Source organism: Pseudomonas sp. Irchel 3E20 (assembly GCF_900187645.1).
Taxonomy (GTDB): domain Bacteria; phylum Pseudomonadota; class Gammaproteobacteria; order Pseudomonadales; family Pseudomonadaceae; genus Aquipseudomonas.
In genome coordinates this window covers 57,019-112,361 of record NZ_FYEE01000006.1, presented here as the reverse complement: position 1 = coordinate 112,361, position 55,343 = coordinate 57,019, and the positions used below count along the sequence as shown (strand labels likewise).

51 protein-coding genes and 1 riboswitch (2 of these 52 only partly in view) are annotated in these 55,343 nt (G+C 64.4%); of the genes, 24 read left to right on the top strand and 27 right to left on the bottom strand.

Features of this window, described 5'->3' with window-relative positions; genetic code table 11:
• On the top strand, positions 1–216 hold the final stretch of the coding sequence (gene trmB, locus CKW13_RS13405; RefSeq protein WP_095109105.1) for a tRNA (guanosine(46)-N7)-methyltransferase TrmB. The gene continues 510 nt to the left of window position 1, outside the view; 216 of the gene's 726 nt are visible here — the last part of the coding sequence; its start codon lies beyond the left edge, outside the window; it ends in the stop codon at positions 214–216.
• A gap of 86 nt (positions 217–302) precedes the next feature.
• On the opposite strand, the gene CKW13_RS13400 is transcribed toward trmB, so the two are convergent.
• From CKW13_RS13400 to CKW13_RS13355, 10 genes are all read right to left on the bottom strand, one after another.
• A complete protein-coding gene (locus CKW13_RS13400) occupies positions 303–626 on the bottom strand; it encodes a DUF3392 domain-containing protein (RefSeq protein WP_095109104.1) in 324 nt (107 codons plus the stop codon).
• A 21-nt stretch (positions 627–647) separates the two neighbouring features.
• A complete protein-coding gene (gene hemW, locus CKW13_RS13395) occupies positions 648–1,850 on the bottom strand; it encodes a radical SAM family heme chaperone HemW (protein ID WP_095109103.1) in 1,203 nt (400 codons plus the stop codon).
• Positions 1,847–2,443 (bottom strand): RdgB/HAM1 family non-canonical purine NTP pyrophosphatase, encoded by a 597-nt coding sequence (gene rdgB / locus CKW13_RS13390; RefSeq protein ID WP_095109102.1) that lies wholly within the window; start codon positions 2,441–2,443, stop codon positions 1,847–1,849. Before rdgB ends, hemW begins: the two co-directional genes overlap by 4 nt.
• The gene (locus CKW13_RS13385; protein WP_095109101.1) at positions 2,440–2,874 is read right to left on the bottom strand and encodes a DUF4426 domain-containing protein; all 435 of its coding nucleotides are present in this window, start codon (positions 2,872–2,874) and stop codon (positions 2,440–2,442) included. The genes rdgB and CKW13_RS13385 overlap by 4 nt, the downstream gene beginning before the upstream one ends.
• A 159-nt stretch (positions 2,875–3,033) precedes the next feature.
• Entirely contained in the window at positions 3,034–3,654 is a 621-nt protein-coding gene (gene metW / locus CKW13_RS13380; protein ID WP_095109100.1) for a methionine biosynthesis protein MetW, read from the bottom strand.
• Between the two features lie 7 nt (positions 3,655–3,661).
• Complete coding sequence (locus CKW13_RS13375) at positions 3,662–4,801, bottom strand: homoserine O-acetyltransferase (RefSeq protein ID WP_095109099.1); 1,140 nt, start codon at positions 4,799–4,801, stop codon at positions 3,662–3,664.
• Positions 4,802–4,960: 159 nt separating this feature from the next.
• Positions 4,961–5,257 (bottom strand): DUF167 domain-containing protein, encoded by a 297-nt coding sequence (locus CKW13_RS13370; RefSeq protein ID WP_095109098.1) that lies wholly within the window; start codon positions 5,255–5,257, stop codon positions 4,961–4,963.
• 4 nt (positions 5,258–5,261) lie between these two features.
• On the bottom strand, positions 5,262–5,852 hold the full coding sequence (locus CKW13_RS13365) for a YggT family protein (RefSeq protein ID WP_095109097.1): 591 nt from the start codon (positions 5,850–5,852) through the stop codon (positions 5,262–5,264).
• A 10-nt stretch (positions 5,853–5,862) separates the two neighbouring features.
• On the bottom strand, positions 5,863–6,681 hold the full coding sequence (gene proC / locus CKW13_RS13360; protein WP_095109096.1) for a pyrroline-5-carboxylate reductase: 819 nt from the start codon (positions 6,679–6,681) through the stop codon (positions 5,863–5,865).
• 33 nt (positions 6,682–6,714) lie between these two features.
• On the bottom strand, positions 6,715–7,401 hold the full coding sequence (locus CKW13_RS13355; protein ID WP_095109095.1) for a YggS family pyridoxal phosphate-dependent enzyme: 687 nt from the start codon (positions 7,399–7,401) through the stop codon (positions 6,715–6,717).
• A gap of 57 nt (positions 7,402–7,458) precedes the next feature.
• Here CKW13_RS13355 and CKW13_RS13350 point away from each other — a divergent pair, with 57 nt between their 5' ends.
• Entirely contained in the window at positions 7,459–8,493 is a 1,035-nt protein-coding gene (locus tag CKW13_RS13350; protein ID WP_095109094.1) for a type IV pilus twitching motility protein PilT, read from the top strand.
• A gap of 66 nt (positions 8,494–8,559) precedes the next feature.
• On the opposite strand, the gene CKW13_RS13345 is transcribed toward CKW13_RS13350, so the two are convergent.
• Positions 8,560–9,174 (bottom strand): C40 family peptidase, encoded by a 615-nt coding sequence (locus CKW13_RS13345; RefSeq protein ID WP_095109093.1) that lies wholly within the window; start codon positions 9,172–9,174, stop codon positions 8,560–8,562.
• A gap of 251 nt (positions 9,175–9,425) precedes the next feature.
• Between CKW13_RS13345 and CKW13_RS13340 the strand changes: the two genes are divergently transcribed.
• The gene (locus CKW13_RS13340; protein WP_095109092.1) at positions 9,426–9,842 is read left to right on the top strand and encodes a TM2 domain-containing protein; all 417 of its coding nucleotides are present in this window, start codon (positions 9,426–9,428) and stop codon (positions 9,840–9,842) included.
• A 74-nt stretch (positions 9,843–9,916) separates the two neighbouring features.
• Here the strand turns inward: CKW13_RS13340 and CKW13_RS13335 are convergent, their stop codons facing one another.
• The 7 genes from CKW13_RS13335 to gshB all read right to left on the bottom strand — a co-directional run bounded on the left by CKW13_RS13335 (position 9,917) and on the right by gshB (position 15,848).
• Positions 9,917–11,188 carry a dihydroorotase gene (locus tag CKW13_RS13335; protein WP_095109091.1) on the bottom strand — a complete coding sequence of 424 codons (1,272 nt, stop codon included), beginning with the start codon at positions 11,186–11,188 and terminating at the stop codon, positions 9,917–9,919.
• Complete coding sequence (locus tag CKW13_RS13330) at positions 11,185–12,189, bottom strand: aspartate carbamoyltransferase catalytic subunit (RefSeq protein ID WP_095109090.1); 1,005 nt, start codon at positions 12,187–12,189, stop codon at positions 11,185–11,187. The genes CKW13_RS13335 and CKW13_RS13330 overlap by 4 nt, the downstream gene beginning before the upstream one ends.
• A 12-nt stretch (positions 12,190–12,201) precedes the next feature.
• Positions 12,202–12,708, bottom strand: a complete 507-nt coding sequence (gene pyrR, locus CKW13_RS13325; protein WP_095109089.1) for a bifunctional pyr operon transcriptional regulator/uracil phosphoribosyltransferase PyrR — start codon at positions 12,706–12,708, stop codon at positions 12,202–12,204.
• An 86-nt stretch (positions 12,709–12,794) separates the two neighbouring features.
• Entirely contained in the window at positions 12,795–13,232 is a 438-nt protein-coding gene (gene ruvX / locus CKW13_RS13320) for a Holliday junction resolvase RuvX (protein ID WP_095109088.1), read from the bottom strand.
• On the bottom strand, positions 13,232–13,801 hold the full coding sequence (locus CKW13_RS13315) for a YqgE/AlgH family protein (protein ID WP_095109087.1): 570 nt from the start codon (positions 13,799–13,801) through the stop codon (positions 13,232–13,234). Before CKW13_RS13315 ends, ruvX begins: the two co-directional genes overlap by 1 nt.
• 94 nt (positions 13,802–13,895) lie before the next feature.
• Complete coding sequence (locus tag CKW13_RS13310) at positions 13,896–14,792, bottom strand: energy transducer TonB (RefSeq protein WP_095109086.1); 897 nt, start codon at positions 14,790–14,792, stop codon at positions 13,896–13,898.
• 90 nt (positions 14,793–14,882) lie between these two features.
• A complete protein-coding gene (gshB, locus tag CKW13_RS13305; protein WP_095109085.1) occupies positions 14,883–15,848 on the bottom strand; it encodes a glutathione synthase in 966 nt (321 codons plus the stop codon).
• A 228-nt stretch (positions 15,849–16,076) separates the two neighbouring features.
• Here gshB and pilG point away from each other — a divergent pair, with 228 nt between their 5' ends.
• From pilG to CKW13_RS13260, 9 genes are all read left to right on the top strand, one after another.
• Entirely contained in the window at positions 16,077–16,484 is a 408-nt protein-coding gene (gene pilG / locus CKW13_RS13300; RefSeq protein ID WP_095109084.1) for a twitching motility response regulator PilG, read from the top strand.
• 44 nt (positions 16,485–16,528) lie between these two features.
• Positions 16,529–16,894, top strand: coding sequence for a twitching motility response regulator PilH (gene pilH, locus CKW13_RS13295; RefSeq protein ID WP_095109083.1), 366 nt, complete (start codon positions 16,529–16,531; stop codon positions 16,892–16,894).
• 9 nt (positions 16,895–16,903) lie between these two features.
• Positions 16,904–17,443: a chemotaxis protein CheW gene (locus tag CKW13_RS13290; protein ID WP_095109082.1), complete on the top strand. Its 540-nt coding sequence runs from the start codon at positions 16,904–16,906 to the stop codon at positions 17,441–17,443.
• Positions 17,444–17,569: 126 nt separating this feature from the next.
• The gene (locus CKW13_RS13285) at positions 17,570–19,630 is read left to right on the top strand and encodes a methyl-accepting chemotaxis protein (RefSeq protein WP_095109081.1); all 2,061 of its coding nucleotides are present in this window, start codon (positions 17,570–17,572) and stop codon (positions 19,628–19,630) included.
• Between the two features lie 10 nt (positions 19,631–19,640).
• Entirely contained in the window at positions 19,641–25,538 is a 5,898-nt protein-coding gene (locus CKW13_RS13280) for an Hpt domain-containing protein (protein ID WP_095109285.1), read from the top strand.
• Positions 25,531–25,989: a chemotaxis protein CheW gene (locus tag CKW13_RS13275; protein WP_095109080.1), complete on the top strand. Its 459-nt coding sequence runs from the start codon at positions 25,531–25,533 to the stop codon at positions 25,987–25,989. The genes CKW13_RS13280 and CKW13_RS13275 overlap by 8 nt, the downstream gene beginning before the upstream one ends.
• 70 nt (positions 25,990–26,059) lie before the next feature.
• Positions 26,060–26,674 carry a transcriptional regulator gene (locus CKW13_RS13270; RefSeq protein WP_095109079.1) on the top strand — a complete coding sequence of 205 codons (615 nt, stop codon included), beginning with the start codon at positions 26,060–26,062 and terminating at the stop codon, positions 26,672–26,674.
• Entirely contained in the window at positions 26,652–27,077 is a 426-nt protein-coding gene (locus tag CKW13_RS13265) for a hypothetical protein (RefSeq protein ID WP_095109078.1), read from the top strand. Before CKW13_RS13270 ends, CKW13_RS13265 begins: the two co-directional genes overlap by 23 nt.
• Before the next feature lie 27 nt (positions 27,078–27,104).
• Complete coding sequence (locus tag CKW13_RS13260) at positions 27,105–27,722, top strand: hemolysin III family protein (RefSeq protein WP_095109077.1); 618 nt, start codon at positions 27,105–27,107, stop codon at positions 27,720–27,722.
• A 33-nt stretch (positions 27,723–27,755) separates the two neighbouring features.
• On the opposite strand, the gene CKW13_RS13255 is transcribed toward CKW13_RS13260, so the two are convergent.
• Entirely contained in the window at positions 27,756–28,658 is a 903-nt protein-coding gene (locus CKW13_RS13255; RefSeq protein ID WP_095109076.1) for a LysR substrate-binding domain-containing protein, read from the bottom strand.
• 109 nt (positions 28,659–28,767) lie between these two features.
• Between CKW13_RS13255 and CKW13_RS13250 the strand changes: the two genes are divergently transcribed.
• Entirely contained in the window at positions 28,768–30,009 is a 1,242-nt protein-coding gene (locus tag CKW13_RS13250; RefSeq protein ID WP_095109075.1) for a D-amino acid dehydrogenase, read from the top strand.
• 37 nt (positions 30,010–30,046) lie between these two features.
• Entirely contained in the window at positions 30,047–30,943 is an 897-nt protein-coding gene (locus CKW13_RS13245) for a transporter substrate-binding domain-containing protein (protein ID WP_095109074.1), read from the top strand.
• A 41-nt stretch (positions 30,944–30,984) separates the two neighbouring features.
• Here the strand turns inward: CKW13_RS13245 and CKW13_RS13240 are convergent, their stop codons facing one another.
• Positions 30,985–31,704: a 16S rRNA (uracil(1498)-N(3))-methyltransferase gene (locus tag CKW13_RS13240; protein WP_095109073.1), complete on the bottom strand. Its 720-nt coding sequence runs from the start codon at positions 31,702–31,704 to the stop codon at positions 30,985–30,987.
• Positions 31,705–31,860: 156 nt separating this feature from the next.
• The gene (locus CKW13_RS13235; RefSeq protein WP_095109072.1) at positions 31,861–33,267 is read right to left on the bottom strand and encodes an adenosylmethionine--8-amino-7-oxononanoate transaminase; all 1,407 of its coding nucleotides are present in this window, start codon (positions 33,265–33,267) and stop codon (positions 31,861–31,863) included.
• A gap of 210 nt (positions 33,268–33,477) precedes the next feature.
• Here CKW13_RS13235 and CKW13_RS13230 point away from each other — a divergent pair, with 210 nt between their 5' ends.
• From CKW13_RS13230 to CKW13_RS13220, 3 genes are all read left to right on the top strand, one after another.
• Positions 33,478–35,331, top strand: coding sequence for a flavin monoamine oxidase family protein (locus tag CKW13_RS13230; protein WP_095109071.1), 1,854 nt, complete (start codon positions 33,478–33,480; stop codon positions 35,329–35,331).
• 291 nt (positions 35,332–35,622) lie between these two features.
• Positions 35,623–36,174, top strand: coding sequence for a cytochrome b (locus CKW13_RS13225; RefSeq protein WP_095109070.1), 552 nt, complete (start codon positions 35,623–35,625; stop codon positions 36,172–36,174).
• A gap of 32 nt (positions 36,175–36,206) precedes the next feature.
• On the top strand, positions 36,207–36,785 hold the full coding sequence (locus CKW13_RS13220) for a YceI family protein (RefSeq protein WP_095109069.1): 579 nt from the start codon (positions 36,207–36,209) through the stop codon (positions 36,783–36,785).
• A gap of 137 nt (positions 36,786–36,922) precedes the next feature.
• On the opposite strand, the gene CKW13_RS13215 is transcribed toward CKW13_RS13220, so the two are convergent.
• From CKW13_RS13215 to ahcY, 4 genes are all read right to left on the bottom strand, one after another.
• Complete coding sequence (locus CKW13_RS13215) at positions 36,923–38,797, bottom strand: DEAD/DEAH box helicase (RefSeq protein WP_095109068.1); 1,875 nt, start codon at positions 38,795–38,797, stop codon at positions 36,923–36,925.
• Between the two features lie 222 nt (positions 38,798–39,019).
• A complete protein-coding gene (locus CKW13_RS13210; protein WP_095109067.1) occupies positions 39,020–39,835 on the bottom strand; it encodes an ABC transporter substrate-binding protein in 816 nt (271 codons plus the stop codon).
• A 107-nt stretch (positions 39,836–39,942) separates the two neighbouring features.
• Positions 39,943–40,788 carry a methylenetetrahydrofolate reductase [NAD(P)H] gene (metF, locus tag CKW13_RS13205; RefSeq protein WP_095109066.1) on the bottom strand — a complete coding sequence of 282 codons (846 nt, stop codon included), beginning with the start codon at positions 40,786–40,788 and terminating at the stop codon, positions 39,943–39,945.
• A gap of 186 nt (positions 40,789–40,974) precedes the next feature.
• A complete protein-coding gene (ahcY, locus tag CKW13_RS13200) occupies positions 40,975–42,384 on the bottom strand; it encodes an adenosylhomocysteinase (RefSeq protein WP_095109065.1) in 1,410 nt (469 codons plus the stop codon).
• A gap of 23 nt (positions 42,385–42,407) precedes the next feature.
• Positions 42,408–42,514: riboswitch (S-adenosyl-L-homocysteine riboswitch) on the bottom strand.
• Between the two features lie 185 nt (positions 42,515–42,699).
• Between ahcY and CKW13_RS13195 the strand changes: the two genes are divergently transcribed.
• From CKW13_RS13195 to CKW13_RS13180, 4 genes are all read left to right on the top strand, one after another.
• A complete protein-coding gene (locus CKW13_RS13195; protein WP_095109064.1) occupies positions 42,700–43,104 on the top strand; it encodes an acyl-CoA thioesterase in 405 nt (134 codons plus the stop codon).
• Positions 43,105–43,219: 115 nt separating this feature from the next.
• Positions 43,220–47,911, top strand: a complete 4,692-nt coding sequence (locus tag CKW13_RS13190) for a dermonecrotic toxin domain-containing protein (RefSeq protein WP_095109063.1) — start codon at positions 43,220–43,222, stop codon at positions 47,909–47,911.
• A gap of 73 nt (positions 47,912–47,984) precedes the next feature.
• Positions 47,985–48,827, top strand: coding sequence for a formate/nitrite transporter family protein (locus CKW13_RS13185; protein WP_095109062.1), 843 nt, complete (start codon positions 47,985–47,987; stop codon positions 48,825–48,827).
• A 100-nt stretch (positions 48,828–48,927) separates the two neighbouring features.
• Positions 48,928–50,790 (top strand): DUF3857 and transglutaminase domain-containing protein, encoded by a 1,863-nt coding sequence (locus CKW13_RS13180; protein ID WP_095109061.1) that lies wholly within the window; start codon positions 48,928–48,930, stop codon positions 50,788–50,790.
• A gap of 128 nt (positions 50,791–50,918) precedes the next feature.
• Here the strand turns inward: CKW13_RS13180 and CKW13_RS13175 are convergent, their stop codons facing one another.
• Positions 50,919–52,085, bottom strand: a complete 1,167-nt coding sequence (locus tag CKW13_RS13175) for an MFS transporter (protein WP_095109060.1) — start codon at positions 52,083–52,085, stop codon at positions 50,919–50,921.
• Positions 52,086–52,284: 199 nt separating this feature from the next.
• On the opposite strand from CKW13_RS13175, the gene CKW13_RS13170 reads away from it, so the two are divergent.
• Both CKW13_RS13170 and CKW13_RS13165 read left to right on the top strand, forming a co-directional pair.
• Entirely contained in the window at positions 52,285–53,124 is an 840-nt protein-coding gene (locus CKW13_RS13170) for an EamA family transporter (protein WP_095109059.1), read from the top strand.
• A 37-nt stretch (positions 53,125–53,161) separates the two neighbouring features.
• Entirely contained in the window at positions 53,162–53,545 is a 384-nt protein-coding gene (locus CKW13_RS13165) for an MAPEG family protein (RefSeq protein ID WP_095109058.1), read from the top strand.
• A gap of 62 nt (positions 53,546–53,607) precedes the next feature.
• Here CKW13_RS13165 and CKW13_RS13160 read toward each other — a convergent pair whose 3' ends face one another.
• Positions 53,608–54,768, bottom strand: coding sequence for a murein transglycosylase A (locus CKW13_RS13160; RefSeq protein ID WP_095109057.1), 1,161 nt, complete (start codon positions 54,766–54,768; stop codon positions 53,608–53,610).
• A 128-nt stretch (positions 54,769–54,896) separates the two neighbouring features.
• Between CKW13_RS13160 and CKW13_RS13155 the strand changes: the two genes are divergently transcribed.
• Positions 54,897–55,343, top strand: the 5' portion of a protein-coding gene (locus CKW13_RS13155) for a cytochrome c (protein ID WP_095109056.1). 3 nt of this gene lie beyond the right edge of the window; only the first 447 of its 450 coding nucleotides appear in the window; it begins with the start codon at positions 54,897–54,899; its stop codon lies off the right edge, out of view.

Sequence of the window (55,343 nt, the reverse complement as noted above, 5' to 3'; positions counted from 1 at the left end):
TTGAAAGTCGGCGGCATCCTGCACATGGCCACTGACTGGGAACCCTACGCCGAGTACATGCTGGAGGTGATGAACGTCGCGCCGGGCTACCGCAACCTCGCCGAAGACGGCCGCTGCGTGCCGCGCCCGAGCGAGCGCCCGATCACCAAGTTCGAGCGCCGTGGCGAGCGACTGGGGCATGGGGTGTGGGATTTGAAGTTCGAGAAGCAGTCTTAAAGCAGGCAAAACCTAGTGTGGGAGCGGGCTCGCCCGCGATAGCGGTTTCGGCCTCATCGCGAGCAGGCTCGCTCCTCCAGTTGTGGTTAGCGGCGATCCGCCACTACCCCGATCAGCACCAGCACCACCAACAACACCGGCGCCAGGCTGTAGTTGTTGAATTGGCTCAGGCCGCGCACGATCCACGGCGTGGCGTAGATCAACGCCGCGCCGCTGCCGATCATGCACAGCAGGGCCATCAGCGGTACGCGCAAGGCGCCGGCGATGTTGCCCAGGCGTTGTTCGACCCAGCCCTTGATGTCGGCGCCAAACAACACCAGCAGGCAGCCCACCAGCGCCAGGGAGATGTCCGACAGGTTGCTGCGGCTCCAGCGCGAGACGGTGGCGAGTAGGTCGAGTACCAGGTCCATTCGATTTCCTTAAAGAGCCAGTCAGCTCAAAAACTTCTGTAGCAGGTCATTGAGAAAGAGTTGGCCGCGCTCGGTGGCCGCCAGCCGTGACGGTTCGACCTGCAATAAGCCACTTTGTTCGGCCTCGCGGCGGCCCTGGGCCAGGCTTTGCAGCGTCAGCCCGGTGCGTTGCGGGTACAGCTCGGCGGCCACGCCCTCGGTCAGGCGCAAGGCATTCATCAAGAACTCGAATGGCAGTTCGTCGTCGCCCAGGTATTTTTCGCCGGCCTGGAAGTTTTTGGCTGGGTTGAGGTAGTCCTTGGGCAGGCGGGTTTTCCAGGTGCGCACGATGCGCCCGTCCGGGTGGCTGAGCTTGCCGTGGGCGCCGGCACCGATGCCGATAAAGTCGCCGAAACTCCAGTAATTGAGGTTATGCCGCGCCGCTTTGCCGGGCTGGGCGTAGGCCGAGACCTCGTACTGCGCGTAGCCGTGCTCGGCCAGCAGAGCCTGGCCGGCCTCCTGGATGTCCCACAGGGTGTCGTCCTCCGGCAACACCGGCGGCTGGTTCCAGAACACCGTGTTCGGCTCCAGCGTCAGTTGGTACCAGGACAGGTGCGTAGGCTTGAGGGAGATGGCTTGGCGCAGGTCGTCGAGGGCGTCGTCCAGGGACTGATCGGGCAAGCCGTGCATCAAGTCCAGGTTGAAGTTGTCGAACCCGGCCAGGCGCGCCATGCCGGCGGCGCGGATCGCTTCGTCGCCGTTGTGGATGCGCCCCAGGGCACTGAGCTTGGCCTGTTGGAAACTCTGGATGCCGATGGACAGGCGATTGATGCCCAAGGCCCGGTAGGCGCTGAATTTCTCTTGCTCGAAGGTGCCAGGGTTGGCTTCCAGGGTGATTTCGATGCCTGGGGCGAACGGGATACGTTGCTCCACGCCCTTGAGCAGGCGCCCCAGGGCGGCGGCGCTGAACAGGCTCGGGGTGCCGCCACCGAAGAAGATCGAACTCAGTTCGCGGCCGTACACCGCGTGCAGGTCCTGGTCGAGGTCGGCCAGCAGGGCATCGACGTACTCTTCTTCCGGCAGCACGGGGCTGGCGGTGTGGGAGTTGAAGTCGCAGTACGGGCATTTGCGCACGCACCAGGGAATGTGGATGTACAGCGCCAGCGGCGGCAACAGCGGTAATGCCGCGCGGGTGCTGGGCGTGCCGCCGACGATCAGCGGCAACGCGGGCGAGTCGTGGGTCATTTCAAGCCCAGACGTTGGCGCAGCAAATCCATTGCGCGGGCGCGGTGGCTGATCTGGTTCTTATCGGCGGGGCTCAGCTGCGCGCTGGAGCAGTCGCGCTCCGGCACCCAGAACAGCGGGTCGTAGCCAAAACCATGTTCGCCGCTGGCGGCGGTGAGAATGCGCCCGTGCCACAAGCCTTCGCAGAGGATCGGCAGCGGGTCGTCGGCGTGGCGCACCAGGGCCAGCACACAGACGAACTGCGCGCCGCGCTCTGCCTCGGGCACGTCCTTGAGGGCGTCGAGCAGCTTGGCGTTGTTCGCCGCATCGCCCTGGCCGTCGGCATAGCGCGCCGAGTAAATGCCCGGCGCGCCGCCTAGGAAGTCCACCGCCAGCCCGGAATCGTCGGCCAGCGCCGGCAAACCGGAAATGCGCGCGGCATTGCGGGCCTTGAGGATGGCGTTCTCGACGAACGACAGGCCGGTTTCTTCCGGCTCGACGCGGCTGAACTCGCCAATGGAGCGCAGTTGTACCGCTTGGCCGAGCATGGCCTGGAGTTCTTTGAGTTTGCCGGCGTTATGGCTGGCCAAAACCAGTTGGGTGAAGTTCATCATTGGCCCGGAAACAGCTCTTGGTTAAAGCTGAAACTGTGGGCTTGGCCGCCGGTTTCAACGCTGATGGTGAAGGTTCTGACTTCCTGCTGCTCCACCGGGTATTGGGCGATGTAGTAGATCGCGCCGGGTTCGGTGATTTTCTTGAACGTCAGCGGCACGCTTTTGCTGGTCAGGTCCTTGAGGGTGCCGGTGACCGTGGCGTCCGTCGCTTTGCCAGCCTTGAGCACGGAGAGGTTGATGAGCCCCTGATGCTTGTCGCGCACCAGGCCGGCGGCCTTGGCGATGTCCGGTTGCAGGGCGGTGGAGTTGAAGGTGTTGTAGTGCACCGTCACGTCACCGAAAACTTCCTTGCGTTCGCCTTTGATGGCGTCGGCGGCCATGGCGCTCAGGCTCAGGCAGGCAGTCAGGGCTAACAGGGCTAGACGTCCCATGATCGTTCTCCTCAAAAAATATTTGTGGGCAGTAGCAAGCGGGCTGGCCCGCGCTGGGCAGCGCAGCGGCCCCTCAGTGCGTTTGAGCAAGCACCGCATCAGGAGCGCTACGCACTCCAGCGCGGGCGAGCCCGCTTGCGACAGCCGTTAATGTTGGGGTCAGACCGCGACCTGGTGATCTTGCAGGCCAGGACTGCTGACGCGGTAAATACCGATTTCACCTAATAGGTTAGGCCATAGCTTACTGGCCCACCCGTGGCGGTGTTGTTGATCGACGGCAAGCCGATCGATGACTTTCGCCGCACGTTCGCGGCACAGTTCTTCAAAGTCTTCAAAGGTGCAGAAGTGGATGTTCGGCGTGTTGTACCAGGTGTACGGCAAGAATTCCGACACCGGCATGCGGCCCTTGCTGGCCAGGTACCAGCGGCAGCGCCAGTGGCCGAAATTGGGAAAGGTGATGATGCACTGGCGGCCCACGCGCAGCATTTCGTCGAGGATTCGGTCCGGGTAGTGCACCGCTTGCAGGGCTTGGGTCATCACCACGATATCGAAGCTGTTGCTGGCGAAGTTGCCCAGCCCCTTGTCCAGGTCCTGCTCGATCACGTTGATGCCCTTGGCCACGCATTCGGCAATGTTGTCCGGGTCGTTTTCCAGGCCATAACCGGTGACTTGCTTGTTGTCCCGCAGCCAGGTCAGCAGTTCGCCATTACCGCAGCCAAGGTCGAGCACGCGGCTGCCGGCGGGGATCCATTCCTGGATGATTTCCAGATCAGCTCTCATGGCGTTCTCACAATTGGATTCTGTTCATGTAATTGCCAAACGCCTGCAAGTAGCGCGGGATCGGGATCAAGAAGGCGTCGTGGCCCTGGGGCGCGTCGATTTCCAAGTAGCAGACGTCTTTTTTCGCCGCCATCAGGGCGTCCACCAGTTCCCGCGAGCGGGCCGGGGAGAAACGCCAGTCGGTGGTGAACGACATCACGCAGAACTTGGCCTTGGCCCCGGCGAAGGTTTTCGCCAGGTTATCGTCGAAGTTCGCCGCCGGATCGAAGTAGTCCAGCGCTTTGGTCATCAACAGGTAGGTGTTGGCGTCGAAGCGCCCGGAGAATTCTTCGCCCTGGTAGCGCAGGTAGCTTTCCACTTGGAATTCGACGCTATGGAAGTCGTAGTTGAGCTTTTCGCTCTTGAGGCCGCGGCCGAATTTCTCGCCCATGGAGTCATCCGACAGGTAGGTGATGTGCCCCACCATCCGCGCCAGCATCAACCCGCGCTTGGGGATCACACCGTGCTCCTGGAACGAGCCGCCGTGGAACTCGGGGTCGGTGAGGATGGCCTGGCGCGCCACTTCGTTGAAGGCGATGTTCTGCGCCGAGAGCTTAGGCGCCGAGGCGATGGCCAGGCAATGGCGGATGCGCTCGGGGTAGCTGATGCTCCACTGCAAGGCCTGCATGCCGCCCAGGCTGCCGCCGATCACCGCGGCCCATTGGTCGATGCCCAGCAGGTCGGCCAGGCGCGCCTGGCTGTGCACCCAGTCTTCGACCGTGAGCACCGGGAAGTCGGCGCCAAACGGCTTGCCGGTGTCCGGGTTGGTGCTGCTGGGGCCGGTGGAGCCGTTGCAGCCGCCCAGGTTGTTGAGGCTGACGACGAAGAAGCGGTGGGTATCGATGGGCTTGCCGGGGCCGATGCAGCTGTCCCACCAACCGGGCTTGCGGTCGTCGGGGCTGTGGTAGCCAGCGGCATGGTGATGGCCCGACAGCGCATGGCAGATCAGCACGGCGTTGCTGGCCGTGGCGTTCAGCTCACCGTAGGTTTCATAGATCAGGTCATAGGCGGGCAGCGAACGGCCGCAGGCCAGGGCGAGGGGTTCACTGAAGTGCGCCACTTGGGGCGTCACCAGACCAACGGAATCGGCGGGAAAGGCAGTTGGCATCGACCCTGCTCTCATTTAAATGAGGCGTAAGTCTAAAGAGCAGGGCCCCTAGCGGCAAGCGGCTATACCGTGGCGTCCCCCTCGCGAGCAGGCTCGCTCCCACACGTCATTGCATAACCCTGTGGGAGCGAGCCTGCTCGCGATAAGTGAGGCGACTCATCACCCCGCCGGGCGCTCCAGCCCCGGCAGCGGCGGGAGTTTTTTCGGTGCACTGATGCGCACCCGTTTCTGCCGGTTCAACTCGCCGCTGAGCAGGCTCACCTGGCTTTTGGCGACCCCGAAGGCCTTGGCCAGAAAAGCCATCAGGTAGGCATTGGCCTTGCCCTCGACGGGCGGTGCGGTGAGGCGGATTTTCAGGCGCTCGCCGTGCAGCCCGCAGAAATCATCGCTGCGGGCCGCCGGTTGCAGGTGGCATTCGAGGATCAGATCCTCGCCGTCCCAGCGGAAATAGCTCACCGGGTCAGATCAGCATGCGCAGGATGTCCGGCATCTGGCTCATGGCGGCGAGGTTGTTGATGACCAGCATGTCCAGCAGCTTGAGCACCATGAACGCGAGGATCGGCGAGATATCCAGGCCGCCCAGGCTGGGCAGGATCTTGCGAAACGGCGCCAGCACCGGCTCGCAGATCTGGTTGACCAACTCGGCGCCCGGGTTATGGCTGCCCGGTGCGACCCAGGACAGGATCACGCTGATAATCAGGGCGAAGAAGAAAATCTTCAGGAACAGCGCCGTCACACCGATGATCGCCCAGATCAGCAGTTGCAGCGGGGCGCCCGTGGTGCCGTAGGCCAGCAGCATGGTCACGGCCATCAGCAGCACCTGGAGGATAAGGGCCAGCACCAGGGACGACATGTCCAGGCCGAACACGCTGGGGATGACCCGGCGCAGCGGCTTGAGCAGCGGCTGGGTGGCCTTGACCGCGAACTGGCACAGTGGGTTGTAGAAGTTGGCGCGTACCAGTTGCAGCACGAAACGCAACAGCACGATCAGCAGGTACAGGCTGCCGAGGGTTTGCAGCACGTAGATGGCTGCGGTTTCCAATCCAATCATGAATGGCTCCTTATTGGCCCAGTTGTTCGGCCATTTCGGCCGAGCGATGTGCGGCGGCGCCCAGGGCGGTTTCGACCAGCGCCTCGAAGCCGCCGGCCTGGAATGATTTGATGGCCGCTTCGGTGGTGCCGGCCGGGGAGGTGACGCGGCGGCGCAGCTCAGCGGCGTCCACGTCGCTGGCCACCGCCATGTGGGCGGCGCCGAGTGCGGTTTGCAGGGTCAGTTGGGCGGCGATGTCGCGGGGCAGGCCGAGTTTCTCGCCGGCGGCGGTCATGGCTTCGATCAGCAGGAAGAAGTACGCCGGGCCGCTGCCGGAGACGGCGGTGACCGCGTCCAGTTGCTGCTCGTTTTCCAGCCACAGGGCCAGGCCCACGGCCGACAACAGCTCTTGCGCCTGCTGGCGTTGCGCCTCGGTGACGGCGCCAGTGGCGTACAGGCCGCTCACCCCTTGGCGCAGCAGCGATGGGGTGTTGGGCATGCAGCGCACGATGGGTTGCTCGCCGAGCCACTTGGCCATGCTGGCACATGTGATGCCAGCGGCGATGGACACCACCAGTTGCTGCGCCGTGAGGTGCGGGCGCAGCGCCTCGCAGACGGCTTTCATCATTTGCGGCTTGACCGCCAGCACGACCACGTCGGCGCCGTCGATGGCCTGGGCGTTGTCGGCGAACAGTTCGATGCCGTGCTCGGCGTGAACCCGCGCGCGGGTTTCTGCGCCGGGGTCGCTGGCACGGATCTGCGCGGCGTCCAGGCCCTTGGCGCGCAGGCCGCCGATCAGGCTGGCGGCCATGTTACCGGCTCCGATAAAGGCAATACGTGTCTTGCTCATGACAGGTCCTTATAGAGAAGTAAGTCAGCCATTTCAGGGCTGGCTGTAGTCGCGGGCACCGAATAGCGCAGTACCGATGCGCACCCAGGTGGCGCCTTGGGCAATGGCTGACTCCAGGTCGTGGCTCATGCCCATGGAAAGCGTGTCCAGCGGCAAACCGAGGCTGGCTTGCAGCTGTTGTACGGCGGCAAACGCGGCATCTTGCTCGGCGCGCTCGTCGGTTGGCTCCGGGATCGCCATCAAGCCGCGCAGCTTCAAACGCGGCAAGGCATTGATGGCCGTGGCCAGGGCCGGCAGGTCGGCCGGGGTGCAGCCGGATTTGCTCGCCTCGCCGCTGACGTTGACCTGGATGCAGATGTTCAGTGGCGGCAGTTCAGCGGGGCGTTGCTCGGACAGGCGTTGGGCGATTTTCAAGCGGTCCACGGAATGCACCCAGGCGAAGTGTTCGGCGATGGCTCGCGTCTTGTTCGATTGAATGGGGCCGATGAAGTGCCAACTCAAGGGCAGGTCGCGCAGTTCGAGTTGCTTGCTCAGGGCTTCTTGCAGGTAGTTTTCGCCGAAATCGCGCAGCCCGGCGGCATAGGCTTGGCGCAGGGCCTGGGCGGGTTTGGTCTTGCTCACGGCCAGCAGTTGCACGCTGTTTTCGTCGCGCCCGGCGGCTTTTGCGGCAGCGTGGATGCGGCTGCGAACCAGGGCAATGCTGTCTGCTATCGTGGACATTCGATGGGCGCCTGTGGTTCTGAGGTTGGCGGCATTCTACTGGAGTTGGGTTTGGATATGGATATCACTGAGCTACTGTCCCTGAGCGTGCGGCTCGGGGCTTCGGATGTGCATCTGTCGGCGGGCCTGGCGCCCATGGTGCGAGTGGACGGCGACATCCAGCGCCTTGACCTGCCGACGCTGGACTCGGCGCGGGTGCGGGCCTTGCTGGACGAGATCATGGACGATGAGCAGCGGGGGCAGTTCGACGCGACCCTGGACCTGGATTTTGCTTTCGAGCGCGACGGCGTGGGGCGGTTTCGCGTCAACCTGTTCCACCAGCAGCGCGGCATCGGCGCGGTGCTGCGCAGCGTTGCCGCCCAGGTGCCAAGCCTGGCGTCGTTGGGGTTGGGGGAAGTGTTTCGGCGTATTGCCGAGGCACCCCGTGGCCTGGTATTGGTCACCGGGCCCACCGGGTCGGGCAAGTCCACCACCCTGGCGGCGCTGGTCGATCACCTCAACGCGCACCGCCAGCAGCACATCCTCACCATCGAAGACCCCATCGAGTTCATTCATGAGCCCCGCCAGTGCCTGATAAGCCAGCGCCAAGTGCAGCGCGACACCCGCAGTTTCGCGGCCGCGCTGCGGGCGGCCCTGCGCGAAGACCCGGACGTGATCCTGGTGGGCGAGATGCGTGACCTGGAAACCATTCGCCTGGCCCTGACCGCCGCCGAAACCGGGCACTTGGTGTTCGGCACGCTGCACACCACCTCGGCAGCGAAAACCATCGACCGCGTACTGGACGTGTTCCCGGGCACGGAGCGAGGCATGGCGCGCTCGATGCTGTCGGAGTCATTGCAGGCAGTGGTGTCGCAGTGCTTGGTCAAGAAAGTCGGTGGCGGGCGGGTGGCGGCCCATGAGGTGATGCTGGGCACGGCGGCGATCCGCAACCTGATCCGCGAAGACAAGGTGGCGCAGATGTATTCGGCGATTCAGACCGGCGGGGCGCTGGGCATGCAAACGCTGGACATGGCCCTCAAAGACCTACTGGCCAAGGGGTTGATAAGCCGCGAACAGGCGCGGGAGAAGGCACGGGCGCCGGAGGGGTTTTGAGGCTTTAGGGCCTCAAAACCTGTGGGAGCGGGCTCGCCCGCGATGAGGCCGTCAGCGTCAAACTGCTCAGCGCTGCACAATCCGCAGGGTATTGGGCTCTTTGGGCAACACTCGCTTGGCCACCACGTAGTGTTTTTCCCAATATGGTTTTTTCAGGGTGTCGATGGTTACCGACTTGCCGCGCCGTGGCGCGTGGATAAAGCGGTCGTTGCCCATGTAGATGGCGACGTGGTTGACCCGGCGGCTCTTGAGGTTGAAGAAAATCAGGTCGCCGGGCTTGAGATCCTTGCGGTCGACTTTCTGCCCGTGGCCGCTGGCCATGGCGTTGGAGGTGCGCGGTAGATCGATGGCGGCGACGTCGTTGAAGGCGTACTTCACCAGGCCGCTGCAATCAAAACCCTTGCTGGGGCTGCTGCCGCCCCAACGGTAAGGGGTGCCGAGCACATTGACCGCGCGGCTGAGCACGTCGCTGCTTTGCTTGGCGGCCATGACGGGCACACGCTTGTTGCTACTAACGCGGTTCAGGCGAGGCGCCTGCTTGTTTTTGCTCGAAGGAGCCGAAACATGGGATTTGGGGGTGAAACCATTGACGTTGGGCAGACGTTGCTCACGATTGGTGGCGTGGGCGGCCAGTGGCATTAATAGGCAGATGGTTAGCCATGTCTTGAAAAATGGACGCATTAGGCAGGGCTCTATAAAGGTAGGCGCGCAACTTTATAACAGCTTTTTTGTCTGTTTCGCGGCCACTGGTCGATTCAAATCGGTAGCCAAGTTCGGCCAACATGCGGCAAATTGGCGCAATTGTCAGACAGAAGTCAGGCGCTACAAGGCTTTGCGCGCGGTGTAAGGTGAACCAGCCACACGTCGGGACGACACAAAAAAGTCACACCTATAGCGAAAAAATTTATCTATCGGACCGCAAGAGGAACTCCATGAACACCTATCAGCAACAGGACACCCACAGCAAAATCATCGGCTATCTGCTGTGGATTTTCGGTTTTACCGGCGCCCACCGCTTCTACTACGGCAAACCGGTGACCGGGACGATCTGGTTTTTCACCCTGGGCTTGCTGGGGATTGGTTGGTTGATCGACCTGTTCCTGATCCCGGCCATGGACCGCGAAGCCGACCTGCGTTTCACCGCCGGGCCGCTGGAGTACAACGTGGCGTGGATTCTGCTGGCGTTTCTGGGGGTGTTTGGCGTGCACCGCATGTACCAGGGCAAGTGGATCACGGGGGTGATCTACCTGTTCACTGGCGGGTTGCTGCTGGTGGGGGTGCTGTATGACTTCTGGACGCTCAACACGCAGATCTCGATCCGCAACGCCCAGAGTCGTGGGGGGCGATAGCCACTCCCCCATGATGGGAGCCTACTTGCGGGCCGCGCCGCGGCCCGCTCCCACACAAGTTGCTCTTACAGGGTTTAGGCCTGGTAGGTGATGTGCCCATCCACCAGGGTGTAGCGCACGTTCGCCGGCAGGCTGTGGCCCATGAACGGGCAGTTTTCGCCTTTGGACAGCCAGCCTTCGCCGGCCACGGTGGAGCGGTTGGGGTCGAACAGCACCAGGTCGGCGGCGGCGCCCACGTGCAGCTTGCCGGCGGGTAGGCGCAGGGCTTGCGCCGGGCCGGCGCTCAGGCGTGCCAGTAGCGTCGGCAGGTCGAGCAAGCCGTCTGCCACCAGGGTCATGGCCAGCGGCAGCAGCAGTTCAACGCTGCTGATGCCCGGTTCGGTGGCGCCGAACGGTGCCAGTTTGGCGTCGCGCTCATGGGGCTGGTGATGGCTGGAAATGGCCGAGATCACGCCGCTTTTCACCGCTTCGCGCAAGCCGTCGCGGTCGGCGCGGGTGCGCAGCGGCGGTTGCACGTGGTAGAGGCTGTTGAAGTCGATCAGCGCCTCGTCAGTCAGGATCAACTGGTATAGCGCCACATCGGCGGTCACTTTCAGGCCGCGGGCCTGGGCCTGGGCGATCAGCGCCGCGCCACGGGCGCTGGTCAACTGGCTGAAGTGCGCGCGCACGCCGCTTTGTTCTACCAGCAAGAGGTCACGGGCCAGGGCCACGGTCTCGGCGGTTTCGGGAATGCCCGGCAAGCCGAGGAAGCTCGCGGTCGGGCCTTCGTGGGCCAGGCCGCCGGCAGCGAGGTCGTGGTCCTGGGAGTGGAAGATCACCGTCAGGTCGAACGTGGCGGCGTATTCCAGGGCACGGCACAGGGTGCGGGTGTTGCGGAAGTTGTCCAGGCCATTGCTGAAGGCCACGCAACCGGCGTCGCGCAGGGCGATGAGCTCGGCCAATTGCTCGCCTTCCAGGCCTTTGCTCAGGGCGCCGATGGGGAACACCTTGCAATTGCCGGCCTCGCGGGCGCGGTCGAGGATCAGTTCGGCCACGGCGGAGGTGTCGAGCACCGGTTTGGTGCGCGGCGGGCAGCACAGGCTGGTGACGCCGCCGGCGGCGGCGGCGCGGGTTTCGCTGGCGATGGTGCCTTTGCGGCTGTAGCCCGGCTCGCGCAGGGCAACGCTCAGGTCCACCAGCCCCGGCGCGGCCACCAGGCCCTGGGCGTCGAGGGTTTGGCTGGGGCTGAAGTCCGCCGGGGCGGCGCCCATGGCGATGATCTTGCCGGCGTGCAGGTGCAGGTCGGTGGTTTGGTCCAGGCCACTGCTGGGGTCGATGACGCGTGCGCCGAGGATGCTGAGCTTCACTGGGCGGTCTCCTGCTCGAATTGACGCTGGGCGGTTTGCCCACTCATGGCCATCGACAGCACGGCCATGCGGATGGCGATGCCGTAGGTGACCTGGTTGAGGATCACCGAGTGGGGGCCGTCGGCCACCGCCGATTCGATCTCCACGCCACGGTTGATCGGGCCCGGGTGCATGACGATGGCATCGGGCTTGGCGCCGGCCAGGCGTGCGGTGGTCAGGCCGAACAGGCGATAGAACTCGCCTTCGCTGGGTAGCAGGCCGCCGGTCATGCGCTCGCGTTGCAGGCGCAGCATGATGACCACGTCCACGTCCTTGAGGCCTTCGGCCAGGTCGGTGTAGACCTTCACGCCGTACTGCTCGACGCCGATGGGCAGCAGGGTTTTTGGCGCGATGACGCGGATGTCCGGGCAGCCCAGGGTTTTGAGGGCGAGCATGTTCGAGCGCGCCACCCGCGAGTGCAGGATGTCGCCGACGATGGCCACCGAGAGGTTCTCGAAACCGCCCTTGTGGCGGCGGATGGTGAGCATGTCGAGCATGCCCTGGGTCGGGTGCGCGTGGCGGCCGTCGCCGCCGTTGATGATCGCCACCTGCGGGCACACGTGCTCGGCGATGAAGTGCGCGGCGCCGGAGTCGCCGTGGCGCACCACAAACATGTCGGCGGCCATGGCTTCGAGGTTGCGCAGGGTGTCGAGCAGGGTTTCGCCCTTGCTCGCCGATGAGGTGGAGACGTTCAGGGTGATGACGTCTGCCGACAGCCGTTGGGCCGCCAGCTCGAAGGTGGTGCGGGTGCGGGTGGAGTTCTCAAAGAACACGTTGCACACGGTCTTGCCGCGCAGCAGCGGGACTTTTTTCACCGCCCGGGCGCCGACTTCCAGGAAGGAGTCGGCGGTGTCGAGGATTTCGGTCAACAGCTCGCGGCGTAAACCGTCGAGCGAGAGGAAGTGCTGCAACTGTCCCTGGTGGTTGAGTTGCAGCGGGCGCTGGGTGTCGAGAGGCGTCATCGCGATGGACTCTTAAAGGGCAAGATCTTGGAGTTCGAGTTGCAGCGGCGCCGGGCCGCAGAGCTTGACCCGCTCATGGGCGGCCAGGCTCAGGGTGGCGCCGACCACGTTGGGGCGGATCGGCAACTCGCCGGCGTCCAGGTCCAGCAGGCTGACCAGGGTCACGCTGGCCGGGCGGCCGTAGTCGAAGAGTTCGTTGAGGGCGGCGCGGATGGTGCGCCCGCTCATCAGCACGTCGTCGATCAGCACCAGGTGCTGGCCCTCGATCTCGAAGGGCAACTCGGAGGGCCGCACTTGCGGGTGCAGGCCGTTCTGGCTGAAGTCGTCGCGGTAGAAGGACACGTCCAGGGTGCCCAGGGGCGAATCGCTGCCCAGCTCTTGCAGCAGCGCCTGGGCCACCCACACGCCGCCGGTGCGGATGCCGATGTAGCGCGGTTCGCTGATGGCGCGGCGGGCCAGGTGGGCCTTGAGATCGACGGCCATCTGGCGGATCAGTTCGGCGGGGTTGGGCAGGCTCATGGTGGCTCCTTCAAGGGCGCGGCTCGGCCAATGATGGCAGGGTCCGGGCTGAAACGAAGAGAGGCGCGGCCCTTGGCCGCACCCCGTCAGGATTCGAACAAAGCAGTGTTTTCGTCGAGCCAGCCTTGCAGCAGCAGGGCGGCGGCGATGGCGTCGACCGGGTTATCGCGGTAACTGCCTTTTTGCCCGCCACGGGCCAGGCGTTCGCCCTTGGCCTCGAACGTGGTCAGGCGTTCGTCGTGGGTATAGAAGGGCAGGTTGAAGCGGCCGTTGAGGCGTCGGGCGAATTTCTCCGCGCGCAGGCACATGTCGCTGGGGGTGCCGTCCATGTTCAACGGCAGGCCGACAACAACGGCGTCGGGTTTCCATTCTTTTATCAGGGCCTCGACCTGGTTCCAGTCGGGGATACCGTTCTGCGCCTTGAGGGTGCACAGCGCACGGGCCTGGCCGGTAATTACTTGGCCCACGGCGACGCCGATCTGCTTGGTGCCGTAGTCAAAACCCAGGATCAGCCGCAGCGCCATCAGGCGTGCCCCGCCTGGCTGGTGATTAGGTTGAGGTTGACCCCCAGTTGTCGGGCGGCGGCTTCCAGGCGCTGCTCGCTGCTGGTGTTGAACAGGATGTCGGCGTCGAACGGGCAGGTCAGCCAGGCGTTGGCGGCCAGCTCGGCCTCCAATTGCCCCGGCTCCCAACCGGCATAGCCCAGGGCGATCAGGCTCTTGGACGGGCCCCTGCCGTCGGCGATGGCGAACAGCACGTCCTGGGAGCTGGACAGTGCCACGCCGCCCAGTTCGATGGTGGCCTGGAAGGTTTGGCCGCTGGGGTGCAGGACGAAACCGCGGTCCTTGCTCACCGGGCCGCCGAGGAAGATCGGCACGTGCTGGCACAGGGCTGGCGGTTCGATCTCGGGGCGCAATTGTTCGAGGATGTCCGCCAGCGTGATGTCTTGCGGGCGGTTGACCACCAGCCCCATGGCCCCATTGGCAGTGTGCTCGACGATGTAGGTCAAGGTATGCGCAAAGTTCGGGTCCACCATGTGGGGCATGGCGATCAGGAAGTGATGCGAGAGGTAGCTGGGGCTGACGTTTTTCATGGGCGCTAGTGTGGCGTCGGTGTGGCGAACTGACAAGCTGGGGATGTGCGGGAAAACTCTGGCGTTGTGCCATGAATCGGCCTGGGCGGCCCCGTCAATTGCTGGACAAGCGATCCCCGCGCGCGAACTTCCAGGTGCGGATGATTTCCAGGCGATCGATATCTGCCAAGTCGCCGCTGAACGGGGCGAAGGGCGCGCTCAGGCGCACGATGCGTTGCGCGGCTTGATCCAGCAGGGGCTGGCCCGAGGACTCCAGCACCAGCACTTCATGCAACGAGCCATCTCGGTTGATGGCCACCATCAGCCGCAGGCTGCCGTAGATCTGCTGGCGCCGGGCTTCGTCCGGGTAGTTGAGGTTGCCGATGCGCTCGATCTTCTTGCGCCATTCGTCTTTGTACCAGGCGCCCTTGTCGCGCATGGTCGAGGCCGCGTTGATGCGGTGGATACGCGGGCGCTTGGCGTACAACTGGCGTTCGTTAGCCAGTTCGGCCTCCAGGCTGGCGATGTCGCTGGACAGTTGGGCGCTGTCGAAGCTTGGCGGCGCCTTGGGCGCTTCGGCGGTTTTCACTGCTTCGCGGGGGGTGGTGGTTTTTTTCGGCTTGGGAGCGGTGGTGGCGACGGCTGCCTTGGTGGTGGTCTGCTCGACTTCGTTTTTCTTCGAGGGTGGTGGCACCACTTTTTTCACCTCGGTGCTCTGCATCGGCGCCACTTCGGTGGTGGTGGGGATGGCTTTCTTGTCCAGCGTACCGCTGCCCTGCTGGTTGTCCTGGGCGATGAAGTCGGCCTTCTTCGGCGCGGCCTGGCTTTTGAACATCGACAGGGTGATTTCCAGCGTTTGGCTGACTTGTTTGGGCTCGACGAAGGTAAAGCCCACGCCCAGAAGCAGCGCCAGGTGAACCAGCGCGGCGACCAGCAGGGTAAATCCGAGGCGATCGGCCGGGCGCACACCGCGGTGGGTGAGTTCGGGAGGCAGCTCGGAAGGGAGGGTCATGGCAAAAAACCAACATCGCGTGTATCGAGGCTCGGCATGATAGCGCGATGTGGGTTTTTAGCTGCAAGCTTTGGGGCGTGGGCCTTAGGCTTATGGCTTGGCGCTGGCGGCTTGCAGCTTGCCAGCAATGGCCGCCATCAGCAGTTCGCCGATGTTGGTGCCGAAGGCATTGTCGATTTCGCGGATGCAGGTGGGGCTGGTGACGTTGATTTCGGTCAGGTGCTCGCCGATCACGTCCAGGCCCACGAACAGCAGGCCCTTTTCCCGCAGGGTCGGGCCGACCTGGGCGGCGATCCAGCGATCCTTATCGGTCAGCGGCCGTGCTTCGCCACGCCCGCCGGCCGCCAGGTTGCCGCGGGTTTCGCCGGCTGCCGGGATGCGCGCCAGGCAGTAGGGTACCGGTTCGCCGTCGATCATCAGAATGCGCTTGTCGCCGTCCTTGATCGCCGGCAAATAGCCCTGGGCCATGATTTGCTGGGTGCCGTTGGCGGTCAGGGTTTCGAGAATCACCGACAGGTTCGGGTCGCCTACGCGGTGGCGGAAGATCGAGGTGCCGCCCATGCCGTCCAGCGGTTTGAGGATGACGTCGCCATGCAGTGCGGCAAATTCGCGCAGCACATCGGCGCGGCGGCTCACCACCGTGGGCGGTGTGCACTGCGGGAACTGGGTGGCGAACAGTTTTTCATTGCAGTCGCGCAGGCTTTGCGGCTTGTTGACCACCAGCACCCCGGCGCGCTCGGCCTGCTCCAGCAAGTAAGTGCTGTAGACGAATTCCATGTCGAAGGGCGGGTCCTTGCGCATCAGGATCACGTCCAGGTCGCTCAGCGGCGCGTCCGTCTCGGCCTGCAACTCGAACCAGTGCTCGGGGTTGGCGAACACCTGCAATGGCCGCATCCGCGCCCGGGCCACGCCGGCGTTCTGGTAAAGATCCTGCTGTTCCATATAGAACAGCGTCCAGCCGCGGGCCTGGGCGGCGAGCAGCATGGCCAGCGAGCTGTCCTTCTTATAGGAAATGCTGGCGATGGGGTCCATGACAATGCCGACGCGAACGCTCATGGGGGGTTTCCTCTAGCAGATTGGGGCGCACAAAAGTGGCGTCAGAGTGGCGCCCGGGGTGTTCCCGGTCAAGGAAAAACCACCCGGCGGGCGAGCCGATAGATTGACGCTGGCGACTGTGCTAAAAAGGCTCCCATGCCGTTTCGAGCCCTTGGCCATCAAGGCTTTTGAGTGACGGTGCCCGTATACGGACACAACCGATTCGCTGTGGCGATGGTACAAGCAGATATGGAACAGCACTCCAGCGCCTTGAAAGTCATGGTCATCGACGACTCCAAGACGATTCGGCGCACCGCTGAAACACTGTTGAAGAACGTGGGCTGTGAAGTCATCACCGCGGTCGATGGCTTTGATGCGCTGGCCAAGATCGTCGATCACCACCCCGGCATTATCTTCGTCGACATCATGATGCCGCGCCTGGACGGCTATCAGACCTGCGCCCTGATTAAGAACAACAGCGCCTTCAAGGCCACGCCCGTGATTATGCTGTCCTCCAAGGACGGCCTGTTCGACAAGGCCAAGGGGCGGATCGTCGGTTCCGATCAGTTTTTGACCAAGCCTTTCAGCAAGGAAGAATTGCTCAGCGCAATCAAGGCCCATGTGCCGGGGTTCGCCGCAGTAGAACAAGCACATTGACGGGCGGCCATTGGGCCGCTCGGCTTTTGGAAATGGGGAAGACCATGGCACGTATTCTGATCGTCGATGACTCGCCGACTGAAATGTACAAACTGACCGGCATGCTGGAAAAGCACGGCCACCAGGTATTGAAAGCGGAAAACGGCGCCGATGGCGTCGCCCTGGCCCGCCAGGAAAAACCCGACGCGGTGCTGATGGACATCGTCATGCCCGGCCTCAACGGCTTCCAGGCCACGCGCCAGTTGACCAAGGACGCCGACACCAGCCACATCCCGGTCATCATCATCACCACCAAGGACCAGGAAACCGACAAGGTCTGGGGCACGCGCCAGGGCGCGCGGGACTACCTGACCAAACCGGTGGACGAAGACACCCTGATAAAGACCCTGAACAAAGTCCTGGCCGGCTGACCCGCGGCCATGACCGATTCCCTCACCGCGTTTGAGCTGCTACTGGATATCGACCAACGCTGCCGCCTGCTGGCCGCCGACCTGCCGTCCCAGGAAACCCGCCAGCAGAGTTGGAGCGGGATCGGCTTTCGCATCGGCGCGCACTGGTACGTGGCGCCCATGGGCGAAGTCAGCGAGGTTTTGCACGAGCCGCGGTACACCCTGTTGCCCGGGGTCAAGACGTGGGTCAAGGGAGTGGCTAATCTGCGGGGGCGGCTGTTGCCGGTAATGGACCTGTGCGGCTTTTTCGGCCACGAACTGTCGGCCCGGCGCAAGCAGCGGCGGGTGCTGGTGGTCGAGCACCGCGATGTGTTCGCGGGGCTGATGGTCGATGAAGTTTGCGGTTTGCAGCACTTTGCCCAGGACAGCCTGGAGCCGTTGCTGATGGACGACCTGGATGGCGCCATGAGCGCGTTCGTCAAGGGGCGGTTCCCCGGGGAGCAGTCCTGGCAGGTGTTCAGCCCGTTCGCCCTGGCGCAGTCGCAAGGTTTCATGAATGTAGCCCTGTGAAGGCGGGGTTCGCTTAGGTGGGCCCGGCTCCATGGTTTAACCGATTCACTTCAAGAGCGCCTTGCGCTCACTCGCGGACAAGCCCGCTGGCCACGGTGCCTGTGGCGACAGGTGGGGACCTGATCGATGACAAAAGCAAAAACCGCCAAGCCCATGGAAGCGTCGCGCAGCCGTTCGCAGATCATCGTGCTGTTCATGGCCCTGATCGTGTTCATCGTGTTGTTGTTCGCCAACTTCGCCTACCTCAATACCCAGTCGAACTACGACAAGCAGTACATCGGCCACGCCGGTGAGCTGCGGGTGCTGTCCCAGCGCATCGCGAAGAACGCCACCGAGGCCGCCGCCGGCAAGGCTGCGGCGTTCAAGCTGCTCAGCGACGCGCGCAACGATTTTGCCCAGCGCTGGGGTTACCTGAAAAAAGGCGACCCGGCCACCGGCCTGCCCGGTGCGCCGTCGGCGGTGCGCCCGCAAATGCGCGCGGTGCAGCTCGACTGGGAGCGCCTGCTGAAAAACGCCGACGCCATCCTGTCCAGCGAACAGACCGTACTGTCGCTGCATCAGGTCGCCGCCACCCTGGCCGAAACCGTGCCGCAATTGCAGGTCGAATACGAAAAAGTCGTGGAGATCCTCCTGCAACGCGGCGCCCCGGCCGGACAAGTGGCCATGGCCCAGCGCCAATCGTTGCTGGCCGAGCGCATCCTGGGTGCAGTGAACACCGTGCTGGCGGGGGACGAAAACGCGGTGCAGGCCGCCGATGCCTTTGGCCGCGACGCCGCGCGCTTCGGCCAGGTGCTCAACGGCATGCTCCAGGGCAACACGCTGCTCAAGGTCAGCCAGGTCGAGGACCGCGACGCCCGCGCGCGGTTGGCGGAAATCGCCGAGTTGTTCCAGTTCGTCTCCGGCTCCGTGGACGAAATCCTCGAAACCTCGCCCGAGCTGTTCAAGGTCCGCGAGTCGGCGGGCAACATTTTCAACCTGTCCCAGACCCTGCTCGACGAAGCCTCGCTGCTGGCCAGCGGTTTCGAGAACCTGGCCGAGGGGCGCACCGTCAACGCGGTGGGCGGCTACGTGCTGGGCCTGCTGGCCTTGGCCTCGATCATCCTGATCGGCCTGGTGATGGTGCGCGAGACGAACCGCCAGTTGCGCGAAACGGCGCAGAAAAACGAACGCAACCAGAACGCGATCATGCGCCTGCTGGACGAAATCGCCGACCTCGCCGACGGCGACCTGACCGTGACCGCGTCGGTCACCGAGGACTTCACCGGCACCATCGCCGACTCGATCAACTATTCGGTGGACCAACTGCGCGACCTGGTGGCCACCATCAACCTCACCGCCGGCCTCGTCGCCGCCGCCGTGCAGGAAACCCAGGCCAACGCCATGCACCTGGCGCAGGCCTCGGAACACCAGGCCCAGCAGATCAGCGAGGCCTCGACCTCCATCAATGACATGGCCCGCTCCATCGACCAGGTCTCGGCCAATGCCGCCGAGTCCTCCGCAGTGGCCGAACGCTCGGTGGAAATCGCCAACAAGGGCAACGAGGTGGTGCACAACACCATCTACGGCATGGACAACATCCGCGAACAGATCCAGGACACCGCTAAACGGATCAAACGCTTGGGCGAGTCTTCCCAGGAAATCGGCGATATTGTCAGCTTGATCGACGATATTGCCGACCAAACCAACATACTCGCCCTCAACGCGGCGATCCAGGCCTCCATGGCCGGTGACGCCGGCCGCGGCTTTGCCGTGGTGGCCGACGAAGTGCAGCGCCTGGCCGAGCGTTCCTCGGCGGCGACCCGGCAGATCGAAACCCTGGTGCGGGCGATCCAGACCGACACCAACGAAGCGGTGATTTCCATGGAGCAGACCACCACCGAAGTGGTGCGTGGCGCCCGCTTGGCCCAGGACGCAGGCGTGGCCCTGGAAGAAATCGAAGGCGTGTCCAAGACCCTCGCGGCGCTGATCCAGAGCATTTCCAACGCGGCGCAGCAGCAAACCCTGTCGGCGGGGCAGATTTCCCTGACCATGAACGTGATCCAGCAGATCACCTCGCAAACCTCCTCCGGCTCCACCGCCACCGCCGAAAGCATTGGCAACCTGGCGAAAATGGCCAGCCAACTGCGCCGCTCGGTGTCGGGCTTTACCTTGCCCGCCGCCCCCGAGCCGGGCGTCGAGCACGCGTGAGGCCATGGTGATGGTCGACCGGCACGACTATGTGGGCCTGGAATGGGTCAAGGGTGAAATCGCCGAAACCCTCAAGCAAGCCCTGGCCGCCCTCGACAGCCTGGGCACCGAGGCCGGCGAGCACGATGCCGAGGCCCTCGAACGGTGCCTGGCAAGCGTTCATCAGGTCCACGGTTGCCTGCAGATGGTCGAGTTCTACGGCGCGGCGCTGCTGGCCGAAGAGATGGAACAACTGGCCCTGGCCGTGCAACAGGGCCGCGCCGGCCACCGCGACGAAGCCATCGGCCTGCTACGTCAGGCCCTGGTGCAGTTGCCGATCTACCTGGAGCGCGTGCAAAGCGCACGGCGCGACCTGCCCCTGGTGGTGCTGCCCCTGCTCAACGATTTGCGCAGCGCCCGGGGTGAAAGCCTGCTGTCGGAAACCAGCCTGTTCAGCCCGCAACTGCCGGTGATCCCCGCCCTGGACGACTATGCCCTGGCCCTGCTGGAGCCGCCCGACTTGCCCGTGGTACTGCGCAAATTGCGCCAGGGGCTGCAAACCGCGTTGGCGGGGTTGCTGCGCGAGCAGGACGACGACGCCAACCTGGCGCGCTTGGCCACCGTGTTTGGCCGGCTCCAGGCCTTGTGCCGCAATGCGCCGCTGGAGCCCTTGTGGCAAGTGGCGGCAGCGCTGGTGGACGGCATGCGCACAGGCAGTATCGGCAACAGCCCGGCCCTGCGCAGCCTGTTCAAGGACGCTGACCAAGAACTCAAGCGCTTGCTCGACCAGGGTATGGCCGGGGTCAACCAGCCCGCGCCGCCGCACTTGCTCACCAGCCTGTTGTTTTATATCGCCAAAGCCGAACATCCCAGCGGACAGATGCAGACCATGAAAGAAGCCTACGGACTCGACGACGCCTTGCCTGACAGCGCCGTGGTCGATGAAGAACGCGCGCGCCTGGCCGGGCCGGACCGCGACGCCATGCGCTCGGTGCTCGCCGCCCTGTGCGAGGAGTTGGTGCGGGTCAAGGAACGCCTGGACCTGTTCGTGCGCAGCGACCGCCAGCACACCTCGGACCTGGACAGCCTCCTGGCGCCGTTGCGGCAGATCGCCGACACCCTGGCGGTGCTGGGTTTCGGCCAGCCGCGCAAAGTGATAATCGACCAATTGGCGGTGGTGCAGAGCCTGGCCCAAGGCCAGCGCGAGCCCAACGACGCAGTGTTGATGGACGTCGCCGGGGCGCTGCTGTACGTCGAAGCCACACTGGCCGGGATGGTCGGCACCGTCGAGGCGCAGCGCCGCGAGGAAAGCCACCTGCCCACCACCGACCTGACCCAGATCCACCAATTGGTCATCAAGGAAGCCCAGGCCTGCCTGCAACAGGCCAAGGACATGATCGTCGACTACATCGACGGCGAATGGGACCGCAGCCAGGTCCAGGACCTGCCCGAGCTGCTGACCCAGGTGCGCGGCGCGTTGGCGATGATCCCCCTGAGCCGGGGCGCGGGCCTGCTGGAGGCCTGCAACGGCTTTGTCCGCGAGCATCTGCTGGGCAGCCCTACGCCGCCCGATTGGGAGCAACTGGAACACCTGGCCGACGCCCTGAGCAGCATCGAGTATTACCTTGAACGCCTCGACCAGGACCCGTTGGCCCCCGGCGAAACCGTGCTGGACGCGGCTGAAGAAAGCCTGGCGGCCCTCGGTTACCTGCCGGCCGAGCCCCATGTGCCGGTGCTGAGCCAACCCCTGAGCCCCAACGAAGCGCTGGTGATGCACGACTTGCAGGAACTGGACGACGCCGAGGTCGCCCAGTCCCTGGCCGATGTGCTGGCCGGGCCGGTGTCAAGCCTCAACCCGCCCGCGCGGCACACCCCCGGCAGCCTGCTGCCGCCGCCCACGGGCGAAGCGCCGGTGGACGAGGAGTTGCATGAGGTGTTCCTCGAAGAAACCGACGAAGTCCTCGAAGTGCTCCATGAATTTCTCCCGCAATGGCACGCCGACCCCACCGACGCTTCGGCCCTGAGCGAGCTGCGCCGCGCCTTCCACACCCTCAAGGGCAGCGGGCGCATGGTCCGTGCCCTGGTGCTGGGCGAACTGGCCTGGGCCGTGGAAAACCTGCTCAACCGCGTGCTGGAACACAGCGTCGAACCTTCGCCGGCGCTGCATCAGTTGCTCGACGAAGTGGTCAGCCTGCTGCCGCGCCTGATCGCCGATTTCGCCGCCCAGGCCCAGCGCCAGCGCGATGAGGTCGATCAACTGGCGGCCCGCGCCCATGCCCTGGCCCGGGGCGACCAAACCACGGTCGCCGCCCCGGCGGCGCTGGACCCGCAACTGCTGGAGATTTTCCGCACCGAGGCCCAGGCCCACCTCGACAGCCTCAACCGCTTTCTCGACCAGGCCGCCGAGCACCTGCCGTTGCAGGCCAGTGACGAATTGCAACGGGCCCTGCACACCCTCAAGGGCAGCGCCTCCATGGCCGGCGTGCTGCCGATGGCCGAGTTGGCCGCGCCCCTGGACCACTTGGCCCGCGAGTACAAGGCGCACCAGTTGCCCCTGGACCTGGACGAAGTGGAACTGCTGCTCGAAGCCGAAGGCCTGCTGCGCCGTGGTTTGAAGCACCTGCACCTGGACCCGTTGGCGCGCATCGAGGGGGCCGCGGCGTTGATCGAACGCACGCAAAAGCTTCTTGCCGAACGCCTGCAAGCCATCCTCAACGCCCCCAGTGGCGGCCTGCGGGTCAAGCGCGACCCGCAGCTCATCAGCAACTTCCTGGCCCAGGGCATGGACATCCTGCTCGACGCCGAAACCCTGTTGCAGCGTTGGCAGCAGCACCCCGGCGAGCGCCAGGAACTGAGTGCCCTGCTGGACGAACTGACCACCCTGGGCGAAGGCGCGCACCTGGCCGAGCTGCACCCGATGGATGAGCTGTGCGAGGCCCTGCTCGACCTCTACGGCGCCGTCGAAGAAAGCAGCCTGGCGGTCAGCGAAGCGTTTTTTCGCGAGGCCGACAGCGCCCACGAAGCCCTTATCAGCATGCTCGACCAATTGGCCGCCGGGCAGGAAATCAGCCCGCAACCGGCGCGGGTCAAGGCCCTGCGCGAGTTGCTCGGGCAAAGCCTGGACCCGTCCGCCACCGGGCTGATCCGCAGCGATGCCAACCGCACCCTGAGCATCAGCGACCTGGGCACCGCCACTGCCGAACTGGCGCACACCGCGCCGGTGGACGACGAGATCGTGGCGATCTTCCTCGATGAAGCGACGGACATCCTCGAAAGCGCCGGCCAGGCCCTGCAACGCTGGCTCGACGAACCGGACAACAGCGCGCCCTTGCAATCGCTGCAACGGGACCTGCATACCCTCAAGGGCGGTGCGCGCATGGCCAACGTGGCGCCGGTGGGCGACCTGGCCCATGAACTGCAAAGCCTCTACGAAGACCTGGTGGACCGGCGCTACGCCTACAGCCAGGAGCTGGCGCTGCTGTTGCAACACAGCCATGACCTGCTGGCGTTGCTGCTGGAAGACTTGCAGCAGCACCATCCCTTGGAAGACCCAGGGTTTTTGATCGACGCCATCCGCGATTTCCGCCAGCAGGCCGCCAGCCCTGCGGCGAGTGAGACCGTGGCCGAACCGGTGGCGGACAGCGCCGGGGCCGACCCGGAACTGCTGGAAATCTTCCTCGAAGAAGGCTTTGACATCATCGACAGCTCCGGCGCCGCGTTGCTGCGTTGGCAAGCCGAGCCGCATGGCCGCCAGGAACTGGAAACCCTGCTGCGTGACCTGCACACCCTCAAGGGCGGTGCGCGGATGGTCGAAATCGGCCCGATCGGCGACCTGGCCCATGAACTGGAATTTCTCTACGAAGGCCTCTCGGCCGGGCAATTGCTGCCCTCCCAGGAACTCTTCACCCTGTTGCAAAGCTGCCACGACCGCCTCGCCCAGATGCTCGAAGCGGCCCGCGCCGCCCGCCCGGTGCTGGCCGCCGACAGCCTGATTGAAGCCATCCGCAGCTTCGCCCAATGCCCCGTGGCGCCACCCGCCGCCGAACCCGCGCCCGCCGCCGTCGAGGTTGCACCGCCCGCTCCCCAGGAAACAAGCAGCGCCGACATGGTCAAGGTTTCGGCGCAACTGCTCGACGACCTCGTCAACCTGGCCGGCGAAACCTCGATCTTCCGTGGCCGCATCGAACAGCAGGTCAACGACGCCCGCACTGCCCTGGGCGAGATGGAAACCACCCTCGAACGCATGCGCGATCAACTGCGGCGCCTGGAAACCGAAACCCAGGCGCGCACCCTCGGCCAGCAGCAAATGGAGGCCGAGCACCAGGGCTACGAAGAATTCGACCCACTGGAAATGGACCGCCACTCCCTCTTGCAGCAACTGTCGCGGGCCTTGTCCGAGTCCGCCTCGGACCTGCTCGACCTCAAGGAAACCCTCGGCCGGCGCACCTACGACGCACAAAACCTGTTGCAGCAGCAGGGCCGGGTCAACACCGAGCTGCAAGAAGGCCTGATGGGCACGCGCATGGTGCCGTTCGAGCGCATGCTGCCGCGCCTCAAGCGCATCGTGCGCCAGGTGGCCGGCGAGTTGGGCAAGGACGTGGCCTTCGTGGTCGGCAACGCCCAGGGCGAGATGGACCGCAACGTGCTCGAACGCATGGTCGCCCCCCTGGAACACATGTTGCGCAACTCCGTCGACCATGGCCTGGAGGCCGCTGCGGTGCGCCTGGCCGCCGGCAAACCGGCCCAGGGGCGCATCACCCTGGACCTGTCTCACGAGGGCGGCGACATCGTCTTCGACATCCGCGACGACGGCGCCGGGGTGCCGCTCGAAGCGGTGCGGCGCAAGGCGATCAACCGCGGCCTGCTGGACCCCGCCGCCCAAATCAGCGACCGCGAAGTGCTGCAATTCATCCTGCAACCGGGGTTTTCCACCGCCGAAAAAATCACCCAGATTTCCGGGCGTGGCGTGGGCATGGACGTGGTCCACGAAGAAGTGCGGCAACTGGGCGGCAGCATGAGCATCGACTCCACTCCGGGCCTGGGCGTGCACTTTCGCATTCGTCTGCCGTTCACCCTGTCGGTCAACCAGGCCCTGATGGTGCAGTGCGTGGAGGAGCAATACGCGATCCCGCTCAACACCATCGAAGGCATCGTGCGGGTGCTGCCCAACGAGCTGGAGGCCTGCTACCAACTCGACGCGCCGCACTATGAATACGCCGGGCAGCGCTACGAGTTGTGCTACTTGGGCGAACTGCTCGGCACCGTCGCCCGACCGCGCTCGCTAGGGGAAAACCAGGCGCTGCCGGTGCTGTTGGTGCACGTTGACGAGCGGCGCATCGCGGTGCAGGTGGACGCCATGGCCGGCAGCCGCGAAATCGTGGTCAAGAGCCTGGGGCCGCAGTTCGCCGCCGTGCAGGGGCTGTCCGGGGCGACCATCCTGGGCGATGGCCGGGTGGTGCTGATCCTCGACCTGCTGGCCCATATGCGCGCCCTGCACACACGCCTGCCGCAACAGCGCAGCGGCGACGGCGCGGCGGGCGACAGCCAGGTACGCCGGCCCATGCTGGTGCTGGTGGTGGACGACTCGGTCACCGTGCGCAAAGTCACCAGCCGCTTGCTGGAACGCCACGGCATGAACGTCCTCACCGCCAAAGACGGCGTGGACGCCATGGCTCTGCTGGAAGAACACACCCCCGACCTGATGCTGCTGGACATCGAAATGCCGCGCATGGATGGCTTTGAAGTGGCCATCGCCGTGCGCAACCATCCGCGCCTGCAACAGCTGCCGATCATCATGATTACCTCGCGCACCGGCCAGAAACACCGCGACCGCGCCATGGCCATCGGCGTCAACGACTACCTGGGCAAGCCGTACCAGGAGTCGGTCTTGCTTGAAAGCATCGGCCTGTGGAGCAAACCCCATGCGTGACCACCGCGTCAGCAGCCTTACCGGGCTGCTCCTGCCCTTGGGCGACCGCCACCTGATCCTGCCCAACGTGGCCATCGCCGAACTGATCGACTACCAGCCCGGCACCTTCGACCTCGACACCCCGCCCTGGTACTTGGGCCGCGTGACCTGGCGGGACCGGCACATCCCGCTGCTGAGTTTTGAATCGGCCTGCGGGCAGAAAACCGTCATCGGCGAACGCGCCCGCATCGTCGTCCTCAACGCCCTGGGCGGCCATGCGGGCCTTAAATTTATTGGCCTGTTGGTGCAGGGCATCCCGCGCTCCTGCAAGCTCGACAGCCAACTGAGCTACGTGGACGTGCCCCTCTGCCCCCTGGAAAAAGCCGCCGTGCAAATCGCCGACCAAGTGGCCAAAGTCCCGGACTTGCCGGGGCTTGAGGCCTTGCTGGTGGAGGCGGGGTTGGTGGGGTAGGGGCATTGCCGGTTGATAAGTCCCAAAAAGGGACTTATCGTTCCCTTTTTGGGACTTATCGAGCATGGTCATGGAAAGTGCTTCACTCAGTGATGCCCTGTTTACTTCAACCCAGCAGAAAGTCCTGGGATTGCTCTTCAGCAGCCCCGAGCGCAGCTTCTACGCCAACGAAATCGCACGTTCGGCGCAGGTGGGTAGGGGCAGTCTGATGCGCGAACTGGAGCGGTTACTGGCGGCAGGTGTGCTGACCATGACCCGCCAGGGCAATCAGACCCACTATCAGGCCAACCCTGACTGCCCCATTTATGCCGAACTGCTTGGCATTGCCCGCAAGACCTTCGGCATCGCCCAACCTTTGCGCGCAGCCCTGGCGCCATTTGCCAAGCAGCTGACGTGGGCGTTCATTTACGGCTCTGTTGCCAAGAACCAGGTCAACTCATCCAGTGACATAGACCTGATGCTGATCGGCGAAGGGCTGCACTACAGTGACGTGATGGAACAGTTGATGCCACTCGAAGAGCAACTGGGCCGCCCGCTCAACCCTACGCTCTACACACCTCAAGACTGGGCCGCCAAATGGGCGGCGGGTAACAGCTTCGTAGAGCGGGTTGCACAGCAGGAGAAAATAAACCTGATAGGCAGTAACCCTTTGGAGGCCAAGGATGGGAAACCTCGAGAATCTTGAGAATCTGGTTCGCAGTGGCGGCTTGAAGGCTGAGCCGCCGGATCGTAAGGAATGTGAAGGGCTGATGCGTTCGGCCACGGATCGCTTGCGCGATGCACAGGTCAGCCAGCTCTCGTTTGCCAGCCGTTTTGACCTGGCCTACAACGCCGCGCACGCCATCGCGCTGACCGCGTTGCGCTTGTGCGGGTACCGTTCTGACAAGCGCTACCTGGTTTTCCAATGCCTGGCTCACACGATGGACGCGAGCAAGATTGCGGTGCGCCTGTTTGCGTTGTGCCATGAGCGGCGCAACCTTGCGGAGTACGAGGGGTATATGGATGAAGATCCCGCCCTGTTGGCGGAATTGTTGAGCCATGCCGAGCATCTGCGCGGGCAGGTACAGCAAGTGCTGGACCAGCTCTGATTTAAGCGTTTCCAAAGCGAGGCAGCGATGTATCACGGGGAAAGATTCAACGCCTGGAGCCATTTGCTCGGGGCGGTGGCGGCGTGTGTGGGGGCGGTGTGGTTGCTGGTGATCGCCAGCCTGGACGGCAGCCCCTGGAAGATTGTCAGCGTGGCGATCTACGGGTTCACGCTGTTGGTGCTGTACAGCGCCTCGACCGTGTACCACAGCGTGCGCGGGCGCAAGAAGGCGATCATGCAGAAGGTCGACCATTTTTCGATCTACCTGCTGATCGCCGGCAGCTACACCCCATTTTGCCTGGTGACCCTGCGCGGGCCGTGGGGTTGGACGTTGTTCGGGGTTGTCTGGGGGCTGGCGGTGATCGGCATTTTGCAGGAGATCAAGCCCCGCTCCGAGGCGCGGATTTTATCCATCGTGATTTACGCGGTGATGGGCTGGATCGTGCTGGTGGCGGTCAAGCCGTTGCTGGTGGCCCTGGGCCCCAGCGGTTTCGCCTGGTTGGCCTCGGGTGGGGTGCTGTACACCGTGGGCATCATCTTCTTCGCCCTCGATAGCCGTTTGCGCCACGCCCACGGCATTTGGCACCTGTTCGTCATGGGCGGCAGCTTGCTGCATTTCGTGGCGATTCTGTTTTACGTGCTCTAACCGCCGTCCTGTTTGCCACGCACTGCCCGCGTGCTACAGGCGTGCCAGGGCTTGGCGGGCGTTGTTGCTGACGATGTGCAGCAGGCTGCCCAGGGTGTGGGCCGGGGCTTCGTGGGCGCGGGTGACGGCGTAGAGGGTGATGGGCAGCGCCGGGGCGAGGGGGCGGATGCGGGTGGTGGCGGTGGAGGCGCCGAGGGCGGTGAAGGGGTCGATCACCGCCAGCCCCGCACCCGATTCGACCATGGCCCGGGCCAGGGAATAGGTCTGCACGGCAATGCGGATACGCGGCGCCGGTTCTACCGCTTCCAGGTAGCTGTCGAGCCGTGCCGCTAACGGGTCGGCGCTGGACAAACCAATCAACGGCGCATCTGCCAGGTCCATCAATGCCAGGGGCCGGCCCGCCGTGTCGGCCGGCCAGTAGTTGGCCGGGGCCAGTACCACCAGCACGCCCTCGGCCAGGGCCTGGGCCGTGAGCCCCGGGTGATCGGGGCTTTGCAGGGTCAAGGCAACATCGATTTCACGCATCAGCAGGTTTTGCGTCAGTTCGCGGCTGTGGGCGCTGGACAATTCGCAGGCGATGTCGGGGTAATGCTGCGTCCACTGGTGGATGGCCGGCGGCAGGATCGACAGGGCCAGCGCCGGCGTAGCGCCGATACGCAGGCTGTGGCCCGGTTCGCGGCGCAGGCTTTGGGCCAGGCGCCGCACCCCTTGCAGGCTTTCGCTGACCTTGCTGACCTCGCGCTCCAACTCCAGCGCTTCGGGGGTGGCGTGAAGCTTGCCGCGCACCCGCAAAAACAGCGGGAAGCCCAGCTGCAACTCGGCGTGTTGCAGCACTTTGGTCACCGCCGGTTGAGACACGTGCAGCAACTGCGCGGCGCCGCTGACCGAGCCGGTCTGGCGGATGGCCTGGAAAATCTCGATATGTCGCAAGCGCATGGCAAGTCCATAACCTTTGTTTATGGGTTGCCCATCTTTATTCATTGTCCCGCGCCTGTCACCCGGGCCTACCCTCAACGCCTGATTTATCCACAGGGCAAGGACTGACATGGCACAGCGGGTTTGCATCATCGGGGGCGGCGTGGTCGGCCTGGCAACGGCCTATGCGCTGGTGCGCGACGGCGTCGAGGTGACGCTGGTGGAGGCGCGCCAGGACCTGGGCGGGGAAGCCAGTTTCGCCAACGGCGGCCAGTTGTCCTACCGCTATGTCGCGCCCCTGGCCGATGCCGGCGTGCCCTTGCAAGCGTTGGGCTGGATGTTGCGCGCCGACTCCCCGCTCAAGCTGCGCCCGCGCCTGGACCCGGCGCAGTGGCGCTGGATGGGCGCGTTCCTGGCGGCGTGCCGCACCTCGGTCAACCGCCAGAACGCCGCCCACCTGCTGCGCCTGGCGCTGTTGAGCCAGCGCACCTTGAGCGACTGGCGCGAAGAAGACCTGCTGGGGGATTTCCACTGGCGGCGCAACGGCAAACTGGTGACCTTCCGCGATGCCTATAGCTTCGAGCGCGCCCGCCATGCGCTGATCGAGCCACAGCAGCAATTGGTGCTGTCGGATACCGAATGCGCCAGCCTGGAGCCGGCCCTGGCCCGCCGCGAACTGGTGGGCGGCATCTATACCCCGGAGGAAGAGGTTGGCGACTGCCACGCCTTTTGCCAACAACTGCTGGCCCGGCTCCAGGCTTCGCGCAGTTGCACCTTGCGCCTGGGCCAAGCGGTCACCGGGTTGCGCCACGCCGGCGGGGTGGTGCAGGCCATCGAGCTGGGCGACGAGGTGCTGGCGGTGGAACACCTGGTGATCGCCGCCGGGCACCGTAGCCCGCTGTTGCGCCTGCCCGGCGTGCAGATGCCGCTGTACCCGCTCAAGGGCTACAGCCTGACGGTGCCGATTGGCCCGCAGCACCGCGCGCCCCAGTTGAGCATCACCGATTACGACCGCAAGATCGTCTACGCGCGGCTCGGCCAGCAATTACGGGTGGCGGCGATGGTGGATATCGTCGGCTTCGACCCGGCCCTGGACCCCAAACGCCTGGCCCTGATAAAGCGCCAGGCCCGCGAGACGTTCCCCGAGGCCGGCGATTATGAGGCCGCCATCGAGTGGGCCGGCATGCGCCCGGCCACGCCCAATGGCGTGCCGCTGATCGGCGCCACGGCGTACCGCAACCTGTGGCTCAACCTCGGCCACGGTGCGCTGGGCTTTACCCTGGCCTGTGCCAGCGGGCGTTTGCTCAGTGAATTGATCGGTGGGCGCAGGCCCGCCATCGACATGCAAGGCCTCACGCCCCGCGCGGCGTGAGCCTTGGTTCCGCGAAAAACCACAACGGAGAATAACAATGCAAAAAATCACGTTGATCGGTTGTGCCCTGGCCTTCTGCGCCCCGTTGCACGCCAACGAAGCCCCCCTGGCGGGCACCCTGGGCAAAATCGCCGGCGCCCAGAGCATCACCCTGGGCTACCGCGACGCCTCGGTGCCGTTTTCCTACGTGGGCGACCACAGCGGCCAACCCATGGGTTACTCCGTCGATCTGGCGGCCAAAGTGGTTGAACGGGTGCGCAACAAGCTGGATATGCCCAAGCTCAAGGTCAAGTACAACCTGGTTACCTCGCAAACCCGCATCCCCTTGGTGCAGAACGGCACCGTGGACCTGGAGTGCGGCTCCACCGGCGTCACCGCCGAGCGGCAGAAGCAGGTGGCGTTCTCTTACGGTTTTATCTACGTCAAAGGCCAGTTGCTCACCGCCAGAGACAGCGGCATCCAGGGTTTTGCCGACCTGCGCGGCAAGAACGTGGTGACCACGGCGGGCACCACCAACGAGCGTTACCTGAAGAACTACAACGCTGAAAACACCATGGGCATGGCGGTGATTAGCGCCAAGGACCACGGCGAAGCCTTCCAAATGCTGGAAACCGGCCGCGCCCAGGCGTTTTACATGGACGACGCGCTGCTCTACGGCGAACGGGCCAAGGCCCGCGACCCGCACAAGTGGGTGGTGGTGGGCGAGGAACAATCGCGGGAAATCTACAGCTGCATGCTGCGCAAGGACGACCCGCAGTTCCTCGCCCTGGTCAACGACACCCTGGGCGAGTTGTACCGCTCGGGGGAAATCCACGGGATCTACCAACGCTGGTTCGAGCAACCCATCCCGCCCAAGGGCCTGAACCTGGAATTCCCCATGACCCGCGAGCTCAAGGCGCTGATTGCGGCGCCGACGAGTGAGCCGGTGCAGTAGGGCTGCGGGAGAAAGCCTACGTGGCAGCGGGCTGCGAGAGCCTAGAAATCACCCCACAACTGCTGCGCCACCGCCAGGGCGACCACGGGGGCGGTTTCGGTGCGCAGCACCCGTGGGCCGAGGCGGGCGGCGTGGAAGTCGGCCTGGCGGGCCTGTGCCACTTCGCCATCGGTCAAACCGCCCTCGGGGCCGATGAGAAAGGCCAGCGAAGCGGGTTTGGCGTGGCTGAGCAACGGCTCGGCCACCGGGTGCAGCACCAGTTTCAGCGCGGCGTCGGCCTGTTTGAGCCAGTCGGCCAGCAGCAGCGGCGGGTGAATTACCGGCACCCGCGAGCGCCCGCATTGTTCGCAGGCGCTGATGGCCACCTGGCGCCAATGCAGCAGGCGCTTGTCGGCGCGTTCGTCCTTGAGGCGCACTTCGCAGCGCTCGGTGAAAATCGGCGTGATCTCATTGGCCCCAAGCTCGGTGGCCTTCTGGACTGCCCAATCCATGCGTTCGCCCCGGGACAGGCCCTGGCCCAGGTGGATGTGCAGCGGCGATTCTTCTTGCCCGGCAAAGCGCTCGGTGACCTGCACACGTACGCGCTTCTTGCCGACTTCCACCAGGCTGGCGCGAAACTCCAGGCCCGAGCCGTCGAACAACTGCAACCCGTCGCCTTCGGCCATGCGCAGCACGCGGCTGATGTAGTGCGCCTGGGCCTCGGGCAGTTCGTGCTCGCCGAGGCTCAGCGGGGTGTCGGTAAAGAAGCGGGACAGTCTCATGGGTGGGTCTCTGTAATTCATGTGGATCAGGTGAAGGCCCTGCGGGTCTTATCGCGAGCGGGCTCGCTTTCACCGGGAACGGCGCGGGCCTTTGTGGGAGCGAGCCTGCTCGCGATGGCGGCCGCCCCGGCCCCACAAAAATAAAGGTGAACTCAATCAACCCGGATCACGAAACCCCGGGTGGAAGTTTTCCGGCACTGCCACGCTCACTGTGCTGCGGGTGGCGATGTCGATGCCTTCGCTGGCCACCTCGGCGAGGAAGTCGATCTGCTCGGGGGTAATCACGTAGGGCGGCAGGAAATACACCACGCTGCCCAGCGGGCGCAACAGGGCGCCGCGCTCCAGGGCGTGCTGGAACACCTTCAGGCCACGGCGTTCCTGCCACGGGTAGGCGGTTTTGCTGGCCTTGTCCTGAACCATCTCGATGGCCAGCACCATGCCGGTCTGGCGCACTTCGGCCACGTGGGGGTGGTCGGCCAGGTGCGCGGTGGAGGTGGCCATGCGCCGGGCCAGGGCCTTGTTGTGCTCGATGACGTTGTCTTGCTCGAAAATATCCAGGGTCGCCAGCGCCGCCGCACAGGCCAGCGGGTTGCCGGTGTAGCTGTGGGAATGGAGGAAGGCGCGCAGGGTCGGGTAGTCGTCGTAGAAGGCGCTGTACACCTCATCGGTGGTGACGCACGCCGCCAGTGGCAGGTAGCCGCCGGTCAGGGCCTTGGACAGGCACAGGAAATCCGGGCGGATGCCGGCCTGTTCGCAGGCGAACATCGTGCCCGTGCGGCCAAAACCCACGGCGATTTCGTCGAGGATCAGGTGCACGCCGTAGCGGTCGCAGGCCTCGCGCAGCAGCGTCAGGTACACCGGGTGGTACATGCGCATGCCGCCCGCGCCCTGGATCAACGGCTCGACGATCACCGCCGCCACGCTGGCATGGTGCTCGGCCAGGGTCTGCTCCATGGCGGCGAACATCGTGCGTGAGTGTTCTTCCCAGCTCACGCCTTCGGGGCGCAGGTAGCAGTCGGGGCTGGGCACCTTGAGGGTGTCTAGCAGCAGGGCCTTGTAGGTTTCGGTGAACAGCGGCACATCGCCCACCGACATCGCCGCCATGGTTTCGCCGTGGTAGCTGTTGGTCAGCGTGACGAAGCGCTTCTTGGTCGGCTGGCCGCGGTTGAGCCAGTAGTGAAAGCTCATTTTCAGCGCTACTTCGATGCAGGATGACCCGTTATCGGCGTAGAAGCACCGCGTCAGGCCTTCGGGCGTCATCTTCACCAGGCGTTCGGACAGCTCAATCACCGGTTGGTGGCTGAACCCGGCCAGGATCACGTGTTCGAGTTGGTCGACCTGGTCCTTGATGCGCTGGTTGATGCGCGGGTTGGCGTGGCCGAACACGTTGACCCACCAGGAGCTGACCGCGTCCAGGTAGCGCTTGCCTTCGAAATCTTCCAGCCACACACCTTCACCGCGCTTGATCGGGATCAGCGGCAGCTGCTCGTGGTCTTTCATCTGGGTGCACGGGTGCCACAACACCGCGAGGTCGCGCTGCATCCACTGATTATTCAGACCCATTGGGGCTCTCCTGGAGGCGGTCCGGGACATACACGGACAAACAATCGCGCAAGCCTATGCAATGCGTGGGCGCGGGACAACCCATAGCGCGCCGGGCGCGGCGATAGACGTCGCTGGCGGGCGTCTGATGCCTGACGTATCCTTCGCCGCTCTGTGAGCCGTCTGGCTTAAAAATCGGAATTTTCCTCGTTCAATACCGGAGTTCGCTGAATGTCTGCTGGTTGGCTGCGCGCCTGTGCGCTGGTGGTGATAGGGCTGTTCAGCGTGAGTGCGCTGGCCAAGGACAAGCAACCGACGGCGATTGTGATCGGCGGTGGCCTGGCGGGCCTGACGGCGGCGTACGAGCTGCAAAACAAAGGTTGGCAGGTGACCTTGCTCGAAGCGCGGCCGAACCTGGGCGGGCGCTCCGGCATGGCCACCAGCGAGTGGATCGGCAACAGCAAGACCCAACCGGTGCTGAACCAGTACGTGGACGCTTTCAAACTGGGCACCACGCCCGCGCCGGAGTTTGTGCGTACCCCGGGCTACCTGATCGACGGCACCTACTTCAGCGTCGCCGACCTGGCCACCAAGCAACCGGCCACCGCCGAGGCGCTCAAGCGCTACGAGGCCACCCTCGATGACCTGGCGCGCTCGATCACCGACCCGCTCAACCCCTCGGCCAATAGCACCCTGCATGCCCTGGACCAGATCAACGTGTCCAACTGGCTCGACCGTTTGCAACTGCCGGCCACCGCGCGGCAACTGGTCAACCAGCAGATCCGCAGCCGCTACGACGAACCGTCGCGCCTGTCGCTGCTGTATTTCGCCCAGCAAAGCCGCGTCTACCGTGGCGTGGCCGACCGCGACCAGCGCGCCTCGCGCCTGCTCGGCGGCAGCCCGGTGCTGGCCCAGGCGTTCGTCAAGCAGCTGAAAACCATCAAAACCGCCTCGCCGGTGTCGGCCATCGTCCAGGGCAAGGACGGCGTCACCGTCAAGGTCGGTAGCGTCGGCTACCAGGCCGACTACGTGGTGCTGGCCGTGCCGCTGCGGGCGCTGGCCAAGATCCAGATGACCCCGGCCCTGGACGCCGTGCATCAGGGCGCCATCAAGGGCACCAACTACGGCTGGCGCGACCAGATCATGCTCAAGTTCAAGACCCCGGTGTGGGAGAGCAAGGCGCGGATGTCCGGCGAGGTGTACAGCAACGCCGGCCTGGGCATGCTGTGGATCGAGCCTGCGCTCAAGGGCGGCGCCAACGTGGTGATTAACCTGTCCGGCGACAACGCGCGGATCATGCAGGCCTTTGGCGACAAACAGATCGCCGACCAGGTGCTGATCCGCCTGCACGCTTTTTATCCACAGGCCCGTGGCGCGTTCACTGGCTATGAAATCCGCCGCTACAGCACCGACCCGTCCACCGGCGGCGCCTACCTGGCCTTTGGCCCGGGGCAGATCAGCAAATACTGGCGCCTGTGGGAGCGGCCGATCCAGCGCGTTGCCTTTGCCGGCGAGCACACCGATGCCCTCTACCCCGGCACCCTGGAAGGCGCACTGCGCAGCGGCCAGCGCGCAGCGAGCCAGGTCCAGGACCTGGCGGCGGGCAAGTCGTTCGACCCGGTAAAAGCGGCCCCTGTGGTGGCGGCTGCGGCGGCCGGTGCGGCGACGGCCAGCAAGGGTAACTTCTTCAGCAATATGTTCGGCGGCTCGTCCGACAAGCCTGCCGAGAAGAAAGCAGAGCCGGCCAAGGCCGAGGCGAAAGCCGAAGCGGGCAAGCCCGGGTTCTTCTCGCGGATGTTCGGCGGTGGCGACAAAGCTCCGGCCAAGGCGCCAGAGCCCGCGGTTGCACCGGTGGCCCCGGCTCCAGCTCCGGTGGCTGCCCCGGCCCCGGTGGAAGCGCCCAAACCTGTGGTGCCGGCCAAAGCCGAGCCGGTGAAAAAAGCCCCGGCCAAGGCCCAACCGGCGAAAAAACCACCGGTCAAAAAAGCCCCGGCCAAACCGGCCCCCGCGAAAAAGGCCCCGGCCAAGGTCGAACCGGCGAAAAAAGCCGTCGCCAAACCGGCGGCTGAGGCCAAGGCGCAGTAACCCTTCCCAACGTTCCCATGTGCCCGCATGGGAACGTGCTCCCTTTGTAGCAAGCGGGCTCGCCCGCGCTGGGGTGCGCATGTACCCCACGGTTTTTTCGGCCGCTTTGCGCCCAAGCGAGCGAGCCCGCTGGCTACGACGGCCCGTCATAAACCCGCTGTTAATCTTGCGTTAACGAGCCCGGCTCAGACTCTTGATCGTTTTTCTCGATCATTTAAAGCCAAATTTTCCGCTTTAAATCGATAGATAACGGGTTAACCTTGCCCGCAGTTCCCACAGGATTGGCAATCAATGCAGTTACGTAATTCTTCTTCCCGTTATGGCTGGGTCAGTATTTTCATGCACTGGGGTGTGGCGCTGGCGGTTTTCGGCCTGTTCGCCCTGGGCTTGTGGATGGTTGGCCTGGACTACTACAGCACGTGGCGCAAAGACGCGCCGGATTTGCACAAGAGCATTGGCCTGACGCTGTTCGCCGTCATGCTGCTGCGGGTGGTGTGGCGCTTTGTCAGCCCGCCACCGCCGACGTTGAGCAGCTATAGCCGCCTGACGCGGCTGGGTGCCAAGGTCGGCCATTCGTTCCTGTACCTGAGCCTGTTCGCCGTGATGATTGCCGGTTACCTGATTTCCACCGCAGACGGCGCGGGCATTGCGGTGTTTGGCCTGTTTGAAGTGCCGGCGCTGGTGTCTGGCTTGCCGGACCAGGCGGACGTGGCCGGTGTCGTGCATCTATATCTGGCCTGGGCGCTGGTGGTTTTCGCCGGTTTGCACGCCCTGGCTGCCCTCAAGCACCACTTTATCGATCGTGACGCGACCCTGGCTCGTATGCTGGGGCGCAAAGCCTGATGTTCAACCTGGACTCCAAAGGAATAGAAAATATGTTGAAGAAGACTCTCGCCGCTCTGGCAATCGGTACTGCACTGTTGTCGGCCGGTCAGGCGATGGCCGCCGACTACAAGATCGACAAGGAAGGCCAGCACGCCTTCATCGATTGGAAAATCAGCCACCTGGGCTATAGCTTCATCCACGGCACCTTCAAAGACTGGGACGGTTCGTTCTCTTGGGATGCGGCCAAGCCAGAAGCCAGCAAAATCGACGTCACCCTGAAAACCGCCAGCCTGTGGAGCAACCACGCCGAGCGTGACAAGCACATCGCCAGCAAAGACTTCCTCGATGTAAGCAAGTACCCAGAGGCCAAGTTCGTCTCCACCGCGGTGAAAACCACCGGCGAGAAAACCGCTGACGTGACTGGCGACCTGACCCTGCACGGCGTGACCAAGCCCGTGGTTATCAAGGCCACTTTCAACGGCGAAGGCAAAGACCCATGGGGCGGCCAGCGTGCCGGCTTCAACGGCAGCACCACCCTGAACCTGAACGATTTCGGCATCAAAGGCCCGGGCCCAAGTTCCCAGACCCTGGACCTGGATATCTCGCTGGAAGGCGTGCAAGTGAAGTAAGGCCCCGGCCTTGAAACGAAAAAGCCCCCGGTTGTGAGACCGGGGGCTTTTTTGTGCGGCTCAAATTCCACTGAGCGCCAGTGGAACCTGTGTGGGAGCGGGCATCAAGCAGGCACTTTGCCGATGCCTACAAAAACTCAGCGGTTGCGGGTCAGCAGCGCTGGTTTTTCGCCGCGTGGGCGGCCTGGTAGTTGATCCAATTGCTCTGGAGTCAGCGAGCGATCGCTTTTGGACTCCTTGTGGATGATTTTCGGTGCCGGGCCGCTGCGTGGGTTTTGTACGGCCGGTTCCGACAAGCGTGGCTGGTCGTCACGGGCCGGGCGGCGGTTGCGTGATTCCTCGCGGCGGGCCTGGCCGTCACGTGGGGCGCCGTTGCGCGGGCCGCTGCGTTTGGCGGGGGCGGTGCCGGTGGTGGTGCCGCTGCCATTGCGTGGGCTGCCGGGGCGTGCCGCGCCACCGCTGCGGGGGGCGGCAGCGCCGGTTGCGCTGCCCTGGGCCGGAGCACCCGGACGACGGCCGCGACCCTGGGCAGGTTTCTGCTGGGGCACGTAGTCGACGCGGTTGCCGAAGTTGTCGATGTCGTCGTCCAGGAACTCGTCCGGGGCGCGGTCGGCGGCCCGTGGTGGCTGGCTCGGCTGGCGCTGTTCGCGGGCCGGAGTGCCTTCACGGGGTTTTTGTTCGCGGGCCGGGCGTTCGCCACGGGCAGCGGCGGGTTTTTCCTTGCCGCCCTTGTCCTTGCCTTTGTCCTTGCGACCACCGCCGCCACCGCCGCCGTTCGGGCCATCGCCACGCGGGCCACGGGGGTTGCGCGGGTTACGAACGTCCGGGCGCTCGCGCACTTCCGGTTTTTCGGCTTCCACCGTGCTGGCGTCAAAACCCATCAGGTCGCCGTCGGCGATTTTCTGCTTGGTCATGCGCTCGATGCTTTTGAGCAGCTTTTCTTCGTCCGGCGCGACCAGCGAGATCGCCTCGCCCGAGCGACCGGCGCGGCCGGTACGGCCGATGCGGTGCACGTAGTCTTCGTCAACGTTGGGCAGCTCGAAGTTGACCACGTGGGGCAACTGGTCGATGTCCAGGCCGCGAGCGGCGATATCGGTGGCCACCAGGATGCGCACTTCACCGGCCTTGAAGTCGGCCAGGGCTTTGGTGCGGGCGTTCTGGCTCTTGTTGCCGTGGATGGCGACGGCGCTCAGGCCGTGTTTGTCCAGGTACTCGGCCAAGCGGTTGGCGCCGTGCTTGGTGCGGGTGAAGACCAGGACCTGTTCCCAGGCGCCAGCGGTAATCAGGTGGGCCAGCAATGCACGCTTGTGGCTGGCGGGCAGGCGGAATACCCGTTGCTCGATGCGCTCGACCGTGGTGTTGGGCGGCGTGACTTCGATGCGCTCGGGGTTGTGCAGCAGCTTGCCGGCCAGGTCGGTGATGTCCTTGGAGAACGTCGCCGAGAACAGCAGGTTCTGGCGCTTGCTGGGCAGGCGCGCGAGAACTTTCTTCACGTCATGGACAAAGCCCATGTCGAGCATGCGGTCGGCTTCGTCCAGCACGAGGATTTCAACGTGGGACAAGTCAACGCTGCCCTGGCCGCATAGGTCGAGCAAACGACCGGGGCATGCCACCAGCACGTCAACACCGCGGGACATGGCCTGAACCTGCGGGTTCATGCCGACGCCGCCGAAGATGCAGGCGCTGACGAACTTGAGGTCGCGGGCATAGAGCTTGAAGCTCTCGTGCACCTGGGCGGCCAGTTCGCGGGTGGGGGTCAGGACCAGGACGCGCGGTTGGCGCGGGCCGTGACGCTGGGATTTGTCCGGGTGACCGTTGGGGAACAACCGCTCCAGGATCGGGAGGGCGAAACCGCCGGTTTTACCAGTACCTGTCTGTGCCGCAACCATGAGGTCGCGACCTTGCAACACGGCGGGAATGGCCCGCTGTTGCACCGGAGTAGGCTCGGTATAGCCCGCCGCTTCGATGGCACGGACTAAAGCCTCGGAGAGACCGAGGGAAGCAAAGGACATGAGTAATCCTGTTTTAGTTAGGGCTTGGCCCAGAGGGATAGTCTTGCCGGGTGCGAATCACGTTTAAGGGGACGAGATCCCGTCCGGTCCAGCTCGAACCTGGCGCCTCGTGCAGCGCTCGCGCGGGCTCTGTGGCTGCGCTGTAGCGGTGTTGGGAGGCGTGTTGCTAGGTCCGGTGTCCGGGCGTCAGCCTGGCGGAAAGGCCGCAGTATAACAGAGCAATCACTGCGCGCTGCTTTCCTGCTGCTCAACGGTGCCTGGCGCCCGTTGCAGGGGGATGCCCGGTTCGCTGGCCAGGATATGCATGCTGGCGTATTTGGCGCTCAGTTCAGCGTAGGCCGGCTCTTGCTTGAAGCGCTTGAGCTCCGCGCCAAAGCGTTGCACCAGCAGGTCCATGCCGGCACTGCGGCGCACCGCGAGGAACTGGCTGTTGCTGCTCACAACCTTGGGTTGCTGGCTGATCTGGTCGTTGAGTTGCAGTTCGTTGACCACCAATTGCCCGACGCGGCGGTCGGTGATGAGCATGTCGATGCGCCCGCGCAGCAGTTTGCCGAAGTTGGCTTCGTGGCTGGGCGCCGGCTCGCGGGTGAACAGGTTGGAGGTGCTGAACTGCGTGCTGTACAGGTAGCCGGGCGAGGTGCCGATGGTCAGGCCGCGCAGGTCGTCGAGGCTGTCGAAACGGTGGGGGCGGGCGTTGGCATAGAACAGGACGAATTCCACTTCGGACAGTGGCTCGCTGGGGTATAGCAGGGTAAGTTCGCGTTCGGCGCTGTGGAAGATGTCCAGGGCGCCGTCGGCCTGGCCCAGTTCCAGCATCGCCAGGCAGCGTTTCCAAGGCAGAAATTGCCACTCCACCTCGATCTCCAGGCGCTTGAACACGATGGCCGTGGTTTCGTAGTCCAGGCCAAGGGCCACGCCGTTTTCCTCGTACACGTAAGGCGCCCAGGGCTCGGTGACAATACGGATTTTCTCGCCCCGGGCGCTAAAGCTCAGGCAAGTGATGAGAAGGGCGACGAGTAACTGCGCAATCACGGGCATGCCTTGAGATTACGACGAGATATGGCAAAGAGCCAGAAAGCAGCTGCGAGCTGTAAGCGACAAGCTGCAAGAGCTTGCTGCTTACAGCTTGTAACTTGCAGCTGACCTTACCGTGGCAGCTTGAGGTTGTTCCATACCGCCAGGCTCGGTTCGGCCTGGTTGAGGGTGTAGAAGTGCAGCCCTGGTGCGCCGCCTTGCAGCAGGCGTTCGCACATCTGGGTGATGACCTCTTCGCCGAAGGCCTGGATGCTCTTGACGTCATCGCCGTAGGCTTCCAGTTGCTTGCGCACCCAGCGTGGGATTTCTGCCCCGCAGGCGTCGGAGAAGCGCGCCAGCTTGCTGTAGTTGGTGATCGGCATGATGCCGGGCACGATCGGGATGTTCACGCCCATCGCCCGTACCCGCTCGACGAAGTAGAAGTAGCTGTCGGCGTTGAAGAAGTACTGAGTGATGGCACTGTCGGCGCCGGCGTTGGCCTTGCGCACGAAGTTGACGAGATCGTCTTCGAAATTACGCGCTTGTGGGTGCATCTCCGGGTAAGCCGCCACTTCGATGTGGAAGTGATCGCCGCTTTCTTCGCGGATGAAGCTCACCAGGTCATTGGCGTAGCGCAACTCGCCGCTGGCGATGCCCATGCCTGACGGCAGGTCGCCGCGCAGGGCGACGATGCGCTTGATGCCCGCTTCCTGGTACTGGGCCAGCAGGCCACGCAGGTCGGCCTTGCTGTCGCCGACGCAGGACAGGTGCGGCGCAGCAGGGATTTTTACTTCACTTTCCAGCTGCAGCACGGTGTTGATCGTGCGGTCGCGGGTCGAACCCCCGGCACCGTAGGTGCAGGAGAAGAAGTCGGGGTTGTAGCCGGCCAGTTGACGGGCGGTGGCGAGCAGTTTTTCGTGCCCGGCATCGGTCTTGGTCGGAAAGAACTCGAAGCTGTAGCGACGGTCTTGGGACATGTCGGAATCTCCAGCCAAAAGCTGCAAGCTTTAAGCGGCAAGAGGGCGGGGCGCCGGGTCTTGTGGCTTGAAGCTCACCGCTTGTAGCTGCTCAATGAGCGATGAAGTAGCAAGCCACAAGCTTCAAGCCACCAGTAAACGCATCGCCTTTACTTGCCGCTTGAAGCTTGCCGCTTGCCGCTGCTGTCAGTACCGGTAGGCGTGCGGCTTGAACGGGCCTTCGACCGTCACGCCGATGTAGTCGGCCTGGGTCTTGGTCAGTTGGGTCACGACGCCGCCGAAACCGCGGACCATTTCCAGGGCCACTTCTTCGTCGAGTTTTTTCGGCAGCACTTCAACGGTCAGGCGCTCGGCTTTCTGGGCCGGCGACAGGTCGGCGTATTTCTGGCCGAACAGGAAGATCTGCGCCAGTACCTGGTTGGCGAACGAGCCGTCCATGATGCGGCTCGGGTGGCCGGTGGCGTTGCCCAGGTTCACCAGGCGGCCTTCGGCCAGCAGGATCAGGTAGTCGTCGTTCTGCGCGTCGAAATCGCCAGGGCCGGTGCGGTGGATCTTGTGCACCTGCGGCTTCACTTCTTCCCACGCCCAGTTCTTACGCATGAAAGCGGTGTCGATTTCGTTGTCGAAGTGGCCGATGTTGCACACCACGGCGCGCTTTTTCAGGGCCTTGAGCATGTTGGAATCGCACACATTGACGTTGCCGGTGGTGGTCACGATCAGGTCGATCTTGCCCAGCAGCGCTTTGTCGATGCTCGCTTCAGTGCCGGTGTTGATCCCGTCGATGAACGGCGAAACCAGCTCGAAACCGTCCATGCAGGCTTGCATGGCGCAGATCGGGTCGACTTCCGAGACCTTGACGATCATGCCTTCCTGGCGCAGCGACTGGGCCGAGCCCTTGCCCACGTCGCCGTAGCCGATCACCAGGGCCTGCTTGCCGGACAGCAAGTGGTCGGTGCCGCGCTTGATGGCGTCGTTGAGGCTGTGACGGCAGCCGTACTTGTTGTCGTTCTTGCTCTTGGTCACCGAGTCGTTGACGTTGATGGCCGGGATTTTCAGCTCGCCCTTGGCCAGCATGTCCAGTAGGCGATGCACGCCGGTGGTGGTTTCTTCGGTCACGCCGTGGACGCGTTCGAGAACGGCCGGGTACTTCTTGTGCAGCAGCTCGGTGAGGTCACCGCCGTCGTCGAGGATCATGTTGGCGTCCCATGGCGCGCCATCCTTGAGGATGGTCTGCTCCAGGCACCATTCGTACTCTTGCTCGGTCTCGCCTTTCCAGGCGAACACCGGGATGCCGGCGGCGGCGATGGACGCGGCGGCCTGGTCCTGGGTGGAGAAGATGTTGCACGACGACCAGCGGACTTCGGCGCCCAGGGCAACCAGGGTCTCGATCAGCACGGCGGTCTGGATGGTCATGTGGATGCAGCCGAGGATCTTCGCGCCCTTGAGCGGTTGCTCGCCGGCGTATTTGCGGCGCAGGCCCATCAGGGCGGGCATTTCCGATTCGGCGATGATGGTTTCGCGACGGCCCCAGGCAGCCAGGGACATGTCGGCGACTTTGTAGTCGGTAAAATCTGCAGGCGTGTTGACAGCGCTCATGAAGAGCCTCCATTCGTTTTGAGTGCGAATGGGCGCCGTTGTGCGTTTAAGGCCGGGCCGGATCATCCTGGCCAGACAACGCCCCATCCGAGCCTGACAGGTAGAACCTGCTGCAGCGCCCCTCGGACAGGTGGCGGGAAACGGCGTTTGCCGTGTTTGAAGCGGTGGGGATTATAGCGGGGTTTGCGCGGCAAGTTGCAAGCTGCAAGCGGCAAGTAAGGGCAGGAGCGCTTTTAACTTGCAGCTTGGCGCTCAAAACTCGAAGCTGGGAGGGCAACACCCCCCCGCAAATTGCCCACCCCCTCGGAGCCCCCCATGAATTTCCACACCCGCAAATGGGTCAAACCCGAAGACCTCAACCCCAACGGCACGCTGTTCGGCGGCAGCCTGCTGCGCTGGATCGACGAAGAAGCGGCGATCTACGCCATCGTCCAGTTGGGTAACCAGCGCGTGGTCACCAAGTACATTTCCGAGATCAACTTCGTCAGCGCCTCGCGCCAGGGTGACATCATCGAGTTGGGCATCACTGCCACCGAATTCGGCCGCACCTCCATCACCCTGACCTGTGAAGTGCGCAACAAGATCACCCGCAAAAGTATCCTCACCGTGGAAAAAATGGTCTTCGTCAACCTCGGTGAAGACGGCCTGCCCGCGCCCCACGGGCGCACCGAAATCAAATACGTGAAGGATCAGTTCAGCGCCGAAGGCATCGGCGAGTAACCGGCCACGCGATACCCCGCTACCACCGTTACCACCCCGTCGCCCGCCAGGCTTGGCGACGGGCTGACTGACCCATACCGCGTCCAGGGCCCGCACCTTTTACTAGGAGGCGATCATGGCCCTGACACCTAACGGCCCGTCCCACTACGTGCCCCTGGCGGCCCTGGCCGTGAAGATCCAGACGCTGTTCGCCGAGCGCTCGACCCTGGTCCAGGCTGTCGCCCGGGACCTGCGCCGCAGCCTGCTCGATAGCTACCCGAACCTGGACATCACCGACCAACTCCCCGTGCTGCTGACCCCGCGCTATCACTATGAGAACAAGGTCATCACGGCCCTACCGGCCGCCCACACGCCGCTGGTGGAGGTGTTGATCCAACGTTTCGTCGACGATAAACACGTCGATTTCGGTAATGGTGAGGTCATCACCGACGAGCCTGCCCGCCATCCGCCACGGGCCGGCGCCCTCAAGCCCTTCGACGCCGAAACCGCGATCAACGCCCGTGGCGCGCAGTTGCTACGCACCTGCCAGAGCGCCTTGATCGAGGATTGGACGAGCCTTTCGTACCAGGCTAAAAGCCGTTTCGAGGCCTTGGCGGGGCTGCTCAAGGACGGTTTCAGGGACGTGGCCGCACAAACCGCCACGCTGGATGTCGACCAGCAGCAGATGGTCAGTGACGTGGTGCAGGTGGCGGACAACAACCTGCGCCAATCCGGCGTGCGCGCCTACCTGGTCGACCAGTGGGGCGAGGAGGGCAGCCCCCATCTGGAGCTGCTGCGGGGCATGGTGCTGATCGCGCCCAAGGCTTCGGGCGAGCACGTGTTGCTGTTCACCCTGGGCGCGGGGGTCGAGGTGTTCGACTCCCGCGCAGCCTTGGGCGCGGCGCTGCCCAGGTGGTTGACGGGCCTGCGGCCGGGGAAAGCGATGCAATGGCGCCTGTACGAACCCGGAGCCAATATTTTCGACAGCTTTGCCCTGACCTTCCTGGCCAAGCAACTGGCCGACCTGGGGCAGCTGGCCAACTATGGCCGGCAGTTTCCCTTCTGGGGCAGTGCTGCGCTCAAGGGTGCGCATTCTTGGATCACAGGCGATTTCGACAGCCTGCAACTGGCCGATAACCACGACCTGCAACGTCTCTACAGTGCCTTACCGTCGTGGCTCAAGCAGGTCGACCGGGATTTGCGCAGCCTGTTCAGCCAACAGATGCGCCAAATGGCTGAACTGACCGCACGTGCGGGCTGGAAGTTTTTCAACGAGGGCGTGCCGACGATTCTCGATTTCACCCGTGAACGCTTGGTCGCGCAGTATCCCCAGGCCAGTGACGTCCAGCCCGATGACGTGCAGCTCACCATCCACACGGTGCGCGGCGCGTCGGCGGCGGGCGGCTTCCCGGTGAAGGTCATCACCACGCTGCTCGAAGTCGCCCTGGAGAACCTCGCGGCGCTGCCGGGCGATGCCATCAGCGTGCAGTTGCGCGACGGCAGCCCGCCGCCGGCATGGATGAACGCCCAGGCAATCAAAAAACTGGTGACCGACGCCGACATCGGCCGCACCTACCCGGAGCTGGTCAGCGCCAAGCTGCGCGACGATCAAGCCGAGGTAGCCTGGCGTAGCCAGCACTTTGCCGAGCAGTTGCGCATCGAGTTGCCCATGGTCGCCCTCCAAGCCCTGTGTCGCGGCCATGGCGGGGTGACGCGCAAGGGCTACGACTGCGTGGCGGCGGTGGTCAGGGAGACGCCGGAACAGCGTTATGTCGGCGACCAGGCCATCGTGCTGCGCCCGCTTGGCTTTCGCACGGGCGCCGATGTCAGCCCGGACAACGTGCTGAACATGTTCGTGATCGGGCCCAAGGACTTCGAGCAAGGCCCGCACCTGCTCTACCGGCCCATGAGCGAGGAGAAACTGCTGGAGTTCAGCTCGCACGAGGCGCTGTTCGAGGCCATAAAGCAACCGGGAACGTTGCAGCAGCAGGTGCTGGCCTGGATGAGCCGCGAAGCGCGCACGGTGTACCAGGGGGAAGGGTTCAACGTGCCGCACTTCAAGAGCATCGATGGCCTGGCGATGCTGTTCGACGCCATGTTCAGCAAGCCGGCGCTACTGAGCCGCGATGAGGTCTCGGGCGACTACCTCGCTCACCTCTACCACAGCCAGGTACGCGCCACCCTGGAGCTGGCGGACCGCCAATCGGTGTCCAACAGCGAGAACCTCTGGGCGCGACGCCTGGAGGGCTTGGCCCTGGGCTTGAACAGCGTGCTGTCGTTCGTCACTGGCCCCGCCGCCGTGGTGGGCTGGATGCTGGTGGCCTGGGATGTGCAAGGGCAGATCAACGCCGCCCACAACAACCCGACGCAGGACAAGAGCGCGGTGATGGCCGGGTTCTTCTTGAACATGGCGCTGGTGTTGATGCACTACTCCCGCACCGAAATCAGCAGCGCACGCCTGGAACGCGTGAAGGTAGACGAGGCGTTGACCGTGCCCGCTGCCGAAGAAGCCGCCGTGGCGCTCAAACCATTGCCTGAGGCCCGAGCCCAGAACGCCAGCCTCACGGCCACGGTGCCGATCGATTATGGCTTCGTGTTCACCTCCACCCGGTTGACCCCGGCCCAGGAGGCAGACCTCAAAAGCTTTGCCGTGCCCGCGCCGCAAGGCGCCCAACGGCTCAGCGCGGGCACACTGGCCGGGCTCTATCAGAACGCCACTGGCCTGTACGCGAACCTGGCCGATGGCTGGTTCCCGGTCACGAGGCAGCCCGACGGGGTGCGCGTGCAAGCAACCGACGCTCGCCCAGGGCCGTGGCTCAAGCCCCAGGGCAACGGCCAGTGGGTGCTGGACCTGCGCCTGCGCCTGGCCGGCGGCAGCCTGGGCCTGCAAGGGCAGGTGAGCCAGGCCCAGATCACGCTCAAGGAGCGTTTCACCAGCCTGTACCGGGCCTTCGAGGCTCGCGAGCACCTGGAGGCGGGTTTGGTCGCCAGGGTCCTGGCGGAAAACGGCTTTGACAATCGCCTCAAACGCATCGAGATCGAGCAGGCCAAGGCGCTGGTGCAGGGCGAACAGTCGCGCGAACTGCTGGACCTCTTGGAACAGCGGCGGCGCTTCGAGGTAGTGCGCCACTATGCCAAGACCCGCAGCGCGCTGATGGCTGGGCGGGTGGACTGCCTGCGCGTCCAGGTGCGCCTGCTGGAGCAAAAACGCCATTTGATCTGCGAGCGTTTGGCGGGGGCGCCCAGCCACAGCTATTTCCTCAACCTGGGGGAGGTGGCCAAGCGCAACCCCTCGCTGGAATTTCGCACCACCCTGGGCCAAATCGTCGCCCTGCATGACGAGGCGATAACCCTTTGCCGGGAAGAGCAGCAAACCTTCGCCCTGATGCTCAAGGAAGCGGTGGCGGGCGATGTCAATGTGGCGCGCCTGGACACGCCCGAGTTCAAGGGCAAGGCCGCGATCGCGCGCTGGCAGGAAGCGTCCCTGCGCCCGCGGGTGCTGCTGTGCCTCAAGACCCAGGTCGCGCCCCATCAGCGCGAAGGCCTGGCCCTGCTGACCCAGGCCAACCTGTATTGCCGGATGAAACTGGCCACGTACCGCGAGCTGTTCGACGCCCCGGCCCTGGGCCTGGAAACCCGCGCCCGGGTATTGAACGACGTGATTGATGCCCTGGCCTGGGAACATGTGCGCTTGCACAGGCTGGAGGGCGAACTCAACGGTTTTGTCGATCAACCGGCCTTGAGTGAATACCGCGCTTTCCTCTTGGGCGTGCGCCAGGACATCGTTGGCGAAACCCTGGAGCATTACGCCCGAGCGGCCACCGCGCCGGCATCGGCCATGCAGAGTGATGAGGTGGGCGAGCACCGGTTGCTGATCCGCCATGAACGCCTGGGCTTGCTGATAGCCGTCAAGGGTGAGCGCATCGCATCCAGCAGTAGCAGCAGTAGCAGCACCGCCAGTGAGCCGGAAAACGGCAACGAGCCGGGCACGGGCCGTGAGGGTGTCGCGGAGCTGGAGGGTCACGACGGCTCGCTCACGTTTTCGCTGGATGGCTTTGTGCAGTTCATCGACCCCTATACCGGTGCGGCTTACGCCGGGTTGAGAAAAACGATCTCTGAACAAAACATCCATTGGGACTTGGTGGCCCCGACGGTGGAGCGCCCCAGCCAAGCCCTGATGCGCTACATGAATGCCTTGCGCGTGCTGCGCCGCGGCGAGGCGCGTCTGGCCGACCTGGCGAATCTGGAGAGCAACCCATTGGTCTCGGTGCAGTTGCTACAGGCCGAGGCAGAAATCATGGCCGATGAACTGCGGATTTTTTACCAACTGTTCGAGGACCGCGATGTGCTGGACGTCAGCCTGATGAACCAGATGGATGGTGTGGCACGGCAGTTGAGCGACAAGAGCCGCGAAGTGGCGCAGCGCATGATTCTGGCCCGCGACCCGACCCCTGCCGGGGTGCGCCAATTGCTGAACGAGGGCGTAGTGGAAATCAAGGAAGTGCTGGCCACCGGGCGCGAGCCGGGCGCCGGCACGCCGCCGCTGTTTCGCAGCTTCTACATCAGTAAGGTGCCGGCGGTGGGTGCGCCGCCCACGGCGGTGGAGATTCTCTGGTTCGCCCATTTTCACTATGCCCCTCAGCGCACCGACAGCCGGGGCCTGGGCTTTACCCGGGCGCATCTGAAGCGCTACGTACGCCACTCCGAAACCTTCGACCAGCAAATCCGTAACGCCCGAAACGACGAACAGGTGCTCAACGTGCTGCGCACCACCCTCGACCATGAGGCGGCGCAGGGGTTGTTCTTCCCCCAGGAGACTTTGCCCTGATTGCACGGCACCACCGAACAGCCTGCGGCGCGGGAGGTCGTACCTGTACGCCCCCCTTCGCCCCAGGAATACCATGGCCACGCCAAACGACGGCAAGACCCCCAATCTGTCGGCCCGCGAGCAGCACGAAGTCGACAAAAACCAGCCGCCCCGCGCGGCGGTGTTGCACGAAATCATCCGCGCCCAGGGCGAGCAGGAGCTGGAGCGCAGCATCGCCGCGCTCTGGTGGTCGGCGCTGGCGGCGGGGTTGACCATGGGCCTGTCGCTGATGGCGATGGGCTTGCTCAACTCGCGCCTGCCGGACGGCGAGGGCTTCAAGGTGATCGCCAGTTTCGGCTATTGCGCGGGGTTTCTCGCGGTGATCCTGGCGCGCCAGCAACTGTTCACCGAAAACACCCTGACTGCCGTGCTGCCGGTGATGACCAAGCCGTCGCTGAACAACTTCGCCCGCTTGATCCGCCTGTGGTCCGTGGTGCTGGTGGGTAACCTGTGCGGCACCTTGCTGGTGGCCTACGTGATGCTGCACTTGCCGATCTTCGACAGCAAAACCGACCTGGCCTTCCTGGAAATCGGGCGCAAGGTCATGGAAAACCACACCGGCCAGATGTTCGCCAAGGGCATTATTTCCGGGTGGATGATCGCCACTATGGTGTGGATGATCCCGTCCATGGAGAGCGCCAAGATGTGGATCATCATCCTCATCACCTACCTGATGGCCCTGGGGGATTTCACCCACATCGTCGTCGGCTCGGCGGAGGTGTCGTACCTGGTGTTCGCCGGGGAACTGGGCTGGAAGGACTTCTGGCTGGGCTTCGCCGGGCCGACGCTGGCGGGCAACATCATTGGCGGCAGCTTCATCTTTGCCTTGCTCAGCCATGCGCAAATCCGCAGCGAAGCCACCGTGCCCAAGGCGTAGGTAGTTGAGGGGAAATGGTTTTTTTTCGGTGATGGGTAAATGATGGCCAGTTTCATGCTGTATATTGCGAACGTTTCCCATTTAGAGAAGACGGACCTTTATGCAGTTTTCAGCTTTTTCCCCGGCGCGCCTTTTCGCCGCGTTGGTCGTCCTGGCCCTGAGCCTGGGCACGGCCCACGCCCGCGATGACGGCACCGACCGCTCGGTGACCATCGAGAAAGAAACCCAGAGCAACGTGATTAATGCCGACGGCAGCTTTGTGGTCAGCGCCGAAACCGTACTGCTCATCAACGAAGAGCGAGCGATCAAGGAACAGGCGCAACGGTCGCTGAGCTACAACCGCACCCTGGAAACCCTCGACGTGGTGCAGGCGTACACGCAAAAACCCGACGGGCGCAAAGTGCCGGTGCTGGCCGAGCAGATCAAGGAGCAGCAGGAGCAGGCTTCTTCCGGCGCGCCGATGTTCCAGGACACCCGGGTCAAAGTGGTGATCTTCCCCGAAGTGGCGGTGGGCGATCGCCTGGTGTTGCAGTACAAGAAAAACCGCACCACGGCACTGTTCCCGGGCCAGTTTGAAGACCTGTCGTTCCCAGCCTTCCACCCCACCCAAGCGTTCAGCCTGATCTACGACCTGCCGGCGGATATGCCGCTGCACGCCGATGCCCGCGGCTTTACCGCGTCCACGCCTGCGGCGGCGCCGGGGCGCAAGGTCTATCGCTGGGACTATGTGCCCGCCGACAAGGCGCGCATCGAGCAGGGCGCGGTGTCGTACCTCGACTACGGCCAGTTCCTGGCGGTATCCACCTTCAGTGACTTCGCTGCGTTCGCCAAGGCCTACGACGCGCGGGCCAAGGTCGAGCAGACCGCCGAGATCCGCGAACTGGCCGCCTCCCTCACCGCCAAGCTGGATAGCCCCCGCGCCAAGGCCCTGGCCCTGAGCGACTGGGTGCGCAAGAACATCCGCTACGTTGCCGTGTACATGGGCGCTGGCGGTGTGGTGCCGCATTCGGCCAAGACCATCCTGGCCAATCGCTATGGCGACTGCAAAGACCACGTCGCTTTGCTCGAAGCCTTGCTGGCCGCGGCCGGTATCGACAGTACGCCGGCCCTGGTCAACCTGGGCAACGCCTACACCTTGGCCAAGGTGCCGACCCTGGGCGTGCTCAACCACGCCATCACCTACGTGCCGAGCCTGGACCTGTACCTGGACTCCACCGCCGAAGGCATCTCGGCAGGCTTTTTGCCGGCGCCGGTGCTGGACAAAACCGTGGTGCTGAGCAAAAGCGGCACCCTGGGCCACACCCCCGCGACCCAGGATGGCCTGGTGCAAAACACCACGGTGTTCAAGGTTACGTCCACGGGGGCGGCGGATTTCACCCACGCCTCCAACGTCAATGGCTGGGCGGCGGAACTGAACCGTTTTGGCATCAAGTCGATGAAACCGGCTGACCGCGACCTGCTGATCCAGCAAATCCTCGCCTCCTACGGCCAAAGCGCCAGCGGCAAGCTCGACGCCGGCAACCTCGAAGGCACCGCCAACAGCTACGAAATCAAGATGGCCGGGCGTACCGAAAACCTGGTCACCCTGCCCGGGCCCATCGGCGTGCCGACCCTGAGCAGCTTTGCCGGCGGCATCGCGCAGAACGTGTTTGGTTTCATCATGGAACCCGAGCGTACCCAGGCTTTCGGTTGCATTGGCGGGGTGACCGAGGAGCAGGCGCGTTTTGAGTTCCCCAAGGAAGTCAGCGTCCTCGCCGCGCCAAAACCGGTGAGCCTGCGCACCGCCAGTTTCGACTACAGCGCCACCTACACCCGTGAGGCCAACGCCGTGGTGGTCAAGCGCCGCTTCGCCTTCACCCACCCCAGTGCGGTGTGCAGCGCCGAGGACTTCAAAGCCATGAAGCCGACGGTGGACGCGATGGTCAACGACCTCAAGAGCCAGATCATCGTCCAGACGCTGTAGGGCGATTTGCTGGTTGAGGTAGGCCTGCGAACAGCCCTTGTGGGAGCGAGCCTGCTCGCGATAGCGCCGTGTCAGTCACCCGATATCGACGGGCAGGCTCGTTCCCACAGAAGGTTTTGGCTCGGCAGTCAGCCGGCCGCCGCCACCCGCTCGGCGCCGCGCTGGCGGTAGATAAAGTACAACGCCGCCAGCACGGTCAAGCCGCTGACCAGGGCGCCGGTCCACGGCAGGTCGGCCAGGTCGGCGCCGCTGGCCACCACCAGGCCGCCAATCCAGGCACCCGCCGCATTGCCCAGGTTGAAGGCGCTTTGGTTCAGGGTCGAGCCCAGGTTTGGGGCTTCGTGGGCCTGGTCGATGATGAGCAGTTGCAGGATCGGGCACAGGGCGAAGGCAAAAATCCCCCACAGCACCAGGGTGATGGCCGCCGGGATCAGCGATTGGCTGGTCTGGGTGAATGCCGCCAATACCAGCACCACCGCCAGCGCCATGCCCACCAGAGACGGCAGCAAGCGGCTGTCGGCCAGGCGCCCGCCGAGCATGCTGCCCGCCGTCAGGCCGACGCCGAACAACAGCAGCATGACGGTCACGCCGTGGGGGCTGACGCCGGTGATGTCTTGCAGGATCGGCGCGATGTAGGTGAACACGCTGAACAGGCTGGTGGACGCCAGCACGCTCATGCCCAACGCCAGCAGCACGTTGACCTTGCCCAGCACCTTGAACTCAGTGGCCAGGTTGGCTTTGTCCAGAGTGATGGCACGGGGTAGCCAGCGCCATTGGGCGAGGGCGGCGATCACGCCGATTACCGCCACCGCCCAAAACGTCGAGCGCCACCCGGCGTACTGGCCCAGCGCCGTGCCCAGCGGCACGCCGAGCACATTGGCCAGGGTCAGGCCAGTGAACATCAGGGCAATCGCCTGGGCTCGCTTGTTCGGCGCCACCAGGCCTGCGGCCACCACCGAGCCAATGCCGAAAAACGCCCCGTGGCACAGCGCCGTGACCACCCGCGCGGCCATCAGCGTGGCGTAGTTCGGCGCCAGGGCGCAGAGGATATTGCCCAGGATGAACATCAGGGTCATGCCCAGGAGCGTGGCTTTGCGCGGCATGTTGGCGGTGCCGATGGCCAGGATCGGCGCGCCGAACACCACGCCCAGGGCGTAGCCGGTAATCAGCAGGCCCGCATCGGGGATGCTCACCCCCAGGTCGCGGGCGACGTCGGGCAGCAGGCCCATGATGACGAATTCAGTCGTACCGATGCCGAAAGCGGCAACGGCCAGTGCAAGCAAAGCAAGTGGCATGCGCAAGGTCTCTGTCTGTAGTCTTGACGCTTTAATCAGGCATACGCCGGCCAGCTCCGGTTCGCGCGGGGCGCGGCGGTGGCGGGCCTTTATTGGAATGGGTGTGTGCGCAACTGAATGGGGCGTGGCGGTGGCCAGTATAAACAGGGCTGCTGAAACGTGGTGAAACGATTCTGCAAAACCGGACAAGGAGCACACCGTGCTGGCAACCACCCTGGTATTGGTCGCCGCGCTGCTGCATGCAGCCTGGAACACCCTGATTAAATTCAGCGCCGAACGCTTGCTGGTGATCGCCTGCATGGACAGCGTGGCCATGCTGTTCGTGGCGCTTATGTTCGCCTTCGGCGCCGTGGACTGGCCGCCGGCCGAACTGTGGCCGTGGATCTTCGCCTCGGCGGCCCTTGAGCTGCTGTATCGCTATTTGCTGATCCAGGCCTACCGCGTCGGCGACCTGGGGCTGGTCTACCCGCTGATGCGCGGTTTGTCGCCCCTGGTGGTGCTGGCCCTGACCCTGTTCTTTGCTGGCGAAGTGCTGACAACCCAGCAGATCATCGGCATCCTCCTGATCCCCCTCGGCATGCTCTGCCTGCTGTGGCAGGGCGGTGGCGGGGAGCGCTTGCCCTGGTCGATGCTGCCGGTGGTGGCGCTGATCGGCCTGTGCATCGGTGGCTACACCTACATCGACGGCCAGGCGTTGCGCCGCTGGTCCCACCCGCTCGATTACCTGGTGTGGGTGACACTGCTCAGTGCCTGGCCCTATCCGGTGCTGGCGCTGGTGGCCAAGCGGGCGGCGTTCACCCTGTTTTGGCGCGAGCAATGGCGGCTGGGTTTGAGCGTGGGGTTCTGCGTGCTGTTGAGCTATGCCCTGGTGTTGTGGGCGATGCAGCTAGGCTCGATTGCCGAGGCGGCGGCGCTGAGGGAAATCAGTGTGATTCTGGTGGTGCTGTTCGGTATGCGCTACCTCAAAGAACCTTTCGGCCGGCCGCGGCTCTTAGCGTGTGGGCTGGTGTTGATTGGCCTGTTGGTGATGAAGCTCTAAACCGGATCTAAACAAAAACTAAACAAGGGTATGTGTGATGACTGTGGCTTTTTGGTGTGTGCTGATTGCGATTTTCCTGCCCTACCTGGGTACGGCCGTGGCCAAGGTCAGCGGCAAGTATGGCCTGCGGGACAACCATGACCCCCGGGCCTTCATGGGCAAGGCGCAAGGGCTGGGCAAACGCGCCCACAACGCCGAACTCAACAGCTTTGAAATCACCCCGGCCTTCGCCGCCGCCGTGATAATCGCCCACCTCGCCGGCAACGCCGACCTGGTGACGATCAACGTGCTGGCGGTGCTGTTCATCACCACGCGCCTGCTGTTCCTGATCTGCTACCTGGCCGACTGGGCGACCCTGCGCTCGCTGATGTGGTTCGTGAACATGGGGCTGGTGGCGAGTTTCTTTTTCGTCTCGATGTGAGGCGGGCGGGTAAGCGGAGCGCAGCCCGGCCCGCTCCCCCACAAGCCTGCTCTCACAAAACCTCAAGGCTTTTGCGGCACATCCGGTAACGCGAGGCCCTTGGGCCAGAGCATCCAGATCTGCCCTTGCTGCTTCATGTCGCCGGCCAGGTGCCCGGCGGCGTCGCCTGTGCCCCAGAACAGGTCGGCGCGCACTTCGCCGGTGATGGCGCCACCGGTGTCCTGGGCCGCGACCGGGCGTACCAGCGCGGTGCCGTCGGGGCGGGTGGTGGACAGCCACAACAGGCTGCCCAGCGGGATCACCTTACGGTCCACTGCCACGCTGTAGCCGGAGGTCAGCGGTACGTTCAACGAGCCGCGCGGGCCCTCGTTGCTGTCCGGGTTGCGGTTGAAGAACACATAACTGGGGTTGCTCGCCAGCAGCTCGGGGATGCGCGTTGGGTTGGCCTTGGCCCAGGCACTGATGGTGCCCATGGTGACCTCCTCCTTTTTCAACTCGCCCTGTTCCACCAGCCAACGGCCGATGGGCCGGTACGGGTGGCCGTTCTGGTCGGCGTAGCCGATGCGCAGTTGCCGGCCATCTTCGAGTTGCACCCGGCCCGAGCCCTGGATTTGCAGGAATTGCAGGTCCATCGGGTCGGTCAGCCAGGCGATCACCGGCGCTTTCACACCCTTGGCCTCGATGCTGGCGGAGTCGTCGTAGGGCTTGAGCACCCGCCCTTCGAGCCGGCCGCGCAGGCGTTTGCCCTTGAGTTCGGGGTAGAGGCTGTCCAGCGCGACCACGATCATGTCCTCGGGCACGCCGTAAACGGGCACGTGGGCGCTGTCGGTGCGGGTCAGGCTGCCGGGGTAGACCGGTTCGTAGTAGCCGGTAATCAGGCCTTTGTCGCTGCCCTCGCCGGAGCGCAGGCCATAGACCTGCAAATGCTCCTTGAGGAAGGCGCGGATGGCCGCCGGGGTCTGGGGCAGGTCGGCGGCCGCCAGGCAGGTGCCGCCCCACACCGGGTCGGCCTTGAGGCGGGTGCAAGCACTGCGCCAGGCACCGAAGCCGGCCAGCAGGTCGTTATCGGCCACGGCGGGCAGGGCATCCCAGGAGGCACTAGCGTAGGTGGCGAGGGCGTGGGGTTCGGGTTGGGTGCTGTCGCCGCCGTTGCAGCCGGCCAGCAGCGCCGCCAGCAGGGGCAGCGTCCAGGCCAGGCGACGGCGGTTGAATCTTGGGTTCATGCACGATGTCCTTGGTGGGTTGGGCACAGGCATCAGGCCTGCGGGCAACCCTCATTGTTAATAGGGCTATTGGTCTTTGCGGGCGAGGCGAGGATACTGGCCGCCGTTTTCCGTGACCTGAAGCCACCATGACTCTTAAACGAATTTCCGTTGTATTGCTGGCCTGCCTGGCCCTGGCCGCCTGTGGCGGTGTCGATCCGAACTCGCCTTTGGGCCAGCGCAAGGCCATCTTCAAGCAGATGCTCAAGACCGGCGAAGACCTGGGCGGCATGCTACGTGGGCGCATTCCTTTTGACGGCCAGCGGTTTGCCGACGGCGCGGTGAAACTCGACGCCTTGGCCCACGAGCCGTGGAAGCACTTCCCGCAGGTGCGTGAGCAAGACCACACCAGTGCCACGGACGATGTCTGGAAAAAACAGGCGCGCTTCCAGGAAATCGCCCGCGAACTGGAAGCGGCCACCGGCCAATTGGTGATCGCCAGCAAGATCCAGCCCTACAAGGTCAGCAACCTGGCACCGGCGGTGCAACGGGTCGAAGACGCGTGCAGCGCGTGCCATAAGGAATTCCGCGATCAT

What these genes read in the sequence shown, in the direction of transcription:
- CKW13_RS13400 (WP_095109104.1), bottom strand. Translation starts at nt 626, where the DNA reads ATGGACCTGGTACTCGACCTACTCGCCACCGTCTCGCGCTGGAGCCGC.
- hemW (WP_095109103.1), bottom strand. Translation starts at nt 1,850, where the DNA reads ATGACCCACGACTCGCCCGCGTTGCCGCTGATCGTCGGCGGCACGCCC.
- rdgB (WP_095109102.1), bottom strand. Translation starts at nt 2,443, where the DNA reads ATGATGAACTTCACCCAACTGGTTTTGGCCAGCCATAACGCCGGCAAA.
- CKW13_RS13385 (WP_095109101.1), bottom strand. Translation starts at nt 2,874, where the DNA reads ATGGGACGTCTAGCCCTGTTAGCCCTGACTGCCTGCCTGAGCCTGAGC.
- metW (WP_095109100.1), bottom strand. Translation starts at nt 3,654, where the DNA reads ATGAGAGCTGATCTGGAAATCATCCAGGAATGGATCCCCGCCGGCAGC.
- CKW13_RS13375 (WP_095109099.1), bottom strand. Translation starts at nt 4,801, where the DNA reads ATGCCAACTGCCTTTCCCGCCGATTCCGTTGGTCTGGTGACGCCCCAA.
- CKW13_RS13365 (WP_095109097.1), bottom strand. Translation starts at nt 5,852, where the DNA reads ATGATTGGATTGGAAACCGCAGCCATCTACGTGCTGCAAACCCTCGGC.
- proC (WP_095109096.1), bottom strand. Translation starts at nt 6,681, where the DNA reads ATGAGCAAGACACGTATTGCCTTTATCGGAGCCGGTAACATGGCCGCC.
- CKW13_RS13355 (WP_095109095.1), bottom strand. Translation starts at nt 7,401, where the DNA reads ATGTCCACGATAGCAGACAGCATTGCCCTGGTTCGCAGCCGCATCCAC.
- CKW13_RS13350 (WP_095109094.1), top strand. Translation starts at nt 7,459, where the DNA reads ATGGATATCACTGAGCTACTGTCCCTGAGCGTGCGGCTCGGGGCTTCG.
- CKW13_RS13345 (WP_095109093.1), bottom strand. Translation starts at nt 9,174, where the DNA reads ATGCGTCCATTTTTCAAGACATGGCTAACCATCTGCCTATTAATGCCA.
- CKW13_RS13340 (WP_095109092.1), top strand. Translation starts at nt 9,426, where the DNA reads ATGAACACCTATCAGCAACAGGACACCCACAGCAAAATCATCGGCTAT.
- CKW13_RS13330 (WP_095109090.1), bottom strand. Translation starts at nt 12,189, where the DNA reads ATGACGCCTCTCGACACCCAGCGCCCGCTGCAACTCAACCACCAGGGA.
- pyrR (WP_095109089.1), bottom strand. Translation starts at nt 12,708, where the DNA reads ATGAGCCTGCCCAACCCCGCCGAACTGATCCGCCAGATGGCCGTCGAT.
- ruvX (WP_095109088.1), bottom strand. Translation starts at nt 13,232, where the DNA reads ATGGCGCTGCGGCTGATCCTGGGTTTTGACTACGGCACCAAGCAGATC.
- CKW13_RS13315 (WP_095109087.1), bottom strand. Translation starts at nt 13,801, where the DNA reads ATGAAAAACGTCAGCCCCAGCTACCTCTCGCATCACTTCCTGATCGCC.
- CKW13_RS13310 (WP_095109086.1), bottom strand. Translation starts at nt 14,792, where the DNA reads ATGACCCTCCCTTCCGAGCTGCCTCCCGAACTCACCCACCGCGGTGTG.
- gshB (WP_095109085.1), bottom strand. Translation starts at nt 15,848, where the DNA reads ATGAGCGTTCGCGTCGGCATTGTCATGGACCCCATCGCCAGCATTTCC.
- pilG (WP_095109084.1), top strand. Translation starts at nt 16,077, where the DNA reads ATGGAACAGCACTCCAGCGCCTTGAAAGTCATGGTCATCGACGACTCC.
- pilH (WP_095109083.1), top strand. Translation starts at nt 16,529, where the DNA reads ATGGCACGTATTCTGATCGTCGATGACTCGCCGACTGAAATGTACAAA.
- CKW13_RS13290 (WP_095109082.1), top strand. Translation starts at nt 16,904, where the DNA reads ATGACCGATTCCCTCACCGCGTTTGAGCTGCTACTGGATATCGACCAA.
- CKW13_RS13285 (WP_095109081.1), top strand. Translation starts at nt 17,570, where the DNA reads ATGACAAAAGCAAAAACCGCCAAGCCCATGGAAGCGTCGCGCAGCCGT.
- CKW13_RS13280 (WP_095109285.1), top strand. Translation starts at nt 19,641, where the DNA reads ATGGTCGACCGGCACGACTATGTGGGCCTGGAATGGGTCAAGGGTGAA.
- CKW13_RS13275 (WP_095109080.1), top strand. Translation starts at nt 25,531, where the DNA reads ATGCGTGACCACCGCGTCAGCAGCCTTACCGGGCTGCTCCTGCCCTTG.
- CKW13_RS13270 (WP_095109079.1), top strand. Translation starts at nt 26,060, where the DNA reads ATGGAAAGTGCTTCACTCAGTGATGCCCTGTTTACTTCAACCCAGCAG.
- CKW13_RS13265 (WP_095109078.1), top strand. Translation starts at nt 26,652, where the DNA reads ATGGGAAACCTCGAGAATCTTGAGAATCTGGTTCGCAGTGGCGGCTTG.
- CKW13_RS13260 (WP_095109077.1), top strand. Translation starts at nt 27,105, where the DNA reads ATGTATCACGGGGAAAGATTCAACGCCTGGAGCCATTTGCTCGGGGCG.
- CKW13_RS13255 (WP_095109076.1), bottom strand. Translation starts at nt 28,658, where the DNA reads ATGCGCTTGCGACATATCGAGATTTTCCAGGCCATCCGCCAGACCGGC.
- CKW13_RS13250 (WP_095109075.1), top strand. Translation starts at nt 28,768, where the DNA reads ATGGCACAGCGGGTTTGCATCATCGGGGGCGGCGTGGTCGGCCTGGCA.
- CKW13_RS13245 (WP_095109074.1), top strand. Translation starts at nt 30,047, where the DNA reads ATGCAAAAAATCACGTTGATCGGTTGTGCCCTGGCCTTCTGCGCCCCG.
- CKW13_RS13240 (WP_095109073.1), bottom strand. Translation starts at nt 31,704, where the DNA reads ATGAGACTGTCCCGCTTCTTTACCGACACCCCGCTGAGCCTCGGCGAG.
- CKW13_RS13235 (WP_095109072.1), bottom strand. Translation starts at nt 33,267, where the DNA reads ATGGGTCTGAATAATCAGTGGATGCAGCGCGACCTCGCGGTGTTGTGG.
- CKW13_RS13230 (WP_095109071.1), top strand. Translation starts at nt 33,478, where the DNA reads ATGTCTGCTGGTTGGCTGCGCGCCTGTGCGCTGGTGGTGATAGGGCTG.
- CKW13_RS13225 (WP_095109070.1), top strand. Translation starts at nt 35,623, where the DNA reads ATGCAGTTACGTAATTCTTCTTCCCGTTATGGCTGGGTCAGTATTTTC.
- CKW13_RS13220 (WP_095109069.1), top strand. Translation starts at nt 36,207, where the DNA reads ATGTTGAAGAAGACTCTCGCCGCTCTGGCAATCGGTACTGCACTGTTG.
- CKW13_RS13215 (WP_095109068.1), bottom strand. Translation starts at nt 38,797, where the DNA reads ATGTCCTTTGCTTCCCTCGGTCTCTCCGAGGCTTTAGTCCGTGCCATC.
- CKW13_RS13210 (WP_095109067.1), bottom strand. Translation starts at nt 39,835, where the DNA reads ATGCCCGTGATTGCGCAGTTACTCGTCGCCCTTCTCATCACTTGCCTG.
- metF (WP_095109066.1), bottom strand. Translation starts at nt 40,788, where the DNA reads ATGTCCCAAGACCGTCGCTACAGCTTCGAGTTCTTTCCGACCAAGACC.
- ahcY (WP_095109065.1), bottom strand. Translation starts at nt 42,384, where the DNA reads ATGAGCGCTGTCAACACGCCTGCAGATTTTACCGACTACAAAGTCGCC.
- CKW13_RS13195 (WP_095109064.1), top strand. Translation starts at nt 42,700, where the DNA reads ATGAATTTCCACACCCGCAAATGGGTCAAACCCGAAGACCTCAACCCC.
- CKW13_RS13190 (WP_095109063.1), top strand. Translation starts at nt 43,220, where the DNA reads ATGGCCCTGACACCTAACGGCCCGTCCCACTACGTGCCCCTGGCGGCC.
- CKW13_RS13185 (WP_095109062.1), top strand. Translation starts at nt 47,985, where the DNA reads ATGGCCACGCCAAACGACGGCAAGACCCCCAATCTGTCGGCCCGCGAG.
- CKW13_RS13180 (WP_095109061.1), top strand. Translation starts at nt 48,928, where the DNA reads ATGCAGTTTTCAGCTTTTTCCCCGGCGCGCCTTTTCGCCGCGTTGGTC.
- CKW13_RS13175 (WP_095109060.1), bottom strand. Translation starts at nt 52,085, where the DNA reads ATGCCACTTGCTTTGCTTGCACTGGCCGTTGCCGCTTTCGGCATCGGT.
- CKW13_RS13165 (WP_095109058.1), top strand. Translation starts at nt 53,162, where the DNA reads ATGACTGTGGCTTTTTGGTGTGTGCTGATTGCGATTTTCCTGCCCTAC.
- CKW13_RS13160 (WP_095109057.1), bottom strand. Translation starts at nt 54,768, where the DNA reads ATGAACCCAAGATTCAACCGCCGTCGCCTGGCCTGGACGCTGCCCCTG.